The 47,757-nt window shown below is 71.2% G+C and carries 42 protein-coding genes and 3 pseudogenes; 19 read left to right on the plus strand and 26 right to left on the minus strand.

The genetic code is table 11. The features are described from left to right. Positions 1-322 precede the first annotated feature (322 nt). Positions 323-619: a hypothetical protein gene (locus tag ACIQIB_RS35685; protein ID WP_400763126.1), complete on the minus strand. Its 297-nt coding sequence runs from the start codon at positions 617-619 to the stop codon at positions 323-325. A 787-nt stretch (positions 620-1,406) separates the two neighbouring features. Next, the gene (locus ACIQIB_RS35690; RefSeq protein WP_363614859.1) at positions 1,407-1,661 is read right to left on the minus strand and encodes a hypothetical protein; all 255 of its coding nucleotides are present in this window, start codon (positions 1,659-1,661) and stop codon (positions 1,407-1,409) included. A gap of 981 nt (positions 1,662-2,642) precedes the next feature. Between ACIQIB_RS35690 and ACIQIB_RS35695 the strand changes: the two genes are divergently transcribed. Next, positions 2,643-3,017 (plus strand): transglycosylase SLT domain-containing protein, encoded by a 375-nt coding sequence (locus tag ACIQIB_RS35695; RefSeq protein ID WP_363614857.1) that lies wholly within the window; start codon positions 2,643-2,645, stop codon positions 3,015-3,017. A 549-nt stretch (positions 3,018-3,566) separates the two neighbouring features. Here ACIQIB_RS35695 and ACIQIB_RS35700 read toward each other — a convergent pair. After that, on the minus strand, positions 3,567-4,064 hold the full coding sequence (locus tag ACIQIB_RS35700; RefSeq protein ID WP_400763128.1) for a hypothetical protein: 498 nt from the start codon (positions 4,062-4,064) through the stop codon (positions 3,567-3,569). Positions 4,065-4,217: 153 nt separating this feature from the next. Between ACIQIB_RS35700 and ACIQIB_RS35705 the strand changes: the two genes are divergently transcribed. Then, a complete protein-coding gene (locus ACIQIB_RS35705; RefSeq protein ID WP_400763130.1) occupies positions 4,218-4,787 on the plus strand; it encodes a mucin-2 in 570 nt (189 codons plus the stop codon). A gap of 156 nt (positions 4,788-4,943) precedes the next feature. Here the strand turns inward: ACIQIB_RS35705 and ACIQIB_RS35710 are convergent, their stop codons facing one another. Both ACIQIB_RS35710 and ACIQIB_RS35715 read right to left on the minus strand, forming a co-directional pair. Next, on the minus strand, positions 4,944-5,792 hold the full coding sequence (locus tag ACIQIB_RS35710; RefSeq protein WP_400652379.1) for a polysaccharide deacetylase: 849 nt from the start codon (positions 5,790-5,792) through the stop codon (positions 4,944-4,946). A 46-nt stretch (positions 5,793-5,838) separates the two neighbouring features. Continuing rightward, on the minus strand, positions 5,839-6,705 hold the full coding sequence (locus ACIQIB_RS35715) for a nitrilase-related carbon-nitrogen hydrolase (RefSeq protein WP_400763132.1): 867 nt from the start codon (positions 6,703-6,705) through the stop codon (positions 5,839-5,841). Between the two features lie 151 nt (positions 6,706-6,856). Between ACIQIB_RS35715 and ACIQIB_RS35720 the strand changes: the two genes are divergently transcribed. Beyond that, the gene (locus tag ACIQIB_RS35720) at positions 6,857-8,611 is read left to right on the plus strand and encodes an ABC transporter substrate-binding protein (protein WP_400763185.1); all 1,755 of its coding nucleotides are present in this window, start codon (positions 6,857-6,859) and stop codon (positions 8,609-8,611) included. Further along, positions 8,595-8,897, plus strand: a pseudogene (locus tag ACIQIB_RS35725) (dienelactone hydrolase family protein); the annotation flags it as partial. The gene ACIQIB_RS35720 and the pseudogene ACIQIB_RS35725, both read left to right, overlap by 17 nt. 374 nt (positions 8,898-9,271) lie before the next feature. On the opposite strand, the gene ACIQIB_RS35730 reads toward ACIQIB_RS35725, so the two are convergent. Genes ACIQIB_RS35730 through ACIQIB_RS35745 form a run of 4 tightly spaced genes read right to left on the minus strand, consistent with a single transcriptional unit; the run spans position 9,272 to position 11,516 of the window. Next, positions 9,272-9,808, minus strand: a complete 537-nt coding sequence (locus ACIQIB_RS35730) for an AMP-binding protein (RefSeq protein ID WP_400763134.1) — start codon at positions 9,806-9,808, stop codon at positions 9,272-9,274. Continuing rightward, positions 9,754-10,671, minus strand: coding sequence for a condensation domain-containing protein (locus ACIQIB_RS35735; RefSeq protein WP_400763136.1), 918 nt, complete (start codon positions 10,669-10,671; stop codon positions 9,754-9,756). The genes ACIQIB_RS35730 and ACIQIB_RS35735 overlap by 55 nt, the downstream gene beginning before the upstream one ends. Before the next feature lie 3 nt (positions 10,672-10,674). Further along, positions 10,675-10,875, minus strand: coding sequence for a hypothetical protein (locus ACIQIB_RS35740; RefSeq protein WP_400763138.1), 201 nt, complete (start codon positions 10,873-10,875; stop codon positions 10,675-10,677). Next, positions 10,872-11,516 carry an AMP-binding protein gene (locus ACIQIB_RS35745; protein WP_400763140.1) on the minus strand — a complete coding sequence of 215 codons (645 nt, stop codon included), beginning with the start codon at positions 11,514-11,516 and terminating at the stop codon, positions 10,872-10,874. Before ACIQIB_RS35745 ends, ACIQIB_RS35740 begins: the two co-directional genes overlap by 4 nt. Before the next feature lie 71 nt (positions 11,517-11,587). Here ACIQIB_RS35745 and ACIQIB_RS35750 point away from each other — a divergent pair, with 71 nt between their 5' ends. Both ACIQIB_RS35750 and ACIQIB_RS35755 read left to right on the plus strand, forming a co-directional pair. After that, positions 11,588-12,565, plus strand: a complete 978-nt coding sequence (locus tag ACIQIB_RS35750) for a class I SAM-dependent methyltransferase (protein ID WP_400763142.1) — start codon at positions 11,588-11,590, stop codon at positions 12,563-12,565. 162 nt (positions 12,566-12,727) lie between these two features. Further along, positions 12,728-13,000 (plus strand): hypothetical protein, encoded by a 273-nt coding sequence (locus ACIQIB_RS35755; RefSeq protein ID WP_400763144.1) that lies wholly within the window; start codon positions 12,728-12,730, stop codon positions 12,998-13,000. Here the strand turns inward: ACIQIB_RS35755 and ACIQIB_RS35760 are convergent. Both ACIQIB_RS35760 and ACIQIB_RS35765 read right to left on the minus strand, forming a co-directional pair. Further along, positions 12,990-14,468, minus strand: a complete 1,479-nt coding sequence (locus ACIQIB_RS35760) for a purine-cytosine permease family protein (RefSeq protein ID WP_400763146.1) — start codon at positions 14,466-14,468, stop codon at positions 12,990-12,992. The genes ACIQIB_RS35755 and ACIQIB_RS35760 overlap by 11 nt on opposite strands. Before the next feature lie 145 nt (positions 14,469-14,613). Further along, entirely contained in the window at positions 14,614-17,415 is a 2,802-nt protein-coding gene (locus ACIQIB_RS35765; RefSeq protein ID WP_400763148.1) for a BTAD domain-containing putative transcriptional regulator, read from the minus strand. Positions 17,416-17,593: 178 nt separating this feature from the next. Between ACIQIB_RS35765 and ACIQIB_RS35770 the strand changes: the two genes are divergently transcribed. The 3 genes from ACIQIB_RS35770 (at position 17,594) to ACIQIB_RS35780 (ending at position 21,010) form a co-directional block, all read left to right on the plus strand. After that, on the plus strand, positions 17,594-19,282 hold the full coding sequence (locus ACIQIB_RS35770) for a hypothetical protein (RefSeq protein WP_400763149.1): 1,689 nt from the start codon (positions 17,594-17,596) through the stop codon (positions 19,280-19,282). Between the two features lie 292 nt (positions 19,283-19,574). After that, complete coding sequence (locus tag ACIQIB_RS35775; protein ID WP_400763151.1) at positions 19,575-20,783, plus strand: cytochrome P450; 1,209 nt, start codon at positions 19,575-19,577, stop codon at positions 20,781-20,783. Between the two features lie 35 nt (positions 20,784-20,818). Next, on the plus strand, positions 20,819-21,010 hold the full coding sequence (locus tag ACIQIB_RS35780) for a ferredoxin (RefSeq protein ID WP_400763187.1): 192 nt from the start codon (positions 20,819-20,821) through the stop codon (positions 21,008-21,010). A gap of 59 nt (positions 21,011-21,069) precedes the next feature. On the opposite strand, the gene ACIQIB_RS35785 is transcribed toward ACIQIB_RS35780, so the two are convergent. Both ACIQIB_RS35785 and ACIQIB_RS35790 read right to left on the minus strand, forming a co-directional pair. Continuing rightward, entirely contained in the window at positions 21,070-21,684 is a 615-nt protein-coding gene (locus tag ACIQIB_RS35785) for a TetR/AcrR family transcriptional regulator (RefSeq protein WP_400659417.1), read from the minus strand. Between the two features lie 144 nt (positions 21,685-21,828). Beyond that, positions 21,829-22,199: pseudogene (locus ACIQIB_RS35790) on the minus strand (thiamine pyrophosphate-binding protein); the annotation flags it as partial. 388 nt (positions 22,200-22,587) lie between these two features. On the opposite strand from ACIQIB_RS35790, the gene ACIQIB_RS35795 reads away from it, so the two are divergent. The 3 genes from ACIQIB_RS35795 (at position 22,588) to ACIQIB_RS35805 (ending at position 24,809) form a co-directional block, all read left to right on the plus strand. Continuing rightward, a complete protein-coding gene (locus tag ACIQIB_RS35795; RefSeq protein WP_400763153.1) occupies positions 22,588-22,959 on the plus strand; it encodes a hypothetical protein in 372 nt (123 codons plus the stop codon). A gap of 231 nt (positions 22,960-23,190) precedes the next feature. Then, positions 23,191-24,102 carry a hypothetical protein gene (locus ACIQIB_RS35800; protein WP_400763155.1) on the plus strand — a complete coding sequence of 304 codons (912 nt, stop codon included), beginning with the start codon at positions 23,191-23,193 and terminating at the stop codon, positions 24,100-24,102. Between the two features lie 269 nt (positions 24,103-24,371). Continuing rightward, the gene (locus tag ACIQIB_RS35805) at positions 24,372-24,809 is read left to right on the plus strand and encodes an Imm1 family immunity protein (protein WP_400763156.1); all 438 of its coding nucleotides are present in this window, start codon (positions 24,372-24,374) and stop codon (positions 24,807-24,809) included. 405 nt (positions 24,810-25,214) lie between these two features. On the opposite strand, the gene ACIQIB_RS35810 is transcribed toward ACIQIB_RS35805, so the two are convergent. Then, a complete protein-coding gene (locus ACIQIB_RS35810) occupies positions 25,215-25,598 on the minus strand; it encodes a ribosomal protein L7/L12 (protein WP_400763158.1) in 384 nt (127 codons plus the stop codon). A 1,094-nt stretch (positions 25,599-26,692) separates the two neighbouring features. Between ACIQIB_RS35810 and ACIQIB_RS35815 the strand changes: the two genes are divergently transcribed. Both ACIQIB_RS35815 and ACIQIB_RS35820 read left to right on the plus strand, forming a co-directional pair. Then, positions 26,693-27,604, plus strand: a complete 912-nt coding sequence (locus ACIQIB_RS35815; RefSeq protein WP_400763160.1) for a HEAT repeat domain-containing protein — start codon at positions 26,693-26,695, stop codon at positions 27,602-27,604. Then, the gene (locus tag ACIQIB_RS35820) at positions 27,604-27,834 is read left to right on the plus strand and encodes a hypothetical protein (protein ID WP_400763162.1); all 231 of its coding nucleotides are present in this window, start codon (positions 27,604-27,606) and stop codon (positions 27,832-27,834) included. The genes ACIQIB_RS35815 and ACIQIB_RS35820 overlap by 1 nt, the downstream gene beginning before the upstream one ends. 208 nt (positions 27,835-28,042) lie before the next feature. Here ACIQIB_RS35820 and ACIQIB_RS35825 read toward each other — a convergent pair whose 3' ends face one another. Next, entirely contained in the window at positions 28,043-29,569 is a 1,527-nt protein-coding gene (locus ACIQIB_RS35825) for a S8 family serine peptidase (RefSeq protein WP_400763163.1), read from the minus strand. 401 nt (positions 29,570-29,970) lie between these two features. Continuing rightward, entirely contained in the window at positions 29,971-30,519 is a 549-nt protein-coding gene (locus ACIQIB_RS35830) for a hypothetical protein (RefSeq protein ID WP_400763165.1), read from the minus strand. Positions 30,520-30,537: 18 nt separating this feature from the next. Here ACIQIB_RS35830 and ACIQIB_RS35835 point away from each other — a divergent pair, with 18 nt between their 5' ends. Beyond that, positions 30,538-30,936, plus strand: coding sequence for a DUF2267 domain-containing protein (locus tag ACIQIB_RS35835; RefSeq protein WP_400763167.1), 399 nt, complete (start codon positions 30,538-30,540; stop codon positions 30,934-30,936). Between the two features lie 156 nt (positions 30,937-31,092). Here the strand turns inward: ACIQIB_RS35835 and ACIQIB_RS35840 are convergent, their stop codons facing one another. After that, positions 31,093-31,287, minus strand: a complete 195-nt coding sequence (locus ACIQIB_RS35840; RefSeq protein WP_400763168.1) for a hypothetical protein — start codon at positions 31,285-31,287, stop codon at positions 31,093-31,095. 734 nt (positions 31,288-32,021) lie between these two features. On the opposite strand from ACIQIB_RS35840, the gene ACIQIB_RS35845 reads away from it, so the two are divergent. Then, positions 32,022-32,303, plus strand: a complete 282-nt coding sequence (locus tag ACIQIB_RS35845) for a MerR family transcriptional regulator (protein WP_400659509.1) — start codon at positions 32,022-32,024, stop codon at positions 32,301-32,303. A gap of 317 nt (positions 32,304-32,620) precedes the next feature. Here ACIQIB_RS35845 and ACIQIB_RS35850 read toward each other — a convergent pair whose 3' ends face one another. From ACIQIB_RS35850 to ACIQIB_RS35865, 4 genes and pseudogenes are all read right to left on the minus strand, one after another. Then, positions 32,621-32,776, minus strand: a complete 156-nt coding sequence (locus ACIQIB_RS35850) for a hypothetical protein (RefSeq protein ID WP_400659437.1) — start codon at positions 32,774-32,776, stop codon at positions 32,621-32,623. Positions 32,777-33,253: 477 nt separating this feature from the next. Beyond that, the gene (locus ACIQIB_RS35855) at positions 33,254-33,415 is read right to left on the minus strand and encodes a hypothetical protein (protein WP_400659439.1); all 162 of its coding nucleotides are present in this window, start codon (positions 33,413-33,415) and stop codon (positions 33,254-33,256) included. Positions 33,416-34,831: 1,416 nt separating this feature from the next. After that, a complete protein-coding gene (locus ACIQIB_RS35860) occupies positions 34,832-35,770 on the minus strand; it encodes a TniB family NTP-binding protein (protein WP_400763170.1) in 939 nt (312 codons plus the stop codon). A gap of 578 nt (positions 35,771-36,348) precedes the next feature. Then, positions 36,349-36,627: pseudogene (locus ACIQIB_RS35865) on the minus strand (Mu transposase C-terminal domain-containing protein); the annotation flags it as partial. Between the two features lie 237 nt (positions 36,628-36,864). Here ACIQIB_RS35865 and ACIQIB_RS35870 point away from each other — a divergent pair. Beyond that, positions 36,865-37,278, plus strand: coding sequence for a DUF6188 family protein (locus tag ACIQIB_RS35870; protein ID WP_400763171.1), 414 nt, complete (start codon positions 36,865-36,867; stop codon positions 37,276-37,278). On the opposite strand, the gene ACIQIB_RS35875 is transcribed toward ACIQIB_RS35870, so the two are convergent. The 5 genes from ACIQIB_RS35875 to ACIQIB_RS35895 form a co-directional block, all read right to left on the minus strand. Beyond that, a complete protein-coding gene (locus tag ACIQIB_RS35875; protein WP_400763172.1) occupies positions 37,268-37,861 on the minus strand; it encodes a DUF6262 family protein in 594 nt (197 codons plus the stop codon). The genes ACIQIB_RS35870 and ACIQIB_RS35875 overlap by 11 nt on opposite strands. Continuing rightward, positions 37,858-40,479 carry a tyrosine-type recombinase/integrase gene (locus tag ACIQIB_RS35880; protein WP_400763174.1) on the minus strand — a complete coding sequence of 874 codons (2,622 nt, stop codon included), beginning with the start codon at positions 40,477-40,479 and terminating at the stop codon, positions 37,858-37,860. The genes ACIQIB_RS35875 and ACIQIB_RS35880 overlap by 4 nt, the downstream gene beginning before the upstream one ends. Then, positions 40,476-41,654, minus strand: coding sequence for a tyrosine-type recombinase/integrase (locus tag ACIQIB_RS35885; protein ID WP_400763175.1), 1,179 nt, complete (start codon positions 41,652-41,654; stop codon positions 40,476-40,478). Before ACIQIB_RS35885 ends, ACIQIB_RS35880 begins: the two co-directional genes overlap by 4 nt. Positions 41,655-41,763: 109 nt before the next feature. Further along, positions 41,764-42,612: a hypothetical protein gene (locus tag ACIQIB_RS35890; RefSeq protein WP_400763177.1), complete on the minus strand. Its 849-nt coding sequence runs from the start codon at positions 42,610-42,612 to the stop codon at positions 41,764-41,766. Between the two features lie 519 nt (positions 42,613-43,131). Next, positions 43,132-43,353: a hypothetical protein gene (locus tag ACIQIB_RS35895; protein ID WP_400763179.1), complete on the minus strand. Its 222-nt coding sequence runs from the start codon at positions 43,351-43,353 to the stop codon at positions 43,132-43,134. Between the two features lie 932 nt (positions 43,354-44,285). Between ACIQIB_RS35895 and ACIQIB_RS35900 the strand changes: the two genes are divergently transcribed. Together ACIQIB_RS35900 and ACIQIB_RS35905 are read left to right on the plus strand one after the other, a co-directional pair. Further along, the gene (locus ACIQIB_RS35900; protein ID WP_400763181.1) at positions 44,286-46,115 is read left to right on the plus strand and encodes an acyltransferase; all 1,830 of its coding nucleotides are present in this window, start codon (positions 44,286-44,288) and stop codon (positions 46,113-46,115) included. After that, positions 46,116-46,736, plus strand: coding sequence for a hypothetical protein (locus tag ACIQIB_RS35905; protein ID WP_400763183.1), 621 nt, complete (start codon positions 46,116-46,118; stop codon positions 46,734-46,736). The last annotated feature ends 1,021 nt before the right edge of the window (positions 46,737-47,757 follow it).

Genomic DNA, 47,757 nt, shown 5'->3' on the forward strand with positions numbered 1-47,757 from the left:
CCCACTTTCATGCCCGGCCGACCAGAAGATCACCCGACCGAGTCGGCAGACTCGAACTCACGCCCACCAGGATCGATAGAGCAACGGCTAGTCAGTGGAACTGAAACGCGGTGAGGTCGCTGGTGGCTTCTGACCTGCTTTGTTTCACGAGTTGAGAGAGCGTATAGGCGTACCGCAAGAGGGCGCTGGTCTGGGCATTTAAGGGACGGTGTGTCAGGGGGAACCTCGTGTGTGGCGTCCGACCTGGAGTGTTTCAAGAGCTGCAACCGCGTTCCGAAGCCAATGAGAACGCTGTAGGGAGCTCTGGTTGTTGGGTTACCGGTCAGCCTGCCGGCCGGGGGAGACGGGCGTCGCAGCGGCGCTGCAGGCCGCCCTCGCCCAGTACCCGGCCCGCCCTGACGACGACCAGGCCGTCGACGAGGACGAGTCGGACGGCCGGGAGCACGGCCTGCTCGGGGACGTCCGTACCCGGGTCCGTCGGCGGGCGGCCGGGCTCACCCTGGACGCCATCGACCGGGCCGCGGTCGTCCTCCAGGAGTGGCAGCGCATCCGCGGCGAGGGCGGTGGGCTCGATCCAGCCGAGCTTGCGCATCCAGCCGAAGTCGACTCTACCGACCACTGCAGAGTTCGCATCGCTTCTGACGTGTGAGAACACGTCGCGTAGACGGCGAAGTGCGCTAGTTTCGTGCCGCATGGAAGACACCTCCCAGCTGCGTCAGGCCGTCCTTACCTGGCTCGAGCAGGCATGCAACCTGCCCTCCGCACCCCAGGCCATCACAGATGTGGCGCTTGCGGTGCTGCCGGAATGGGAGGCCCTGAGCAATGCGGTGGTCAGGGCGGCACCGATATCGGATCACCGTGACCTCTACGGCAAGGGCGACGGCGGCAGGCGTCTGTCCGTGATGACCCGTCACCATCCCACGGTGACGGAACCCGGAGGTCACCACAAGCCGCCCCGCTGTGTGGGGTGGTGGCCCGGTCCCGCCTCGTCCCGTTCGGCCTGCCCGCTCCCGCCTGGCCCCCGTCTGCCCGGCTCGGCTGCGCCTGCCCGTCCCGGCCTGTCCGTGCTGCGCCGGGCCCGGGCCGGTGGTTGCGTTACCGGCTGCTGGTGACGCAACCCTGCTCCGGCTGTCTGGAGGCCCGGCCGGGCTGCCGCTGTGGGTGTTCCCGGGGGTGTTCGCCTGGCCGTCCGGAGCCCTCCGGGGGCCGTCTCGGGGCGGTCCGGGTAATCCCGCGAAGTGACGGACCGCCCAAAAGGCCGCCGTATTCCGCTCACGAATGCGGCCGGTATTTCCTTCGGGTAAGGCCCGGTCTGGCGGGTGCCGGGATTTCTGGTGACAGCCTGCCGGGATTCTCGGTCGCGGTTTCGGCGGGTGGCAGCCGCTCCGGCCCCGGCGGGTGGGCTGTCAAGCCAGGGCGCCCGGCGTGGTCCTCTCAGCGTCGCCGACCCGTTGGAGCAGTTGGGACGTGAGCAGGTCCTGATACGGCTTGAACTGGAACTGCAGCGGTGGAGCCATGTCGCCGAAGGACTCGCCGAACGCGTGCGGTGACCGTGCCAGTCCCAGCAGCACCCGGTCCGCCGTGTCGTCGCCGGCCGGGTGCGGGCCTGAGCCGGCGGCTTCGGGCGCGCTGATGGCGGTGGGGGCGCTCCCGGGCTGCAAGCGCTCCTCGGCTCGGGCGCCGGCAACCATGGCCCGGTCGGCGACCCCGATGCCTCCGACGCCGACTGCCTGCTCACCGTGAACTGGGACAGCACGGTCGACTGGTCGTACGTCCGGGACCGCGAATCCGGCCCCGGCGTCTACCCGCCGATGAAACTGGACGTCCCCGCCGCCTCCGACCCGGTCGGCCTGGCCTGCGCCCTCGAGTACGGATGGCGAGACCGCCGGCCGGATGCCCCACCCGGCCCACTGGGAGGGCGCCGAGCGCCTCGACGAAGCCGTTCGGGCCTGGCGGAACGAGCACTGGACACCAGCGGGGCGGACACCAGCCGCCGGTGCCCGCCCCGCCCCGCCACGACGTGAGGTCCTCGATGCGGGCGGTGCCGGCCGGGACGAGCGTCTCGGTGGCCGGCGGGTCCTGCGACGGCTTCGCGCCCTGCCCAGCTGCCGCCGTGCCGGTCAGGGGGGGCGGCAGCTGTGGCGACGCCCGGTGGTGCCGTTCCCGCGTCGGCCAGGTGTGGTGGCGGTCTCAATGGCGGGCGATCGGTGGTGACTCGGCGTGGTGGGTGGTGGGCCGGTCGGTGATGGTGCCGGGGCCGGGGCGGTGAGTGCGCTCACACGCGGATGCGATGAACGACGACGGCTAGCAGTCCGTTTTGCACCACTTCGCAAGGGGGCTGGGGGGTGTTTGTGCAGGCCGGGAGGGGTGGCGCGCTCCAGACAGGCCCTTCCTTCGAATCGGATCCGGCCTCTTCGCTACGACCGCGGGTCGTAGCGAAGGGGCCTTGGCGAGCGCCGATCCGGTCTGGCAACTTGGCATTCGTCGCCAGCCACACCGGCTCCTGTCCCGCCGGTGAACGGCTTACCGCCGAGTCACGCCCTGCGACCGTTCGGCCCCTGTCCGGCCATGGTCGAGGCGGGGCGTGACACCGGCCCAACCCGATTGAGGTCTTGCTCTTCATGCCCGCTTTCAAGCTCCGTATGCGTACCTCTGCCGTGATTCTTGCCGGTGCCGCCGGTGTGACCGCCCTGGGTGCCGCCGTGGTCCCCACCGTCGCCTCGGCCGCGGACGCCTCCCCGCAGGCCATCGCCGCTCAGATCGTGTCGGCGGACCAGCTGGCCTCGTTCAGCCAGATCATCTCCCACGAGTCGGGCTGGAACGTCACGGCGACCAACCCGAGCTCGGGCTCGTACGGTCTGGGCCAGGCGCTGCCGGCCTCCAAGATGGCCTCGGCTGGTGCGGACTGGAAGACCAACCCGTCCACCCAGATCAAGTGGGCGCTGGACTACATGAACACCCGCTACGGCAGCCCGAACGCCGCCTGGAGCTTCTGGCAGACCCACCACTGGTACTAAGCCGACCATTCGGCTTCCCCTCACCCCGGGGGCCGGACAGGGGCAACCGGAGTGACCCACGAGGGCCTGTGCCCGCGCATCTGCGCGGGCACAGGCCCTCGTGCCGTTTCCCGGCCGTCCGAAACACCCCGATCGGCAGCAGCGTACCCACGCCGGTGCCCGGCAGCGCACCGCCGGGCGTCGCCGGGTGCCGCGGGCGTCGTTCTGCCGGGAGAAGGCGGCCGCCAGCCTTGACGGCCGCCGTCGTCCGGGCCCTGCCGCCGCCCAGGACGACCTGCGGATCGCCGACCGGCACGCCGACACCGGTGACGAGGGCGCCGTCGTCCGGGCCGCGGTCGTCTTCCAGGAGCGGCAGCGCATCCGCGGCGAGGCCGCCACCACCATGCTCAAGTCCTACGGCCCGGACCACGACCTCGGACTCCAGCGCGCCCAGTGCGCAGAGCACCACCGCCAGGACGTTGCCGACCGCGCTCGCGAGGCCGCCCGCCAGGCCCGGCAGAGCGCCGATGTTGCGCACCGCCGCTTTGCCGGGCCCGCCGCCGACCCGCTCTACACCGCTCTCGCCCGCGCGGGCCTCCACATCCTCACCGACCGCGACCACCGGGCCATCCGGGACCTCACCCGCCACCCGATGGCCGGCATCAGCTTGTCGAGTTCGTGGTCGGAGATGAAGCGGGGCACCTTCTGGGGGTACTTGGGGGCATCGCCCGCACCGATCAGGGTGTGGCCGGGAACGTCGGCGTACTGCCAGACGGCGGTGTCCCGGAAGAACTGGGAGAGCCCGGAGATCCGCTGGATCCGCGACATCACGCCCAGCGGCTTGCCGGTCCGCTCCGCAGGAGCCTGGGCGATGTGGCCTATCCAGTCGAGGCAGTGTTCCCGGGTGACGTCGGCGAAGGTGGTGATCTCGGGATGGTTCTCGCCGAGCCATACGCCGAACACCCGCACCGCGAGCTCCAGCTTGTCCACCGTCGACGGAGCATCGGTCAGCTCGCGTGCCGCCAGCCACTTCTGGGCGACCGCCAGCATGCACAGCGGCAGCTCCATCGGCGGGCTTCCATGACGGCATCAGCTTGCGCGGCTGGGCGGCCACCTGGCCGCGACGGAACAGCACGACCTGCAGCTGGTGCAGATGCGTCACCCACTGCTTGGAGGCATTGTCGCGGCAGCTCTGCGCGGAGGGGTACCGTCCCGGCGGGGATGCCCCGCACGATGCCGCGGGGGCGGCTGCTGATCACGTACGGGACATCCCAGCTGGGCGGCGACCGGAACCATCAATGCGACGCCACCGCCGTGTGGACGTCGTCCGCAGGTACGCGGGCCTACGCCCTCCTCGATGGCGTCGGCGACACCCCGGCCGTCCGCACCTGGACCCAGGCCGCCGCCCGCCGCCTGGCCCGCGCCGCAGTCCTGCACGCGGACGCGGAAGCCGGCCTGCGCGCCGAGTACGACCACTACGCCGCAGAGCCCGCCCGGACCGCCGACCACGACCTTCCCACCGCCGCGGCCGTCGTCGTGGTGCACATCCCCGGCGGCCTGCTGTCGGTCGCCTGGTCCGGAGACGCACGCGCCTACCTCCTCCTGGACGGACACCTGCGCCTGCTCACCGAAGACCACAACGCACGCCGGGCCTACGGCACCGACCGGAACCTGATCACCGCCTGCCTCGGAGGAGACCAGAACGACCGCCAGACCGAAGAGGTCTGGGGCCACCCCGCCGTCGAAGTCGTCCGCGGACCGGCCCGGCCGGGCCGACTGCTGCTCGCCTGATGACGGGCGTGTGGATGGAGCCCTGCCCGGCCTGCGATGCCCGCCGTCCCGCAGCCTCCGCTTTCATCCGCTGGCACCGAGACCCCGACCGTGATCCGGAGGGGCTGCCGCAGTTGTTCGGGGAGCGGTATGCACAACCCGGGGTGCGTGGTGGGGTCAGCCTCTGCCGGTGCCGGGCCGTGCGGTCCAGTCGCCGACCGCCTGGTTCACGGTGGAGAACCGCGCACCGTGTTCCTTGGCCCGGCGGATGATCCGTTCCAGGATGCGGATGCGCCCGGCGCGGCCGATGGACTGGGGGTGGAAGGTCTGGGTGAAGACCCCGTGCGGAACCTCCTCCACCATGAAGTCGAGATCCGCCAGCCAGCGGTTGGCCAGCCCCTCGACGTCGGTGGAGGCGGGCATCAACATCGGCGGGGCGAGGGCGAACTCCATGAAGGGGAAGTCGTCGAGGGTCCACGAGACGGGCACCTCGACCAGGTCCAGCTCGCGCCCGAACTCGACGGCCCGGTCACGGTGGATGATGTCGCCGGTACGGCAGCGGTACAGCTCGAAGTCGTGTCCCATCATGCTGCTGTCGTACGTGAACCCGAAGTCCGACAGCAGCCGTGTGGAGTTCGGGGAGAGATCGAACGCGGGCGACCGGTAGCCGGCCGGGCGGACTCCGAGAACCCGGTCGAGAGCGTCGAGTCCACGCTCCAGCACTTCGGACTCGGCGGCTTCGTCCAGGCTGGTCGGCCCCTCATGGGCGTAGCCGTGGTGGCCGATCTCATGGCCGGCGTCGCGAATGCGCTTGCACACGTCCGGGTAGGTGTCGACGTCCAGGCCGGGGATGTACCAGGTGGACGTGACTCCTTCACGCTCCAGCAGATCGAGGATGCGCGGGGTCGCGACGTTCGCCGCGAACTCGCCGCGCGACACATACGTCGGGGTGGACAGGCCCATAGTGCCCAGCCAGACGGAGATGGCGTCGAAGTCGAAGGTCAGGCATACGGTCGGTTTGGACATGGGTCCTCGTCTCCTTGATCGGGATGGTCGGTGGCCGAACGCGGACTCAGTGGGAGGGCCAGGTCCGGTAGCGCTCCGCGCGCCGGCGGCGGTCCGCGAAGGTCGTCGCGGCGCCCGTCTTCCGGTTCTCGGCGAGCCGCTGGAGATCGACATCGGCGACGGCGACCGCGTCGACGTTGGCGGCGGTCTCGGCCAGTACCCCGTTGTCGGGCCAGCCCGCGTCGCACGGGCCCAGGACCGCGCTGCGCGCCCAGGCCCCGGGCCAGGGCCCGCGTGCGGGACCGGCGACACCGGAGTGCACGGTGTAGATCTGGTTCTCGACGGCGCGGGCGGCGGCGCAGTGACGGACGCGCCAGAACCCGGCCTCGGTGATGGTGAGCGAGGGGACGAGGACGATCTGCACACCCTGCTCGGTGAGCGACGCGGAGCACTCCGGGATCTCGGCCTCGTAACAGATATTCACGCCGACGACGCCGAAGGGAAGTTCCACGACCGCCATATCGTCTCCCTCGCCGATACCGAGGGAATTTTCGAGTGGGAAGAGGTGGGTTTTGGCGTGCTCGTGCAGCAGCGCTCCGCCCGGCCCGAAAAGAGGAGCGACGTTGAGCAGGCCGCCATCCCCGGTACGGACCAGATGCGAACCGGCGAGGATGTACTGTCCGCGCTTCGCGGCCTCGCGGGCCATGAGTTCCCGGTACCGGTCGGTGAACCGTACGGTCTCGACCACAGGCTCCAGATCCACAGCGTCGCGCCAGCCGGGAACGGCCGTCATGAGTTCGAAGGTGACCAGTTCGGGCAGCACGACGAGGTCGGCGCCGACCGCTTGGTCGAGCAGATCCCGAAGATGTGCGGCGAACTCCTCGAAATCCGCGACTTCACGGAACGCTGAAGTGCAGCTGGCGATTCTGGGCATCAGGGTCTCCCTCGAGTCCGGTCGATGTCCGCATGCTGTCAGCGAAATCGTCAGAATTCGTCGGTCAAATGACCGACAAGCGGACAACACAGCCCCCGGTTACGATGCCCTGATGAGCACGTATCCGCCCCGTTTTTCCACGGTGATCGCCATGGTGTCCCGCGCGGGCGAGATCCGGGAGCGCCATCGCGGCGAAATCACCGTGCACGCCGGCCTTTCCCGCTATCTGCGCACGGCGGCTCGCATCGGGCTGCCCGCCCCTGTGTGTTTCGCCTGGGACACCGGCCCCGACCCGGCCGTACTCCCCAAGGAGCCCGACACGGGCCATCCCCAGATCCTGCGCGTCCATATCGCACCCGCCGGGCGTCCGTCCGGGGGCTGTCACGTCGAGGTCCGGCCGTTCGCGCCGGAGGAACGTTCCGGACTCACCGGGCGTGAGCTCCAGGTGCTGACCCTGGTCGCCTGCGGACTGACGAACCCCGACATCGCCACCCGCCTGACAGTTTCCCGGCGCACGGCCGCCACCCACGTCGAGCGGCTTCTGCACAAGCTGGGAGTCACCAGCCGCGCCGCGGCGACAGCGATCGCGCTGGACCGTGACCTGTTCACCCTCCCGGTACGGGGCGAGCTGGCGGGCCTCCCGTCGCTCGGCCCGCTGAGGCTGGAGGCGGCGGTACGCGACAACCCCGGGAGCCCGTCCACCCCCGACGCTCCACGACGGCGCGTCACCCGCCCGCGACCCCTGTTGATCGGCGCCGTCTATCCCTCCGCCGGGGACTGGCTCGGTGACGGCCTCAAGATGGAACAGGGCACCAGACTCGCCGTGGACGAGATCAACGAACGCGGCGGTGTAGCCGGCCGCAGGATCGAGCACATCCCGCTCCGGGTCAACATCCAGGACGGCCGGGCGATACAGTACGCGATCGAACGACTCGTCGGCGAGGACGTCGACGCGATCACCACGGGATACACGCTCCAGCGTTCCCGCGATTCACTCAGCGCGCAGTTCCTCCCCGCGGCCTCCGCGGGCTCTCCCCTACTGCACCATTCGACGTCGGCGAGCGCCGCCGATCTCATCGCCGAAGAGACCGACACGTTCAGCAACGTCTTCCAGGTGTGCGGCCGGGAGAGTGTCTACGGAACCGGCTTCGTCCGTATGCTCACCACGCTGCGCGACTCAGGAGCGTGGCGCCCCGCCTCGAACAGACTTCAGGTCTTCGACACCGACGACACCGATATGACCACGTTCACCCCGTCCGCGATGGAAGCGGCCGAACGAGCCGGATGGCGGCCGGCCGTCGAACACATCAATTCCTTCGCGCCTGACTGGACCACCGTCATCAGCCAGATCCGCGACCTGGACCCCGCCGCCGTCATGATCGCCCACTTCGCCACGGCCCAGATGGCGGCCTTCGTACGCGAATTCCGGCGCGATCCGTCCGACGCCCTGCTGTACGCCCTGTACTCGCCCTCGGTTCCCCAATTCCTCGACCAGGCCGACGGCCGCGCCGAGGGAATGCTCTGGGCGACCGTCAGCGGACTGTACGGCGACAACTTCGGCCATCAATTCGAGCGACGGTTCCTCCGGCGCTTCGGGAGCACACCCGGATTGTCCAGCGCGGGAATCCGCTACGACATGATCCACCTACTGGCCGCCGCATGGTCACAATGCGACTCGCCCCACGACACCGAAGAGGTCAACCGCGTCCTGCGCCGCATCGTCCATCGCGGGGTCAACGGCTCCTACCATTTCGGCTCTCCCGACCAGACCAACCTGGTCTACCCGGACCAGACGACCGACCCGTCCATCGCGCAAGCCCACCTCGTCTACCAGGTCCAGGACGGCCACCATCACATCATCGCCCCCACGCCGTACTCCACCGCGCCCTTCCGGCCGGTGGCCTGAGACCGCGACCGCCTCCGGACCGCGCCGGAGCTGCCCGGTGTGGGCCGGGGTCGGGTCGGAAGACCCGATCATGCCGCCCGCGCAACGGGACGCGTTCACCGCCGAGATGCAGGCCGCGGGCGTCGACTGGCGCCTCGTGGTCTACGGCGGAGCCTTGCACGCCTTCCACTACCCGCCGGTCGACCACACCGTGCTCCCCGGCGTCGGCCACCACCCACGGCACGCGCAGCGGGCCTGGCGCGACGTCGTCGACCTGCTCGCCGAGTGCCTGCCCGTGACGGAGTGATCTGGTCAGCAACCGCGATTCCGGGCCGCGAACCAGGCCGGTCGACTCGGGGGCTTCTTCGTGCAGCAGGTCGGTGCCGTCGATACGGCTGCCCAGCAGGCGGACCCAGCCCAACAGGAAGCCGTTGATGCTCTGGTGGGTCCGGTGCTTGGCGCCGCAGGCACGCTCGCGGTCGAAGGCCAGGAAGCGGAGGTAAGTGGCGAAGTCCGCTCGGGATTCCACCTGCTGCCAGGAGCCGATGTTTCGGGATGCGGGCACATCGAGAGACTACGAGGCCGCTGGCCTGCGTTGGGACGGACCGGATCAACTGAGACGACACCCGGCATCCAGGCTTCCGGGACCAGATAGCCTGAGATTTTCGGCGTCCGGGCGTCTCAAGTGATCTGGTCGCCGCAGGTCACAGCCCTACTCGCAGAGCAGACCATTTGAGACGGGACACCCCCTGTCGCGAGGGGTGCTGTCGTGCGCTGTGACCTGGGCGGACGCCTGCTTTCCCCGTGTGTGGTCGGGGCGCTGAACACCTCGTCCATGGCGGCGCAGAAACCGCTCATATTGCGGTGCTCGACCATGACGCCCTTGGGGCGGCCGGTGGAACCGGACGTGTAGATCACGTACGCGAGGTCGGCGGGGCCGGCCGCCGGGTGCGGCGGGCCGGACGGGTGGCCGGTGAGGTCGAGTCGGTCCACCTCAAGGACCTCGGTGCATTCCGGGACATCCGACGGCCGGGCCGAGGTGGACCGGACGAGCACGAACGCGGCCGAGGCGTCGCCGAGGATGTACGCGGTGCGCTCTGTAGGGGCGCCTGGGTCGAGCGGCAGATACGCGCCGCCCGCCTTGAGCACCGCCAGCAGGGAGATCACCAGCTCCGGAGAGCGGAGGAGGTACAGCCCGACCAGGGTCCCCGGTCCCACCCCTCGTCGGCGCAGCGCGCGGGGGAGAGCAGCGGCAGCCGGTCCACCGGGGTGTCCGGGGCGGCGACCGCCGCCCGCAGCACGGTCCGCCACTCGTCGAGGAGGCGTTCCGCGGTGTCCCGGTCGTAGAGGTCGGTGGCGTACTCCAGTCCCGCGCGTAGGCCGTCCGGGCAGTCCTCGGTCAGGGCGCCCGTCGACAGTCCGGGCAGCGCGAACCCCTCGGTGGGGGTGTTCTGGAGGATGAACATGTGCTGGAAGAGGGGGCTGTGACTGAGCGACCTCTCCGGTTGCAGCACTTCCACCAGCTGTTCGAACGGCATCTCCTCGTGGGCGAATCCGTCCATGGTCACGGTCCGCAGCCGGTCGGTCAGCTCCCGGAAACTGGGGGAGCCCGCGGTGCTCACCCGCAGCACCAGGGTGTTGGCGAAGAAGCCGATCAACGGCTCCATCTCCAGGGCGGGCCGTCCGGCGACGGGCGTCCCGATCGTCAGGTCCTCGGTGCCGGAGCGGCGCGACAGCACAACGATCCAGGCGGCCAGCAGCACCATGAACAGCGTCGCCCCGGACTCACGGGCGAGTGCGTGGACATCGCCCAGGAGCTCCCGGTCGAGATGGCAGTGCTCGACCGCCCCGCGGTAGGACTGGGTCGGCGGCCGGGGCCGGTCGGTGGGCAGTTCCAGCCGGGCCGGCGCGCCCGCGAGCCGGTCGCGCCAGTAATCGACGGTGTCCTGGAGCTTCCCGGAGGCGAGCCGGGCGTGCTGCCAGGCCGCGCAGTCCGCGTACTGGACGGGGAGTTCGGGGAGCGTGCCGGGGGTCGAGCCGGTGCGTGCGCCGTAGAGGGTGAACAGTTCCCGGAAGATCACCCTCTACGGCGCACGCACCGGCGCGACCTGGAGCACCTCCCCGAAGGCCTTGGCGACCGACTTCTCGGTGTCGGTCGTCGGCTCGGTGTAGCAGGCACCCTCGGGCCTTTGATACGGGCCGGGTTCGGGAAGCCGCTTGCGTTCGACCTTGCCGGCGTTGGAGAGCGGCAGCGCGTCGAGTGGGACGAAGACCTGGGGGGTCATGTGCTCGGGCAAGGTGCGCCGGCAGTGCCGGCGCAGGTCCCGGCGTCCACCGTGGCCCCCGGCTGCGGGACCACCCAGGCGATCAGCTGCTGTTCGGCGCCGTCGGTGCCGTGCAGGTCCACGACGGCCTCGCGAACGGAGGGGTGGGCCATCACCCGGTTCTCGATCTCGCCGGGTTCGACCCGGAAGCCGCGCACCTTGACCTGCCGGTCGATGCGGCCCAGGTACTCGATCTCCCCGTCGGCCCGGAAGCGAGCAAGGTCCCCGGTTCGGTACACGCGCTCGCCCGGCGCCCCGTGGAACGGGTCATGCACGAAGCTCGCCTCGGTCAGCTCCGGCCGGTTCAGATAGCCCCTGGCGAGGCAGGGGCCGGCGACGTGCACTTCGCCGGGCACCCCTGCGGGGACCGGGGTACCCAGGGCGTCCAGCAGATAGATCCGGACGTCGTCGATGGGGCGTCCCACCGGCGGCAGCGCGGGCCAGCCGGTGACCGGGCCGGTGAGTGTGAGAGCCGTGACGACATGCGCCTCGGTCGGTCCGTAGTGGTTGTGCAGAACCGCCGGGACATGGGTGAACAGCGCGGTCAGCTGCGGGGTCACCCGTAGCTGTTCTCCGGCCACGAAGACATCCCGCAGTGTCATGGGCCACTGCTTCGCGGGCCGTGGCCACCTCCGCCAGCTGCTGGAACACCACATAGGGCAGGAACAGTCGGGTGATCCGCTTCCGGCGATCTGGTCCCAGACGGCTGGCCGGACATCAGGTCGTCGGCAGCGACCTGAGCCCAGTCGCCGCCGCGCGCGCTGCCGTCGAGGCGGCGGCCCGAGGCGGCAGGCCTCCAGCGGCTGCGGCCGACATGCGCCGACTGCCGTTCGGTGACAAGGTCTTCGACGTCCTGCTCTGCTCGGACAACTCACTCCCGCACTTGCTCTCCGGGCAAGATCTCCGGGCGGCACTCCTCGGCATGAGACGGGTGCTCCGAGACGACGGACTGTCGATGATCACTATCCGGGCCTATGACGAGGCGCGCCAGACCAAACCCACGGCGACACCTCCCCGTGAAGCACTGGCTGCGGCCGCCATCGGCCGCTTGCCGTTGATCGAAGCGCGCATGCTCGCCTGGCTGGCCTGCCAGGCCGCCGCCGCGCAGCAGGCGACCGTACGGCAGCTTGCCGGACTTCCGGGCCCGGCGGGTCGGCCGATCGGCGTGAAGGAGGCCGTTCAGATCACGTGCGACCTCATGGACACGGGCCTTGTCGTCGTGCCTGGCCTGACCGGTGCGGGGCTCGACCAGCCGCTGCCCGTCTTCACCGCCGGCTACCGGCGCCCGGAGACGAAGGTGGTCGAGAAGCGGGTGGAGATCGTCTCGACCCGGCATGGCACGCTGCGGATCGTCGGCACCATCGGCCTGCTCAGGATTCCGGCCGAGCTCCCGGACGATCTCCGCGGGCGGCTTCTCGCGCTCGGCGCTGAGTTCCGGCGGATCGTCACCACCGGTCCGGGCGACCTGCCGGAGGTGATCGAGCGGCACCAGCGCAAGGCCGACGCCCTGCGCGAGTGGGAGCGGCACCCGCTCGGCAACGAGCGCGTGCGCACCGAGGCCGACCGCGCCCAGTGCGCCGCCGACGCCGCCCGCCAGCAGTACGCCAACCAGCAGGCCAAGCAGCGCACGAAGAAGGCGAGGACCGGCTGACGAAGCGGCCTGGTTTCCGCCGGGCCGCGCAGACACCGGTGGCGCGATCCCCGGTCACGGACAAACCGGGAGGACAAGGCCCCTGATCGGGGTATTCCGGGCGGGACAAGGTGCCTGGTCAAGGAGTGGGACAAGGGGGCCGGTCAGACGGCGGACAAGGGGGTGGTGTGCAGTGTCGGCGACACCCGGGCGCTCGCCCGGGTGCCGGGGCCGGCCACCGCTGCTGAGGCCTCGCTGCGCCGGCGGGGCGCCCGGACCCACGACCTGTGGCTGTGGCCGACCGTCTACCCGCAGACCGGCCGTGAGGGGCTGCTGCCGGTCGCGCTGGTCCTGGAGGCCGGCCGCAAGCGCCCCCGGCGACCGGGCAGCAAGCCGTTCACCGCCGAGGGCGGTCCGGGGGTGTGCGGAGGTTCGCGTCGTGCGGTCAGGCGGTGACCCGTTCGGTCCGCTCCGCCTGGAGGCCGGCGGGCCGCTCGGCGGTGGCGGAGGTGTTCTCCCGGGGTGCGGGGAGCACGGCCATGATCACGCCGGAGATCACGACGGTCGCCGCCCAGGCGAGCCCGTACCTGCCGACGGGGGTGTCGGAGAGCGGGCCGGCGAACCAGTCGCACTTGGTGAAGGCGAGCCCGATCAGCAGCGCGAGCACCCAGGACGTCATCGCCTGCCAGCAGAAGCCGCCCGCGTACCAGTACCGGCTGTTCCTGCTGGTGTCCATCAGCGCGGCGGCGTCGTAGCGCACCGCACGCGACCGGCGCCGGAACATGTCCACCGCGTAGACGCCGATCCAGGCCGAGAAGGAGACGGCGAGCAGGATCAGGAAGGTGATGAAGGAGCCCAGGAAGCTCTTGGCGACCAGCATCAGCAGCAGGCCGCCGACCAGCGAGATCACGGCGTTGATGCTGACGGCCAGGGCGCGCGGCAGCCTGACGCCCATGGTCTGCGCGGTGAAGCCGGCCGAGTACATGGAGAGGCTGTTGATCAGCAGCATGCCCACGATCGCGGTCAGCAGGTAGGGCACGGCCAGCCAGGTCGGCAGCAGGTCACCGAGGAAGGAGACCGGGTCCGCGGCCTGCGCCAGGCCGGGCGAGGCCACCGCCATCACGGCACCCATCAGCACCATCGGGACCATCACCAGGCCGGCACCGGAAACCGTCACGCCGACGATCTTCCTGCCGGAGGCGGCGTGCGGCAGGTAGCGGGCGAAGTCCGGGCCGGTGGGGACCCAGCTGATGCCACCGGCGGCGATGGTCCCGATGCCGGCGATCATCATCGCGGTGGTACCCGCGGGCTTGGCGAAGACCTCGCTCCAGTTCATGGTCGCGACCAGGTAGCCCAGCACCAGCACGCTGAAGATGCCGAAGAGGTACGTCGACCAGGTGTTGCAGACGTTCAGTGCCTTCCGGCCCATGCCGGAGACCAGGAAGGTGCAGGCGACGAAGGTGAAGAGCGTGATCACGATCAGCGCGGTGTTGCTCTTGACGCCGAAGAGCAGGTCGAGGACCGTCAGTACGGCGTAGGCACCGGTGACGGCGTTGATCGTCTCCCAGCCGAACCGGGCGATCCAGAGGATCGCGCCGGGGAAGAGGTTCCCGCGCACCCCGAAGGTGGCCCGCGAGAGGGTCGCGCCCGGTGCCCCGCCCCACTTCCCGGAGACCGACAGCACGCCGACCATGCCGAACGAGACGAGCGCGGCACACGCCGCGACGATCAGGACCTGCCAGAAGTTCAACCGGTTGAACACCACCAGGGCGGCGCCCATGGTGAGCAGCAGGACGCTGATGTTCGCCGCGACCCAGGTCGGGAAGAGCTCGCGGACTCTGCCCCCGCGCTCGTGGTCGGGGACGGGTTCGATACCGCGTGTCTCTATCGCGCCGCGGGTGTCGGCGTCGGACGGGTTGTCCATGAGGGTGGCTCCGTGCGTGTGAAGCGGAGATGAATCGGACAAATGGAATATTCATGGAACTCTTCGCGCGTAGCGCGGGAGTTGAGTCATCCTACTTTGTCCACTTCGCTTCCAGCGGGGGGCGGTGGGTTCGCTGACCTCGAAGTCAGGACGCGGCCAGGGACTCCAACCCGTCGAGGCTGTAGCTGGTCACCTTCACGAGGCCTGCCCGGCGGGCGAGGGCGAGGGCCCGGGTCCAGTAGTCCCTCGCGGCGTCGGTCCGTCCGGAGCGGGCGTGCACGGTGGCGGTCACCTGCAGCGCCACCGCGGCGGCGCTGTGGTCTCCGAGTGCTTCGGCGATGGACAGCGCCTCGGCCAGGGTCGCCAGGGCGTCCTGCCGCCGGCCGAGGGCGGCCAGGGATTCGCCCAGGCTGGTCAGTGTCGTGGGTACCAGGGAGGGCAGCTCGCGCCGGAACACCTCGGTGTACCGGCGGAGGATCCGCTCGGCCTCCTCGGCGTTCCCCGTCGCCAGGTGCAGCTTGGCCAGGGTGCACAGGGCCACCGGGTTGTCCCCGCCGTCGACGCTCCGGAAGAGGGCGATGGACTCGTGGGCGGCCGTGATGCCCTCGGTGAGCCGACCCTCCTTGAGGAAGGTCAGCGCCCTGACGAGCAGGACCATGGCCAGGCCCTCCTTGACGTCCTCCTCGGCATAGACCTCCTCCGCGGTGTTCAGGTGCGCCAGGCACCCGGCGTGGTCCCAGTTGTGGCCGGAGATCGTCGCGAGGACGACGTACAGGCGGGCCTCGGCCCGCCGTGCCCCGTGTGCCCGCGCGAGGTCCAGCGCATTTGTCACGAGGGGGCCCCAGTGGCCCTCCCACCAGTAGCTGGTCCCGTAGCCGGTGAGCAGGCCGACGATCTGCCAGGCCGGTTCGGGGCGGCCGGAGGCGCCCGCCCGGCGGACGGCTGTCCGGATCGCCGGCATCTCCTGGCGCAGCCAGGCCAGGGCGTCCGTGGGAGAGGCGAGTCGGGGCAGCGGCGCGGGGGAGGGGGCGAGCCCGTCCACCGGTTCGGTGTCGCCCCAGTAGGGGGTGCTGAGCGTGCCGGCGTGGTGGACCGCGCGGGCGTACCAGGCCAGCAGGCGGTCATGCGCGGCCGCTTGGTTCTGCGAAGGTTCCTGGGTGCGCGCCAGTTCCGCCGCGTAGCCGGCGACCAGATCGTGGAGGACGTAGGTGTGCGGGGCGGGTGACTGGATCATCTGGGCGTCGACCAGGGTGTCCAGCAGGTCGAGGGTGCGGTCGATCGGCTCGTCCAGCAGGGCCGAGGCCGCTTCGAGGGACAGCGGGAAGCCCGGCCACACTCCCAGCAGGCGGAAGGCCCGGGCGGAGCCCGCCTCCCCGGCACCGTCGTTCTCCAGGAGCGTCTGGTAGCTCATGGCGAACGCGGCCCGCACCGACGTGTCGTCCGCGGTCAGCAGTTCCAGCGTTTGCGGTGCGTCCTCCAACCGGTCGGCGAGCACGCTCAGCGGCCAGCCCGGGCGGTTGGCGATCCGGCCGCCGGCGAGGCGGATGGCCAGGGGCAGACCGCCGCACACGGCCAGGATGCGTCGGACGGCCTCGGGCTCGGCCGCGACCCGGTGCTCGCCGCACACCAGGGCGAGCAGGTCACGGCCTTCCGTGCCGAGCGGCCGCAACGGGATGCGGACGGCGTCGAGTTGCCCGGACGGGGCCCGGCGGGTGGTCACGATCACGGCGGACGGCCCCGCCCCGGGAATCAGCGGGGCGATGCGGGTGAGGTCGTGCGCGTTGTCCAGCAGCACGAGGACGCGGCGCCGGGCCAGGTGGTCGCGGTACAGGGCGGCCCGGTCGTCGAGGTGGTCGGGCAGGCAGCTCCCGCTGACGCCCAGGTCGGTGAGGAACCGTGCCAGGACGTCGTTCAGTTCGCGCTCGGGGCCGGTGCCGTAGCCGTTGAGGTTGACGTACAGCTGTCCGTCCGGGTACGCCTCCCGCAGGAGGTGGGCCGCGTGCACGGCCAGGGTGGTCTTCCCCAGGCCGCCCATGCCGTAGACCACCACCACCGGAACGGTTCCGACGAGGTCCGCCGGGGTGCCCTCCGACGGCGCGCGGAGCGCGGCGGTCACCTGGCCGAGCTCGCGTTCGCGTCCGATGAGGACGGAGGCGGTACGGGGCAGTTGGTGCGGGGCGCGCACGGCCGTTCCGGGAGCGTGCGGTGAGGAGTCCGTGGCCAGGAGTTCCCGATGGGCCTCCCGCACCAGGCTGCCCGGGCTGACGCCGAGCTCCTCGGCGAGTGCCGCCCGCAGCACCCGGTGGACCTCGAACGCCTCCGCGGTGCGACCGCAGCCGTGCAGCGCCAGCATGAGCTGGGCGTGGAACGCCTCGTGGAGCGGGTGTTCGGTGGTCAGCGCGGTCAGCTCCGCGACCAGGTCCCGGTGCCGGCCGGTGCGCAATCCCGCGGTGAAGGTCCGCTCCAGCAGGGCGAGGCGGGTCTCGCGCAGCTGAGTGGCCCGGGGGGAGCCGATGAGCGCCGGTACGTCGCCGAACGGCTCGCCCCGCCACGGCGCGAGGGCCCTCCGCGCTTCCGCCGTGACGGCCGGCCAGTCCTGACGCTCGTGCGCCTCGCGCACCCGGTCGGCCGCGGTGGTGAAGGTGATGAGGTCCAGTTCGTCCTGCTCCACGGACAGCAGGTAGCCCTGGCGTGCCGATCGCAACCGGGTGCCGTACGAACCGAGTGCCGTTCGCAGCCGGTTGACGTGGTTGTGGAGGGACGCGACCGCCGTACGGGGCGGATTCCCGTCCCACAGCAGGTCCACCAGGGAGTCGACCCGGACGGCTTCGTCGGGTGAGCAGAGGAGCAGGGCCAGGAGCGTGCGCACCTTCGGGCCGGTGATTCGCAGCGGCTGTCCGTCGTGTTCCACCTGCAACGGCCCGAGCAGCCCGAACCGGATTCCCATGCCAGCACCCCCGGTAATGACGGACGGTCACATCGATCATGGTCGCTGTTATCGACATATTAGATGGCTGTGAGCGGGCGGAGTAACGATCAGCACATCCGTCCGGTCGGGGGTGAACGGACCGCGGTGGCTCGCTCCTCCTCGCTCCGGTGACGTGCGAACTCCCTGGAGACCACACATGCGCACCACCAGCCCAGCCCTCCGCGCGGCGTCCCTCCTGCTCACCGCCGGTCTCGCCGCGCTCGCCCTGGGATCCGCCCCGGCGAACGCCGACCCGGGCCCGGGAGTCGAGTACGCCTCACCGGGGCAGGGCGAGGCCCGCGCCCTGTCGACGGCCCTGGCGGCCGGACCCCGGATCAGCCGCTCCGAGGTCCTGTCCCGGGCCCAGTCCTGGGTGTCACTCGGCCTGGACTACAGCTGGTCCGCCTACCACGACGGGTACCGTCAGGACTGCTCCGGCTACGCCTCGATGGCCTGGAAGCTGGGCACCCCCGGCCTGGACACCACCAGTTTCATCCCGAGCGGAGTCGCGTCGAGGATCGGCAAGGAGGACCTCCGGCCGGGCGACGCGCTGCTGAACGACGCCGCGGGCAAGGACGGCCACATCGTCCTGTTCGACCGCTGGGCCAACGCCGCGCACACGTCCTACCTGGGCTACGAGTTCAGCGGGAGCGGTGTCCACCACCGCACCATCCCGTACCCGTACTTCCCCGAATACATCAAGGGCAACGGTTACGCCCCGGTCCGCAACAACAGCATCGTCGACGACACCACCCCGCCGCCGGACCCGCAGGTGCCCGCGTCGTCACTGGTGTCGGGGAAGGTGGCGACCGTCTACAACCCGGACACGAAGACCGCCGAGGCGTTCGCCATCGACACCGACGGCCATATGCGCCACTCCTACAGCACCGATCGCGCCGCCTGGTCGGCCTGGCTCGCCATCGACGACTCGTTCGTCTTCACGGGCAGTCCGACGGCGGTCTACAACCCGGTCAACAAGGTGGCCGAGGTGTTCGCCACCGGCGCCGCCGAGGGGATCATCTCGCACTCCTACCTGTTCAACGGCGGCGCGCAGTGGAGCAGCTTCCGGACCATCGGCGACGGGTTCAGGTTCGGCGGCAGCCCGGCGGTCGTGTACAACGCGACGACCAACGCCATCGAGCTCTTCGGCATCGGCAAGAACGGCGTGCTGAACCACACCTACAACCTCAACGCCGGCGCCTACGACGGCTGGGAATCCCTCGACAGCAACAAGAAGTTCGCCGTCGGAACGCCGGCCGCCCTCTACAACCCCGACACGAAGACCGCCGAGGTGTTCGCCACCGGCACCGACGGCACCGTCGTCCACAACTGGTCCACCGCAGGCGGCCACTTCCAGGGCTGGGACAGCACCAACTTCACCGGCTTCACATTCGCCTCCAACCCGGCCGTGGCCTACAACCCGGTGAACAAGGTGACCGAGGTGTACGCCGTCGGCGGCGACGGGGTCATGTCCCACAACTACCTGTTCAACGGCTCCGCCTGGCACGGCTGGGAGACCCTCGACGAAGGCTTCCGGTTCGGCGGCAGCCCGGCGGCCGTGTACAACGCGACGACCAACGCCATGGAGGTCTTCGGCATCGGCAAGGACGGCGTGCTGAACCACAACTACAACCTCAACGCCGGCGCCTACCAGGGCTGGGAGTCCCTCAACACCAAGTGGGCGTTCACCGGCACCCCGTCGGCCCTCTACGAGCCCGACGCCCGCTCCGCCGAGGTCTTCGCCATCGGCAGCGCCGACGGAAAGGTCTCCCACTCCTACACCGCCGACGGCAAGCCCATGAGCCCCTGGTACACCATCGACGGCGTCCGGGCCAAGACCGGCTGACCTCGGGCGACCACCGGTCGACCCCACCGCCCGGGCCGCGGTCCCCCGGGCCGCGGTCCGGGCACGGCGTCCGGCCGGCTGCAGAGGGCGGCGGCGCGGCGGGTTGTCACCGCAGGCCGACGGCGCCCTGACTGTGCGTGCCGGCGGTGTTACGCTCCAGAGAGAAGAGAGAGCTGACTCTCACTTGTTGGCCAGGGATGCCGTTCGTCCGTCCCGGGCCTGGACGTGCAGGAGAGGGCGGTTCCGCCAAGCGTTCACTGCTCTTGTGGCCTTTGGCCGGCGAGGAGAGACCATGACCGCACCCGCACCGCAGTTACCCTTCGAGCGCCCCAACGCCCTGGAATTGGCGCCGCTGCTCGCGCGTCTGCGCGAGGAAGGCCCGATCACGCGGGTGACCACACCCGCCGGTGACCCGGCTTGGCTGGTGACCCGTTACGAGGAGGCCCGGGTGGTCCTGGGCGACACCCGGTTCTCCCGGCTGCGCCCCGATTCCGAGGACGCGCCGAGGATCTCGGAGTCGGCGCTGCACACGCGCCCCGCCCCCACACCCGAGGAAGAGGACCGCGAGCACACGCGGATGCGGCGGATGCTGACGCCCGCGTTCAGCGCGCCGCGGATGCGCCGGCTGGGCGGGAGGATCGGGGAGCTCGCCGCATCCTGCCTGGAGACGATGGACGAGGAGCGTTCGCGGGATCCGGAACGTGCCGTCAACCTGCATGACCACCTGTCGTTCCCGTTGCCGGTGATGGTGATCTGCGAGCTGCTGGGTGTGCCGGTCGCGGACCGGGACCTGCTGCGCGGCTGGTCGGAGCGGATCGGCGCGCTGTACGACGGGGCCGACGGGGCCGCGGCCATGGCCGAGTTCGAGGCGTACGTGGCCGCCATCGCCGAGGAGAAGCGCAAGAAGCCGGGGCAGGACGTGATCAGCGACATCCTGGCCGTGCAGGCGGAGGACCCCTCGTTCACCGAGGGGGAGATGACCCGGCTGGCGGTGGGGCTGCTGTTCGCGGGCCACGAAACGACGTCGGCCCGGATCGACCTGGGGGTCCTGTTCCTGCTGAGCGACACCGGCCGGCGGGACCGCTTCGTCGCCGACCCGGAGGTGCTGGCCCGCGCCACCGTGGAGGAGGTCCTGCGGATGTCCGCGCCCGGTGGGCTGGGCCTGACCCGCTACGCCCGCGAGGACGTCACCGTCGCGGGGACCGCGATCGCGCGGGGCGAGGCGGTGCTGGTGGCGATCAACGCCGCGAACCGGGACGGGCGGGCGTTCGAGGGGCCTGACACCTTCGACCCGTCGCGTTCCCCCAACGCGCACCTGGCCTTCGGGTACGGCGGTCACTACTGCATCGGCAACGTGCTGGCACGCACCGAGATGCAGGTCGCGCTGACCGCGCTGTTCCGGCGCTTCCCCGGCCTGCGGCTGGCGGTGGACGCGCGCAGCCTGCGCGACCACTCCGAACGGCTCGCGGGCGGCCTCGGCGAGGTCCCGGTCCTGTGGTGAACGGGGAGCAACCGCGCGAGTGGTCTGTCGCGCGGGTGGAGGCGGACACCTCGCGGTGCGTGTCGTCGGGGCAGTGCGCGGTGACCGCGCCGCTGGTGTTCGACCAGGACGAGGCCGGGCAGGTCGTCGTGCTCGCCGCCGAGCCCGGCGGACGGGCGGCGGAACAGGCCCGCCAGGCGGCCGCCATGTGCCCGGCCTCGGCGATCCGGCTGTATCCGGCGCCCTAGCGGCTGGTGGTGCCGGTGGTGCCGGCGGCCCGGCGGGGCGGCCGGCACCCACCTCGGCGTCAGGGGGTGCGGGTGCGCAGCGCGGGGGCGGGACAGGGCAGCGGGCTGGCCCCGGCGGGGGTGAGGCCATCGAGGACCAGGGCCAGGTACCGGCGCCAGCCGTCCTCGCGGGGCTCCATCGTCCACAGCACCGAGACCAGCATGACGACGATGCGGTGCAGGTCGTCGGGTACCAGGTCGGCGCGGATCACGCCCGCGTGCTGACCGCGCGCCAGGAGAGCGTCGAGGGCGGCGAAGAACTCCTGTCCGGTCGCCGGGGTCAGGACGCCGGCGGCGCGGGCGGCGGCCAGCACGTTGTAGTCGCCGGCCACCGATTCCAGCGCCGCTTCCAGCACGCTGGCCAGTCCGGACGCGGGGTCGGGGGCGTGGGCGGCAGCCTGGATGACGGGACGGACGTGCCCGCCGAAGCGCTCGTCCAGTACGGCCCGCAGGAGCGCGGCCTTGTCGGGGAAGCGGCGAAAGAGCGTGGCGGCGCCGACGCCGGCCCGGCGTGCCACCTCGTCGAGGTGGGCGTCGGGGCCTTGTTCGGTGAAGACCTCCCGGGCAGCCCGGATGATCTTTTCCGCGTTGCGGGCGGCGTCGGCGCGCAGCAGCCGGGGGGAGTCGAGGGCCATCCGGGCAGCCTATCCAAGGGCCGGCGGAACGGCGCCGGACGGCCGGGGATACGGGCTTGCCCCCGGCGGCCTGGCCGCCGCACCCCCTCCGTGGCTCAGGCGTCCAGGTGGGTGGGCGCGAACATCCGCAGCACGGCGGGCAGGACAGCACGTTGGGGCCCGCAACAGCTCGGCCAGCCGGAGCAGTTCGCCGCTGGCTCCGGCGCGGACCACGCCGCCTCCGGCCAGGATCACCGGGCGCTCGGCCTCGGCCGGCAGCACCGCCGCCTCGGCGATCAGCTCCGGGCGGGGGCCGGCGGCCGGGGTTCGGCGCGCAGCCCGGTGACCGGCGGTACGGTCACCGGCGCGAGCCGGACGTCCTGCGGGATCTCCACCCACACCGGCCCGTACGGCGCGCTCAGTGCCGATTCCCAGGCGGCGGCCAGCGCGGAGGGGATCTGCGCGGAGGTGCGTGCGGTGTGTACGGACTTCGCCACGTCGCGGAAGCTGGCCTGCTGGTCGACGAGTTCGTGCAGTGTCGGCGGCGCCCGGGTGAGTGCCCGGGTGCCGGGGCCGGCCACCGTGCCGACCCCGGTCGACCGTTGACGGAAGGCCAACTCGATGACCGCCACCGCGCTCGCCCAACCCGATCCCGACGACGGCGGCCAGGGCACCGGCCACGTTCCGGACCGGTCGGCGCAGGCCTCGCCCGGCCGGGACAATCAGCCCGCCACCATCCCCGCCGGCACCTCCGCCCCCACCTCCACGCCCCCAACCCCGCAGGGTCGCATTTCCGCTGGTCAGGTGCCCCGGACAAGGGTTTCGGGCCGTGGCGACAACCCTGCTGCCTCCTCCGCTGTCGAAGACAGCGGAGGAGGACGGTGGAAGCGGGGATCGACAGCACCGGTCCGGGGCGCCGTCCTCATGGCGCTCGCCCTGTTCCTGCGAGCCACCGCCCGCGAACTGTGGCCGCTGGTCCCGCCCCACCAGCGCAGCGACAAGTCCATCCGCGACGCCCCGGCCGACCTGAAGACGGTCGGGCGGGTCCGCGAGGAACTGCGCCTGTCCGACGGCCGCAAGCTCTGGTGCCTGACCACGGCCGGACGCCGCGAAGCCGCCACCCTCCTCCCGGCCGGTACCAAGCTCGCCGCGCTGCGCCCGGCGAAGGAGGGCCCGTCGACCGCGTACTCCGAGCACGCCCTGGACGTCGCCGCCGTCGCCGGCCTGCTCGCCAGGGCGGGCATCGGGCACCTGGCCGCGTTCACCGTCATGAAGGCGCACCTCGCGCAGGTGTGAGCCGCAGGGCGGCCGACATCGGCGGCCCCGAAGGCTTTTGCCGAGCGGCTTCACGCGACAGGAACTGTCCGGCGCCGCGTTGGCGCGCCGGGAGGGACCGCCGTCGGCTCACCGGACAAGGGGATGGCCCTGCCGGGGAACGTGGCACAACCCCGGCCCCGATACGCGGCCTGTCGCCCTCGAACGGAACCTGGAACGCTGTCGTGTACGGATCCCGGGGAGGGGGCGCACATGGCGGGTTGGTACCGACGCCGGGCGGAGTTGGCCCGAGTGGGCGGGGAGGTCAGGGCCCAGCTGTTGCTGTTCGATCTCGCCCGCGCGGCCCGGGCCGCCGGCCTGCCGGCCCGGGCCGCTGCGAACATACGGATCACCGCCCGGGTCATCGGCCGCACCAAAGCCTTCGAAGCCGTCGGCAGGGACCTCTACAACGCCCTGGGTGGCCTGTACTCCACGGCGCTCGGCGTCGTGGCAGTGAACACCCGGCTTTTGGAGCCCCTTTGGCTCCAGGCGGTACTCTCCGGCCTCGCCGCGGCCTCCATGCTCATGACAAAGGCCCGGTGGTCGGTCTTCGGTACCGGCCTGCGCCGGCTGGGCGGCACGTGGTCGGTTCCCGCACGTGCCGTCCTCGCCGCCGCCGCCCTCGGCCCCCGCGCAGCCAGCCCGAACCGCAGACGCCGCGCGGCGACCCGAAAGGTCAGCTCCCGCCTCCGCGACCTGGAACGAGCCCTCCTCGCCCGGGAAAGAGGCGTCGGCCGGCCGCGACGCCACCAGATCCGTACCCACCGCCGACTCGTCGTCGCCGCCCTGCGCCAAGCCGAACTCCGCCTCGACACCCAGCACCGCAACGACCTGCTCGAAACACTGCTGACCATCAGCACCAACCACACCAGGGGCCACTACGCGGCCCTCCTGCCCGCCGAGCAGCTCGAAGGCCTGGAACCCGCCAAGGACCACACCCTGCTGTGGGCCTCGCTGCGCACCGGGGCCGGGGTGGCGGTCGTCACGGCCGCGGTCTGGGCGGGAGAGCGGTTCGGCCTGTCCAGCCTGGTCCTGATGCTGGGCGCGCTCGCGGTGTTCAGCCTGGTGTTCCGCAGCCACGCCGAAAGGGTGCCCGACGCCATCCTGACGAGGCTGTCCGGCTGAAAGGCCAAGCAAGGCCGGAACTCCGGGGGTGGCGCCTTTCTTCGGGCCGGCCGGGCCGACCGCCAGGAACTGCACGGTGCAGTCTTCCGCGGGCAGGTCCGGGGGCCGCGAGGTCTTGGGGCTCGATGCGGAGAATCCCGTCGCCTCCCCTCCAGAGGCCGTAGCCGTGGTACGGGGGTGTCCTCCACCGCGGCCCCGACGGTCTTGCCGGTGGTGTCGCCGGGGCCGCAGATGCACGTCCGCTCGCCGGGCCACTGGCAGGGCTTGGGGTGGAAGGTCAGTGCCACGGCGCGCCCTTCCGTGGTCCTCGGCGGGGAGGGTTCTTCGTCCGCGGCTTCCCTGGCGGCGGAGGCGCGGCGCAGCACGTCGGGGCTCTCCGGGAGGCGGATCGGCCATTGGCCGCGCCAACGGGGTGGTGCGGCCTGGTCGGGCGGCTCGTTCCGGATCACGATTTCCAGGTTGGGGTGGACAAGGAGCTTCAGGTTGGGGTTCTGCTCTTCATCGACCGCAGCGGGAACTTCGTGACGGCGGGTCCGCCGGAGTCAAGGAATGCCCCCGAGTACTACCTTGCCGGACACTGGACCAAATTTCCCGACCAGACGGAGATTTCCATTGACCTCGCCCGGGCGGCAGTGAAGGAATTCCTGGCATCGGGAGGGCAGCGCCCGACCTGTGTTTCCTGGAAAAACCAGTATCCTGACGATTAGCCGGAAGCAACCCAGCACCCGCCCCGCTGCCCCCGTTTCCGTCCGGGCGGCTTGCGGGGGCGGTTTGGCCGTGGAACTTCTCCCGCCCGTCGGTCCAGCTCTGTGCCTGCCGCCCTCGGCCGGTGCCGCAGGCCCGGCCCGTGCACCTGCTACCGGTCGGGCCGTCAGGCCCCGGTCCCGGCCATCCACTGGTGCGGCCGCAGGCCGCCCGGTCCCTGACCCGCCACACCCTGTCTGCGTCCCACCCTCGGCCGAGGCCGCAGGCCCGGCCCCGCATTTCACTGCGGGCCGGGCCGCCAGGCCCTCCAGTTCCTCGCTACCCGCCGCTCCGCTGCGCTCGTTGGCCTGCCGTGGCTTGGTGCTCGAGGCGGCTGTCCCCCCTGCGCCCGGGGTGGCGGTATGGGTTCAGGGGGTGGTGTGGCCCGGCAGGGGGCCGTAGGCGGTGCACCACTCGCAGTCGCAGGTGGTGAGGGAGTTGGCCTGGCAGTGGGCGGTGGGCCATGCCCGGGAGGTGCACGGGCCGGGGCCGACGGGGGTGCCGTCGTCGGGCAGGGTGCGCCGGCACCAGTCGCATCGGATGGCGGCCGGCACACCGGCCCGGCGCAGTCGTCCAGCCGCTTCGGCGGCGGTGGCGAAGGGGATGGCTTCCCGCGCGGTGACGGGTGCGCCGTTCAGGAGCTGTCTGCTGTGCCACAGGCTCAGACCCGTGACGGCGCGGACCGCCTTGAGGGCCGCAGGCCCGCCGGGCGAGGGGTCGGTCAGCAGGACTGTGAACTGCGGATCCTCCACAGGTCTCTCCTTCGGGTCGGTCGGTGTCGTGTCGCATGCCCAGTCAACAGTCGGCAGGGCAGTGGCTCCAAGGGGATATCGGGGCCTCCGTCCTGTCCCCGCCACCCGGGCCGGTGCCGCAGGCCCGCACCGCGCACCTGCCCGGCACCCCGGCCGCCCGCTGGGTGCGGCCACCGGGCCGGCACACCCACCCGCGGCCGCCAGGCCGTCCGCTTGAAGACCGGGTGGCGGTGCCTGCTGCGCCCCGACCCGGCCCCTGCCTCCTGCCCTTGGCCGGGTTGTGTCTGCTCCCCGCGCTGTGCCGTGGCCCGGGGGTGAAGTCCCTGACAGCTCTTGCATCTCCGTACGGCCGGACGCCCGGGTTCGCGACACCTCCTGCATCCCTGCACGGCCGGGCCGCTCGGGAGCCGCCGCTGCGCCCCGAGGAGGTGGTGCGAGGGTCGGTTCCGGGGTGCGGGTCCCGAGGGGTGGGATGTGGGGGCGGTGGGGCTTGTGTACGGCCAGGGAGGGGCCGGAGGGTGGCCGCACTGGGTTGTCCCGGAGTCCGTCGGTGGAGTGCCGGCGGGGCTGGGTGAGTTCCTCCGGGGCCGGGCGGGCCCCGGAGGCGGCGGGCCCCAGAACGCCTCACCGGGCCGGTACTGCCCGGCAGCGGGGGTGCCGGTGGCGTCCGGGCGGGTGGCCCGGTGAGCTCCTGGTGATGATTGGCGTGATGCTTTCAGTGGGTTCGGCGTTGCTGGTCACCCGGGGTCGGGTGGTGGTTCTTGCTGTTCAGGGACGTGTTGTGAGCGGGCAGTGGTGAAGGGCCGCGCCGATGTGGTGGTGAAGCATCACGCCGAGGTGCGGTGAACCACGGACGCCGATCGTTATCGCGGCTGCCGGGGTCCGGCCGGCAGCGGTGAGGCCCGGGACAGGGATCTTGTGGGCGTCGTATACGGGAAGCGGCAGGTTGATCGGCTCCGGCAGGATGACGCGGTGAACTTCTTCTTCCGTCGTCAGCAGCCTGCCTCGCGGCCTTCCCGGGCGTGGAGGTCTTGGAGCGTGTCCGGCTGGCGGTTGCCGGGGCGCGGTCTCGGGACGGAGATGCGTTCGAGGAGTTGATCGCCGCACTGCTGGCGGTCGGCTCGGCCGGGGATCTTGACGACTCGCTTGAGGCGCTGCGTGTGCTGACGGGACGTCCGGCGCTGCTGCTGCGCCTGGACGCCTTCATACGACGGGAGCCGTGGTACTCGACGCGCCCCGCTCCATCACTCACCGAGGCCGACCCGGTCGCCCTTGTCCTGGCGGCCTCGCACGCCGATGGCCGCATCCGTGAGCGCGTGGTGCGGCGGATGCTGCACCAGCCGCGTCCCGAGATGATGCCGTTTCTCGTCCTGCGGACCAGCGACTGGGTCCGCCGGGTACGGGAGCCGGCGTGCGCGGCTCTGGCCGTGCTGCTCCACGAGAACCCCCTGCTGGCCACCCCGGCGACCGTGCGTACGGCCCTGCTGACCAACCGGCGCCAGCGCGGCGCCTTCGCCCACGGTCAACTACTCGTGCCGCTGCTGGCCGAGTCGGGCACGGCCCTGTCCGGAAGGCTTCTCACGGCCCCCGACCCGGTGGTGCGTCGCTTCGTCCTCGACACCACCGCGCACCGCCTCAGGTTTCGTGACCTCGTGGCCCTCGCCGAGAGCGACCCCGGCCGGCAGGTCAGGGCCCGGGCCGCCGAGGCCGCCGCCCGGCAGGCGGTGTGGACCGACCAGGTCGAGCCGCTGCGCCGCCTGGCCCGCAGCCGCCACGCCGAGGTACGGATCACCGCCCTCACAGGGCTGATGCGCACCGGATCCCCGCAGAACGTGGTGCCGTACCTCGACGACCCGTCCGCACTGATCCGGGCCCTGGCCCGGGAGGCGGCACGCCGCACCGTACCCGCTCTTCGTGTTCGACCCGGGACTGCCCATCGCCTTGGTCCTGGGTCACGGCAGCCACCTTCGGGTACGGGGCGGGGCTGCTGCTGCAGGACCGGCTGATGGCGCTGACGCCGGACGAGCTGAGCGGGCAGGCGCTGGGCCTGCACAGCTCCGGGATGCTCACCATGCAGGGTGTCGGCGCGGTGGTGGCCGGCTCGGTGGCCGAGCTGACCTCGCCGGCCACCGGCATGGTGGCGACCCTGCTGCTGGCGCCCGGGCTGCGCGGAGGTCCGGCGGCGGACGGGGCCGCGGCCGCGGAGGAGGAAGAGGCCCTCCCCACATCGAAGTAGGCCCCGTGGTGAAGCCCCACGGCAGGCCCGGGCCCGGTGGTGACCGGCGCCTGCTGTGCCCGGTGGACCGCTACCTGTACGCCCGTTGACCCAACGGGCCCGAAGAACGCGGACGCCCCCGGCCGGAACGGCCGGGGGCGTCCGCGTTCAGGCGCGGAACAGGGTAGTCGCGGGGACGACTACGGCAGCGGGACCTGTGCGGTGCCGACTACTTGACCGCGCGCAGCGCGTCGACGATGCCGAAGCCGTAGAAGCCGTTGATGCGCTTGCCGCCCGCACAGGCGGCGTCCACGATGCCGTCGCCGTTCCCGCCGTGCGGGTCGGCCGGGCACCCCGGGTTGTCCGCCTGGGCCTTGAGCAGTGCCTGCAACTGGGCCGGGGTCGCGTCCGGGTGGGCGGACTTCAGGAGCGCGGCCACACCGGAGGCGTGGGGAGTGGCCATGGACGTGCCCTGGAGGTAGCCGTACTGGTTGTTCGGCAGCGTCGACAGGATGCCGCCTTCCCCGGACGGTGTGTCCGAGGCCTGGTACTGGTCGCCGCCCGGCGCCGCGACGTCGATCACGCCGAGGCCGTAGCTGGAGTAGTACGACTTCGCGCTCCTGGCGCCGGTCGCGCTGACCGTGACGACGCCCGGCAGTTGTGCGGGCAGCTCCCAGCACCTGTGCGGGTCGACCGTCCGGTTCGCCGGGGTGGAGTCGTTGGGGCTGACACCGTCGGTGAAGGCCTTGGAGGCCAGGTCGTGGTCGGAGTTACCGGCCCCGGCGACATTGAGGATGCCCTTGCGCTGCGCGTAGAGCTGGGCGCGGTTGACCGCCTCGACGATGGCCTCCTGGTCGGGGTCGTCCAGGCAGTTGTACTGCCACGGGTCCACGTAGTAGCTGTTGTTGGTGATCTGCACACCGTGGTCGGCGGCGAACACGAAGGCGCAGACGACGCTTTCGGCGTAGATCAGCTGGCGCGGGGTGGGCTGGGAGACCGTGATGCCGGAGACCCTCACACCGGGTGCCACGCCCGCGACGCCGATGCCGTTGCGGGCCGCGGCTATCGTGCCCGCCACGTGCGTGCCGTGGAAGTGGATCGCGTCCACCGGCCGCCAGGAGCCGTACGTGGTATCGGCCTTGCCGCTGACGCAGTTCGCGGACTGCGACGGGGAGAAGTTCGCAGCGAGGTCCGGGTGGGTGTCGTCGACGCCGGTGTCTATCACGGCGACCGTGACGTCCCTGCTGCCCGGGTTGATCCTCGCGGCCTTGTCCGCGCCGATCGCCCGCAGGTCCCACTGCTCGGCTTCGAGGGGTTCGGTGCCGTCGCCGGACGTTTTCCCGATCCTCGCGGCCTCGGCCTCGGAGAGGTACCGCACCGCACCCTCGTCGGTCGTCCCCGCCGCGCTGAGCGGCGCGGTCCGCGTGGTACCTGCCGACTCCACGCCGCGCACCGCGCGCAGCCGCCTGCCGAAGTCGGGGTTCGCCGAGTGGACGACGATGACGCCGATCCCGTCGTACGTGACGACGATGGTGCCGCCGGCCGCGGTGATGGCCCGCTGCACCTCTGCGATCGTGCGACGGTCGGTCTTGGTGTTGACGACGTACGCCAGGGTGTGCGCGTCCTCGGCCCGCGCGGCGGACGGTATTCGGGGCGTCGCCGAGGCCGACGCGGGAAGGAATCCGAGCGAGGCGGTCAGCGACAGCACGATCGGTACGACCAGGCCGAGCCGGAGTAAGGAACGTCGTCGAGCCATGTGGTCTCCACATCATCCGGGTGCAGGACCCGCCCGACAGCAGAGTGCCGGCCAGGCAGGTGCATGACGGGTGGTACAGGGGTGAAGCTATCCCGCCACCTCGTCAACCAGCAATGACTCGCAATGACTTGACCAGACCTGCGGCGAAGGTGAGGGTGGCACTGCGGCCGAAGCCTGGACCTGTCGGAGCAGTGCGGACCCTTTGCCGCTGAGGAACCGCCAGGCAAGGCTCGGCTGGTGACTGGGCCATGGTCAGGACCACGGGTCGTCGCAGTACGTGGACCGCACCCGCGCCGCGGCCCTCGCGCTGCGCGGCGAGCAGGCCCGGCCCGCCAGGCCCGTGGTGCGTCGCGGCCGGTTGTGACCGGAGCCCCTGCCACCGGCCGGGCGGCCAGGTCTGTTCAGGGCTGTTGCCGGGTGAGGCGTTGTTCGATGGCGGTGTACCGGTTGTGCCGCTGGTTCGGGGGTGGGGGGCTGTGCCAGTCGATTTCGTACAGGACGTCGCCGGGGCGGCCGCCGCGCAGCGGCACGGTGGCGGCGATGCGCCCGTGGTGGGAGGGGAGGACCGCGTACTCGACCGCGGCTCCGACGGTCTTGCCGGTGGCGTCGCCGGGGGCACAGATGCACGTCCGCTCCCCGGGCGACCCGCAGCGCTCGGGGTGGCCGGTCAGTGCCGTGGTGCGCCCTTCCGTGGCGGGCGGCGGGGAGGGTTCTTCGGCTACGGCCTTTCTGGCGGCCGTGGTGCGGTGCAGTGCGTCGAGGTCCTCCGGGAGCGGGAGCGTCCATAGACCGTTCCAGCGGGGTACGGCCTGGTCGGGCGGCTCGACGACCTCACCGAGCGCGTCCTGCCCCAGCTGCCGCCCGGCTACGACCTGCTGTTCGGACGCCCGGCCACAGGCGAACGACCCTGACCACCCTCGCGCCGCCGCCAGCCCGCGGCCGGCCAGCACCCGGAAGGCTCCACGGTCATGACCCGGTACCGCCTCCTCCTCCAGCACGTCCGCACCCTCGGCCGCTACACGTCCGACGAGGAAGCCGAACGCGTCCTGCATGCCGTCCTGACAGCCCTCGGCAGCCAGCTCACCGGCGAGGAACGCTGCGACCTCGCCGCAACCCTGCCCGAGCGCGCCCGCGCCGCCTTCGCCAACCAGATCCCGCTGCCCCAGTCCGTTGCCGCCCCGGCCTTCGTCGAAGCCGGCGCCCGCGCCCTGAACACCAGCCTCACCGGCGCCCGCTGGGACGTCTCCTTCGTCCTGGCCGCCCTCGCCGGCCTGGCCGGCGACCACCTGACCGACCGGCTCCTCGCCGACCTGCCTCGCGGTTACGCGCTCCTGTTCGGCCGCGCCGACCTCGCCATCGCGGCTTGACCCGGGACCGGGTACGGGCCTTCAGCGGCACCGTGCGCGAGCTCACCCACCGGGCGGGCACCTGCTCCCCTCGCCCCGGCCGGACGGGGCGAGCGCGCATCCGCAGAGGTCACGACGTCCGGCGTGGGATCGACCTGAACGCCCGGTCGGCAAAGGTCAGCGCTGCCTGCGGTCGTCGGATGGGCGGGCGGTGTCGAGGGCGTCGCGCAGGGCGTACAGGTCGGCGATGGTGGCCACCTCGGCGAAGCGGGCCAGCAGCCGGCGGACGGTGCGGTCGTCACCGTCGTGCACGGCCTCGGTGATCGCCTCGATCAAGGCCGCCTGCCCGTCCCGGACCGTCTCCGGTGCCACGGGCGCCGGGTGTCCCACTGCCGCCTCCCTGCGCGGTGTCGCTCGCTGTTTCGGGGCGCGCGGCGGCGGCTCGGGGGGTTGCCGCCGCCGCGCAGCGGAAGACTACCTCCCTTCTCGCATCCGCAAAATCTGTGTGCGCCGGAGTAGACATTGATCGTGGGCTGGTCTAGCGTTTCTCTCGTAGACAGCAGTCGGCGATACCGGCCAGACACGAACTGGCCGGGGTTGTTGGACAGAGTTCGCGGTTCGGTCCAGCAGTGGAGTTCCGAAGCCAGGCAGGTGCAGGACGGCGACGGGACTGGCTGCCGGACCGGGCGGCCCGCAGGTATCAGGGGCCGCCACCAGCGGTACCGGTTGTACGCGGTTCAGTGAGTGCAGTGCCGGCAGTACGAAAGTGACAGTGCAGTCCAGAGGATGAATGGAGGGCGCAAGCGCCATCAGGATCGCCCGGCCCGTGAACACTCGCCCGGGCGGACACCGCAGACCCCAACGCAAGGACGGTGGTTTCCGGTCACGCATACGCGATCCCCACACACCCCCTCCCCCGGGGCAGTGCGGAACCCAAGGACCGGCCCAGGCCGGTAGATGGTGTTGTTCCCCTTCGGGGCCCCGGAGCCGACACGGCGCCGGGGCCCCTCAACGCGTTCTCCCAGAACCAGAGAGGTGCAGTGACTACAACGACCAGCCCCGACACACCCGACAAACTCGACGACGACGACTACCCCGCCTACACCATGGGCCGTGCCGCCGAGATGACCGCCACCACCCCCGGCTTCCTACGAGCCCTCGGCGAACACCGCCTCATCACCCCACTGCGCTCCGACGGCGGCCACCGCCGCTACTCCCGCTACCAACTACGGATCGCGATGCGCGCCCGCGACCTCGTCGACCAGGGCACCCCCATCGAGGCCGCCTGCCGCATCGTCATCCTCGAAGACCAACTCGAAGAAGCCCTGCGCCTCAACGAGCAACTCCGCCGCTCCCAACACGGCCAGGAACCCACCGCGGACACCTGACCGGACCGGCAACCTGGCCTACAGCCGCGGGCGGAGCCCATGGACAGATTCTGCAGGCTCCGTCGCGCGTCCGGTGCCGCGGCGACCGGCACACGCGTTTCCCCGTGAGTTCCTGCCGCTGCGCCGAGGCTTGAATGGCCTCTGATCGGCGCATCTCGTGAGTCCGGCGGGAATCGTCCGGTTCGTCCGCTGAGGCGTCGAGCCGGTGTTCCCGGTCGGGGCTTCGTCTATGAGGGAGGCCCGACCGGCGTTGACCTGCCGACTTCGTCGGTGTACGGGATTCGCGGGGGTGTCCCGGGAATCCCGTACACCGCCCGCTACGCCCACTCCACGCCGTGTTCGGCGAGCTGCGCGAGCTGTCCCGGGGACAGCTTCGCCCGCCTCGCCTTGGCGTTGTTCAAGAATGAACCCAGCGCCACCTGGTGCACCACGACCTCTTCCTCGCCGCCGGGGCTGGCCTCCACGGTCTCCAACGGCTAGAAGGGCCGCGCATGCCGTTCCCGCGCCACGAACTGGGCGAGCACCGCCAGGCACTGGGTGAACCGGTCTGTGCGGGAGACCTTCGGCTTTGCCTCGGCAGCCGCCTTCGCGGCCACCGGCTCGGGGTCCTCCTCGACCCTGATCGCCGCCAGCAGGTTTCGCTGATCGGCCTCCAGGCGGTTCGGCCGTGTGACCGTGCGGGAAGCCGGCTGCTGACCCGACCGCGGTGGTGGAGGTGTTGTCGGCGCGGTCGGCAGGGCGTCCCGTGCCCCGCCGGCCTTCAGGTCCTGTTCGGCCCCACCCCCGGTCGGCTTTCTCGGCCTCCGGGTTGAGGAGGCGGTTCAGGCCCACCGGCTGAGGCCCCGGCATTCGTCTGCGTGTGGCCGACCGGGCCGGTTCACCGAAGGCTTTTTGCAGATTGCAGATGGGCCGTCACCGGTGCTGCGGTGACGGCCCATCGCGGGTGATGCTCATACGGTCGGGCCGACCAGACCTGTCAGGGCCCGGTGTGCGCGTCGGGTGGTGCGCTCGGCGCGGCTCTTGAGCCGGAGCGCGCGCGCGAGGCGGTGCTTCTCGGCCTCCCGCAGACGCTCGTCGATCGTCGCCCGCGCCACCTCGAGGTGGTAGGTCATGGTGCTCCCCCTGTCCGCGGGTGATCCGTCGGCATCACCGCGATGCCGACCCTTCGGACCACCCTCTGCGCTTCAGAGTCTACACCCAAATACGAGACAAAGCCTTGCATTTAACGTTCCGTTCAAGAAATTGCCTGCTGATCGAAGGCTTTGATGTCGATTGGCTCCCAGGTTCCGCGTGGCGGCGATTCGGTGCCCGGATCCCTGCTCAGGCCGCCGCTCCGCTCGCCGGTCCTGGCGGTCCGGTGCCGCTCGGCGACCGTCGTCCTCCTGGCCGTCCCGGTCGGGCGGGTCGGGACGGATCGGGTCGGGGCGGAAGATTTCAAGTCCAGTGAGACGGTCGTGGCGTTATGAGGTTTGTGGTGCGGGTTCGCGGCGTTTGGCGGGGTCGTTGATCCACGCTGTCTTCGGGATCTCGTATGGGGTGGCGTGGGCTGTCCGGAAGGCGTTACGGCGGGGTGACGGCGTGCTGGGTCGTGTTTGGGTGTGGTGGTGGATCCATGTCCGCAGGGGGTCGTCGTCGGACGGGTTCAGGCGGGGGAGCCCGAGTCTGGTGGCGGTGTGGTGGAGGAACGCGGCGTGGGCGGGGTGGGTGTGGCGGTGGGGGCCGTTGTGGTTGTCGGGGGTGGCGAGTACTCGGTGGTGGTGGAGTGCGCGGGCGAGGGTGACGGTTTCGGGGTAGGTGGCGGCATCTCGGGCGTGGAGTGCCCATGACGTGCGTGGCGCGAGACGGGGGTTGGTGGCGGCGAGGGTGCTGGTGCGCCGGTGCCAGCGGTGCGCGAGGTGTTGCTGGTGGTCGTACCAGCGGGTGGTGATGGTCTGGGCCCAGCTCCAGGCGAGGTCCGCGTCTTGACGGCGTTGCAGGCGCTGGTGGGCGCGTTGTGCGTGCTCGAGTTCGGGCAGCGTGGTGACGTCGAGGATGTGGCCGTGTTCGCCTGTGGTGGGCCAGGTGTGGTGGCGGGCGCACAGGCGTTGGTGGTCGGGGGTGTAGGCCCAGGCCGTGCGGGTGGCGCCGCGGGTGTGGTGTAGGACGCAGGCGGGGCAGGCGGCGATGGGTGGCTGCCGGTGGCGTGCGGTGCGCTGCCAGGTGATGTGGGGCAGTTCGTGGCCGCTGCCGGGCCGGGCGGGTGCCGGCGACGGGTTCCCAGCGGGGCAGGGCGAGGTGGGGGTGGGGGATGCGGGCGAGGGCCGCGATGCGTACCTGGGCGGCGCGGTTGGGGTGGAGTTCGGCGCCGTGCACGGTGGCGAGGCCTTTGCCTTGCGCGTCGACGGCGATCGCGAGGGCGTCCAGGAGCTGGGGCAGGCTCTGCCGGTAGGCGTGTGCCAGGCGGGTGAGGTAGGAGACGGTGGTTTCGCGTGGCAGGGGCCGTACGCGCTGGCAGCCGGGGGTGACGGGAGGCGCGTAGAACATGGCTGTCATCGCCGGGCGGTGGTGCGTGTCAGGGTGTGGGGGCGGTGCTGCTCTTCGGCGAGGTGGTCGAGGTCGATGTCCTCCAGGACGGCGCGGGTGATGCGTTCGGTGCCGTCGAGGATGGTGGTGATGGCGGCTTGGCGCACGAGGCGCGCCAGGCTGCCGATCCTGCCGCCGGTGCGGGCGTGGAGGTAGCCGGCCAGGCGGGGCAGCGTGCCGGGGCGGTGGTGGTCGAGGTCGAGGGCGTTGTCCATGGCGGCGGCCAGGTCGCGGAACGGTTCGCGGGTGCCGTGGCGAAGCGGCAGTGCGCCGGTGTCGATGAGGCTGGCGCGGGCGGCGAGCTGTTGTCCGCGCACGCCGGTGAACAGCGGGGTGTCGGTGACGTCGATGCCGGCGTAGAGGAACGTCGCCCGGATGCGTTCGGTGAGGTCCTTCAGGAGGTCGGCGGCGTCCGCGCCAGTGCTGGTACGGGGGTTGAGGCGGTGGATCTCGTCGATGAGGACCAGCCGGACCCGGGCGGCGGCGTAGGGGTGGCAGACGGCGGTGGCGATCTGGGCCTGGGTCATCCGGGCGGTGACGGGGATGCCGAGGTAGCGGGCGAATTCGGCGGCGAGGGTCTTGGCGGTCGCGCCCGGCGGAACCAGGATGTACGCGACCGGCACGGTGTCCCCGCTCGCGTCGGCGCCGGCGCGGGCGTGTGAGGCCAGGTGGCAGGCGCGCCCGATGTGCAGGATGGCGGTGGTCTTGCCGTACGCGGCCGGCCCGGTGACGATCAGGGAGGGCCGGGCGGTGGTGTCCTGGTGGCGCCCCAGGACCATCAGGGTGCGCACGGTGCGCGAGACCTTGTCGATGGCGGGGGTCTGCACGGTGACGAACCTGGAGTGGTAGGCGAGCTTGTCCTCGGCGCTGCGCGGCGGCCCGCCGGGGGCGGGAGGCGCGGGCACGGGTGTGTCGACGAACCGCTGGAAGCCGTCCCAGGTCGAGCACTCGTACGCCCAGTCGCCCTCCGGCGAGTCCGGCGCCGGCCCGGTTCCCGTGCCGCTCGCCGCCCACGGGAGCGCGGCCGCCGGCAGCGCCGCATACGACGGTCCGGCGGCTTCACGCGCGCCGGGGTCGCCCTGTCCCGGGGAGAGGGCTGCCCGGTCCTGCCCGGCATGGCCGTCCTGGCCGCCCCGCGGTGGCCGGAGCCGCCGGGCACGGTGTCATCCTTCCGGCCGGGGTCCGTTCCGCTCGCCGCCCCCGCTTCCATGGTGGCGATGGCGGTGGTGGTGTCGAGTGCGTCGGCCGGGCGGGCGGTGTCGGTGATGTGGCGGGCGGTGCGGGCCCGCTCGTTGCTGTCCGGGTTCGCGGTGCGGGCGCGCAGCAGGAGGTCGTCGAGGGCGCGTACGAGGGCGGCTTCGTAGTGGTCGCGGTCGGGGCGGCGGGCGACCTGGGTCTTGAGGTACTGCCAGATGTGGTCGTTGAACGGGCTGGTCGCGTGGTCGCGGTGGATCCAGGGGATCTCGGTGAGCTTGCCGTTCGGCAGCCGGATCCAGACCTGGCGCAGGTCGTGGGGGTTGTGGTGGACCTCCCATTTGCCGCCCTGGGCGGTGACGGGGGAGGGGTGGCCGCGGTGCGGGTTGAGGACGGCGTGGTCGTAGGTGCGGTGGTCCACGCGGATGCCCCGGTCGGTGACGGCCTTCCACACCACGGGCAGCAGTTCGGTGTAGTCGTCGCCGGTCAGCGGGACGGGCAGGTAACCGCACGCCGCGACCAGGGCGCCCCACATCTCGTTGGGCGACAGGCAGGCCCGGGGCATCATGGGGTGCCGCAGGCCTTCGTGGGGGCGGTTCTGCCAGCCGGCTTTACCGACCGTGGGAGCTCGTAGCTCTGCTCTGACCTGCGGCGACTCATAGCGTACATGTCCGTGACGACACTTCAGTAGCGTTTGCGTTGCTTGCCGAAGCGGCTCTCTGACTTCGTTCTTGGGTGGAGCACGACTGCGCGATCAGACGGATAATCGCGGCTGCTGCGACCAGCTGATCGATACGGTGTCGGCATGAGTCAGGGCATAGTGCGCGTGGATGACGGTTGGCGAGTGCCCGCGGTCCGTGGGCTGGGCGTGGGAGAACTCGTCATCGATGACCGGCTGAGGCTCCGCGTCGGGTCGAACGAGATCATGCTGTGCTCGTGGGCGGAGCTTGTGGCTGACGAGCGCGCATATGGGCTTGCGGCATGGCCGCAGACGAACCTCGGCAAGGCGACCGAGCTGTTGCGTCAGGTCGTTGCCGAGGTCAACGTCTCCGATCAGGGAATTCTCCGCGTTCTGTTCGCTGGCGGCTGGCGTTTGCTGGTGCCGGCCAATGACGAGCGGTCGGCGTGGACCGTGGCGGTCCACGGCCATGGATTTCTCACCGCCAAGCCCGGAGGAGGGGTGGCGGTGAGCGGCTCCAGCTCCGGCATCAGCTCATAGTTCGGTCTCCTTCAACGATCTGGGCTTCGAGGTCGGCGACGCGGCGGTCCTGGAAGCGGAGGTTGGAGCGTGCCGCCTTGAGTCGTTCGTCGAGGGTGCGGTTGTCGGCGGTGAGCTGGCGGACGCGTTGCTTGAGTGTGGTGTTCTCTGTGGTGATCCGTTGGATGGCTTCCTCGGTCCATTCGGCCTGCAAGTCGCGGATCTGCCCGAGGAGTTCACCGATGCGGGTGCGCTGGGTGAGGATCTCGGCCTGGGCGGCCTTGAGACCTTCTTCGGCATTCAGAGCCCGTTCGCGCCAGGTCGCCTCGCGGTCGTCGTCCTGCTCGGCGAGCATCTGGGACCGGCGTTCGCCAGCCTCGGTCATCGCAGTGGCGACCGCGGCTCTGGCCTCGGGGTTGTCGTAGAGGAAGGTGCGAGAGACGTCCGCGCGGCGGGCGACGGCCGCGACGCTGATGCGAGCTTTCTCCCGGCGGAGCCGGGCGATCGCATCGTGGACGCGCGTAAGAGCGTCCTGGGTGCCGCGGTGGCGGGCCGCCAGCGCGGCGGCCGTGCGCGGCTCGGGGAGGTGGGTGGTGGGGTTCATGCGCACTCCTGCTCGTCGATCGCGGTGTCGTCGGCGTACTCGTCTTCGTCCTGGGCGGCTGCCGCGGCGAGATCGGCGGCGCGGAAGGCGGTGGACCACACGCGGTGGAAGTAGTCCTGGGGTTTGCGCAGGTCCAGGGCGAGTGCCTCGTCGAGGAGGCCGAGGCCGGCCAGGGCCTTCTCCAAGCCGTCGATGGCGCGGGCGGTGGGCTCGAAGTAGCGGTGGAGGTAGTCGGCGGTGGCGTCGTCGGGGGCACCCTTGGCCAACAATCGCCACTGGTCCCGCTTGCGCCTCCAGTAGAGAAGATCGGCCCCGGACAGGACGAACTTGTCGCAGGAGTGGCAGTTGAGGTTCCAGGGGCAGTCGCCGCCGTCGACGACGGGCTGGAAGGTGCAGAAGCCGCCCTCGGCGGGGGTGCTGCGGCGACCGAGGTCGATCGCGAGGGCCATGGCATGCTCTCGGGTGAGTGGGGTGAGGTCGTCGGTGAGGATTTCGCCGGGGTTGGCGGCGCCGGGGCCGGCCACCCAGACGTGCTGGAGCACGCTCTCCAGGTCGGACTGGGCAAGGTGGACGTAGTGCTCGGCCATGCGCTCGGAGACCTGACCGAGGTAGCGGCGGATGTGGGTCAGGCTCGCTCCGGCTCGCAGCAGGCTGGTGGCCAGCGAGTGTCGGGCTTGGTGGGGCACCCACCGGCCGATGTCGAGATCGTTGATCCACGCTTTGAAGCCCCGGTGGAACCACTGGTAGGACAGGGGCCGACGGCTGTCGCTGTTGCGTTGGTTGCTGGGGAACAGCGGCAGATGGGCGCGCTCCTCCGGGGTCGGCGGGCGGTTGTGGCGCGTGGCGAACAACGCCAGGGTCTTGCGCTGTCGGGCTTCCAGTCGCTGGTGGAGCTGTTCAGGGATACGGATCGCGGCGTCGTAGTTGCCGACCTTCGTCTGGTCGTGCCAGAGCATGGGGAGCCCGCCGTAGCGGCCCAGACAGTCCAGACGAAGTTTGATCACCTCACTGCAACGCCGTCCGGTGACGATGATGGTCTCCCAGGCGTCTCGGAGCCCGCGATCGGCCGGGTCGTGGCAGGCGGCGAGTGTCTGCAGGTTCGTCTCCGCAGCGAGGGCTCGGGCGACATCGTCGGAGAAGGGGGTTCGTGTCCGGGTGATGATCCTTTCCGGAGAGGGCATGGCGGTGACGAACCCCCGGTCGAGGCCGAGCCGTTCGGCTTCGCCGGATTCGAGAGCTTCCAGGAGAACTCGCCGGGTGCGGGTGAAGACCATCTGACGGGTGTAGGCCGTCACGATGGACGGTTTGCCGTGCAGACCTTTCACTCCCAGGGACGGCAGCCCATCCAGTTCGCGGAGCCGTTGGTCGGCGGCGAAGTCGTGGATGTGGTGCGGCCGAAGGAGCCTTGGGTCGTGACCGCCGCCGGGGGCCTGGACCTCCAGGAAGGCACTGAGTTCGGTGCAGGCTCGCCGGGTGCCGTCGAAGGTGTGGCCTGAGCGCGGGCAGCTCGGGGATCGCAGTATCGCGGCGAAATGATCCCAGGCCAGGTCGCGGAGCCACCGCTGAGATATCGAGGTCAGGTCGATGCGTGTTGACCGGTTGTTCAGCCTGCGGCCGAAATGCTCGGTGTTCAGGTAGCCCTGCTCGCGGGTCTGCTCCGGCGTCACATAGAGCGGGGTGAGCAGGTCTATGAGGATCCCGGCGAGGTAGGAGGCGTCCCGGCCGGCCGTGGTCAGCCGACTATCTTCCTCGTCCAGGTCCAGGCTGTCGGTAGCCAGGTCGGTGAGCGAGTGAAATCCGTGGTCGCGACAGTAGTCCGCCAGGCTCTGGATCTGGATGAGTTCCCAGCGCCTGCCCGATCCACGGGCATGGACGAACAGTCCCCACTGGATCTCAGCTCTCAAGAGCGGGTGCAGACCGCGGAGGTTGATCTGACCCGGTCGGGATACTGGCGCTGTCCTTGAGCACCACCACCGGAAGTCCGATTCGTTGTCGTAGGCGACCGGCACTGGCGAACCGACCCGTTCGTAGCGGTTGCCCCACTGCGCGGGCAGCACGGCCCCGCCCGGCCGTCCCTCCCTGCGATAGCGCCGGTGGTGCCGATAGCAGAGCCCCAGGGGCGATTCCGCCAGGTCAGGGCAGACCACGGCCTTGCAGCGTCCATATCCGGGCCGGGGCAACTGCTTGGCCAGCCAGCTGTCGAAGTCGGCGGCGTCTCCGTGCCGGTCGCGGTAGTGATACCAGCTGAACTGGTGGTGGTGACACAACTCCAACGTCAACTGGCGTGACGGCCGCTCGGGGCAGAGCCGGCACGGCCGTTCGCGCAGTTCCTCGCCGTGCCCAACCAGGTCTGCGGTGCGCAGGAAGTCCGTCCGGGACCGCTCCGCGCGGAGCCGACGCCACGCAGTTTCGTGGGCGCCGCAGAGATCTCCCCGGCCTGCCCTCGGCCGCTCGCAATTGGTGACCAGGCAGATCCATCGGTAGACAGGGTGGTCCGGTGGGATCTCGACGATCTCCGAGCGGAACACCGGATCGAAGGTCGGGGAGTTGACCAGCGCGGTCGTGATCTCGAACCGGTCCCGGCCATCCCGCACCGGGGCCAGAACTGTCTCGGTCACCGCGCCTCACCCCAGACCGCGCGCAGAGCGGAGTCGAAGGCGGGGTCGTGGACATCGACGTGTCCGTAGACCTCGTCGACCGTGGCGGCCGAGGCCCAGCCGCCGGCATCCCGGGCGATCAGCAGGTTGCCGTCGGCGGCGTCGAGGACCGCGGAAGTAAACGTGTGCCGGAAGGCATGGGGTTTCACCAGCCCCAGACCAGCGCGATTCCCGGCACGGCCGATCATCCGCCGAGCCCCGACCGGCGCCCACGGCTGTCCGACGCAGGCGCCGTGCAGCTGGACCAGGAGCATGCCGTGCTCGGCTTCGCGCGGGTACTCGCTGGTGAGGTACTCGAAGTAGGAGTGCACCATCGCCGGGCTGACCCGCTTGATCAGCCCGCCGGTAACCGTGCCGTGCTCGACCCGCCAGGAGTGCTTGGTCTTGGCCTCGGCCCGGTTCGGATTACCGGGCCGGTGACAGACGTGCAGGTGAGGGGCGCGGCACTCGCCGCAGGCCGCGTTCTCGCGCAGGTGCAGGTCGACCAGGTGCAGCCCGCAGAGCTCGCCGATCCGCAGGCCGCCGTCGGCCAGCCAGGTCACCACCATCCGGTCACGGGCCGAGTTCACCGTCGCCAGCAGCTTCTCCCTCGCGCCGTCGGGCAGCATCTTCGGGTGCCGGCGGTGTGGTCCCTTCGGCGCGAGCGGGTTCGCCGGCATGGCCGTCTTCACGTGCCCGAGGAGCGAGCGGCGCCGGTCCACTCGCGACGGCAGCCGCGTGCCGTCGAGCTTCTCACCGAGGCCCACGTTGACGCCGAGAGAGGCTTGGTGCAGGTAGAAGCCTTTCAGGCAGGACGCCACGGTCGACAACGCGGCCCGGCCGTAGGGTCGCTTGCCCATCCGCCACGGCTCTCCGAGCGGCATGTGGACCTCGGCGTCGACGGCGCCCATGTACCGTTCCAGATCGCGCAGTTGGACCTTGTCGAAGGCCAGGCACTCGCGCTCCAGCCACCGCAGATGATCCACCAGGTAGTACGCGTAGGTCTTCTGCGTGCCCGAGCCGTCATGGACGCGCAGGAACCTGTCCGCCTCGGCGTGGACAGCGCCCTCGGGCCAGACGATGGTCCATGACCTCCACCCGCCCTTCCGCTCGATCCGCTGGACCCTCAGATCCCCGACCACAAGGTGCCGCACCATTCGTCCTCCGTACCGACTCCAGAACATGACGAACGTCCTGAACCCGGTCGGTAAACGAGCCCATGACGTCCACGCCACAGGCTCGAACAAACGTCACGAACAGCACAAACTACGGTCGGTAAAGCCGGCGGTGATCCACTCGTCGAGCAGGTCCTGCAGCTGGGGGAGCGTCCAGCGGGCCTGGGAGGCGACGTCGCGGCCGCGGCGGGTGACGTTGGAGCCGGCGACGTACTGGCACAGCAGGGTGTTGATGGAGCCGAAGGTGCGCTCCACCGGCCCCTTGGCAGCCGGCTGGCGGGGCGGGGCGCTCTGCACGCTCACCCCCAGCGTCTCGCACGCGGCCAGGAAACGCCTCGGACACGAAGACCTTCCCGCGGTCGACGACGACGGTCTCCGGCACGATGACCGGCCGCGCGGCCGCTCCGTCCAGCCGGGCGTCCAGGGCCAGCAGCCGCTCGTAGGGAACGGCCGCGTGCGACAGCTCCAGGACCTTCGGCCAGCCGGGGCGCATCGGGTGCGGTACCGCCATCTCCGCCAGCAGCAGCGCGGCGTCCACCGCCTTCGTCGAGGCCGGCCGCAGGACGGCCGCCAGGATGGAGCGCGTCGCGACATCGAGGGCGATCGTGAGCTCGGGCTGGCCGACGACGCCCTGGTCGAAGACCACCATGACGTCCAGCCGGGTGGTGTCGAGCATGACCTGCTCACCGGGCCGCAGCACGTTCGTCGGCGTGAACGGCGCCGCGGGGACGGTGGCCGTCCTGGCGGGGCGCCCGGGAAGCTCCCGGGGATCGGCGAGCGCGCGCACCAGCCGGTAGAACGTCGCCGGCGCCGGCATCGCCACCGCGCCCGGCCCGTGCGCCTCGTCCAGGATCTCCACCGTCAGCCGCCGCAGCCCCGCCACCGTCCCCTTGGACTGTCCGCGCTGGCGGCGCAGGGCCTCCAGGACGGCGACCACCACCCGCTCGTCCGCGCCCGGTACGGCTGGAACCGCGCGTGGTGCGATGGTCGACCAGCCCCCACAGTCCCCGCTGCCGGTAGTTGGCGCGCATCCGCACCACCGTCGCTCGGCTCACCTCCGGCCAGCCGAGCGCGGTCAGCTCCTCGGCCTTGGCCTGCTCCCGCTCGGCCATCGACCACCGCGCCGGGTCGTAGGCGGGCCGCGGCACCCCCGATGCGCCAGGCCCCGCCGGCAGTCCGCACTCCACCTCCTGGATGTGCCGCTGCCACGCCAGCGCCCGCTCCCGCTGACGCTCCGACACCCCCTCGAACAGCCCCCACTGCGGCGCCCCCGGCACCGCCTGCGCCCCCACCACCCGAAACCCCGGCGACCCGCACAGGTGCCGCACGTCCGCCGCCGCCGCCGCGCCCTGCTCGTCGACCAGCCGCACCACGGACGCCTCCAGGCCCACGACCTGCCAGGCCCGGTCCTCGAACACCACATGGCAGCCCACCGCGACCACAGGCCGCCAGCTCCCGCTCACGCCCCCACCCCCGGCCGCGCCAACCCTGCCAGCCGCTCCTGACCGCCGCTGGTGCGTCCCGGTCCGACGAGGACCCGCTCGTGCAGCGGGTTGCCCAGCTCGACGCCCAGGCGCCCGGACCACAGGCAGTGAAAGACCACCGGCCACACCTCCAGCGGGTCCCCGACCGCCCGCACCCCTTCCACCAGCGGCCGCCGCTCGGCGAACGCCTCGAGCACGGCCTGGGCCAGCCCGGTCCGGCCCAGGTGGCGCGGGTGCCGGTAGCGTCGCAGGGTGCCCGTCAGGCCCGGCGTTCCCCCTCCTCATACGTCTCGACGTCCATCTACAGGTCCTCGGCGGGTCCCCGGGCCCCACCCCCGCCCGCACCGCACGCCGAGCTACCCGCACCCACCGCCGCTGCGCCTCGACGATCTCCGGCAGGCCGCGCAGATCCAGGTGCTCCAGCGCCTGGTCCGCGTCCAGCAGCCACCGCCCGTGCCGCACGCACGCCCGCTCCCACCGCTGCGCGTACCGCATCACCCGTACCGGCGCTCCGGTCCGCCGGGCCGCGCACGAGCGGCACCCGAACACCACCGGCCCCACCACCGCACCGCCCACCCGCCACACCGCCCCAGGGCCGCTCCCGCCCGCCCGTGAGGCCAGCCTCTCGTCGTCCAGCCCCCACGCCGGCAACGCCCGCCCCAGCACCTCCTCGCCGACCCCGCACAACCCGGCCAGCACCCGCCGTCCCGCCGCATCCAGCAGCATCTCAGCGTCCGCCCGCTGCGCACCGCTCTCGTGCCGCAGACGGTGGCCGCGCCACTGCCAGCGCGTCAGCACAGCCGCGCTGTCCAGGCCGTAGCGGGCGGCGGCCCGGCCAACCAGCGAGGGAATCGTCTCCCCAGCGAGAGGGGACACAGGGAAAATCCCGGAAGCCATGACCCCAGCCTTCCGGACAAAGGCGCCCGACGACGGGTGTTCCCCGCTCGCAGGTCGGACCCGGGGCCCCCAGGGCGAGGGTGCTCCGGGGCACCGCCAGGGTGCGCCCGTCCAAGCCGCCTGCGCCGCGCCGGGTCTGGACGTCAACGCGCTGCTCACCCCATCACTCAAAAGCAGCGACTATACCCATTTCTGATGGAAATCATCCATCAAAAATGGGTATGATGCCTCCATGACGTTGAGTACGTTGGAAACGCTGCGGCTCACCATCGCCGCGATCAAGCAGCGCACCGGCGAGAGCCAGCGCCAGCTCGCCGCCGCCCTCGGCCTGACCCAGGACAAGGTGTCCCGCCGTCAGTCCGGCGCGCAACCCTGGTCCCTGGACGAGGTCGACGCGCTCGCCAGCCACTGGGGCATGCGCCCGCTGGACCTGCTCGCCGGCCCCACCCACGCCGCCCAATCCCTGACCTGGCCCCCCGACACCGCCGCCCCCGCAGCAGCACCGCTGCCGGTACCCGCCACCTTCGCGCCCGTCCCCGCGAACCCGGTCGCTGCGCCCGCTCCCGAGGCGCCGACCGCCCCGGTCGCTACCGAGGCCTCGCCCGCCGCCGCGGCCACCGAGCAGCAGGTCGACGGCCCGGTCGCTCCGGTCGCTGCCGTGCCGGCCGCCGAGGCCGTCCAGGCCCCGGCCACGTCGGTGCCCGCCGCGGCCGCCGAGGACGGCGCCGTCGTCTTCGACACCTACGCGGACCGGGGCCTGGACGGGGAGCCCGCCGTTCACCCGGCCGAGCCGTGCGATCGCTGCGGAGAACCGGTGCGGTTCCGGATCGGGGGCCGCCCGCTTCACCTCGGCGGCTGGTGCGCCCCCGCTGCCGGTCCCGCAGCGGCCGCGCCCGCCCGGCCGGCCCCGGCCGCTGCTGCGCCTGTCCAGGCCCCCGGCGCCGTCCAGGACGTCCGGACCGTCCCGGCCCGCACCACCGCTCCGCCCTCCGCGCCCGGTTCGGCCGCCGCGCCCGCCCCGGTGACCGGGTCGGCGCCGTCGGCGAAGTTCCGCGAGTACGCGGGCACCGGCCGGGACCTCGGCTACTACCTAGACATGATCACGACGGCGGTCGAGCAGGCACTGGAGGAGCACGACGGCGACATCGAGGCGGCGTCCGTGGCGCTGGAGAAGAAGGCAATTCCGAATGGAATGGCGTTGTTCGACGCAACCCGCGTCGGTGCCGCGTACGAGCACACCGCCTATCCGGAGCGTCTGGAATCCCTCTCGAAGAAATCCCGGAACGGCGCTGACGAAATCTGGGAGGGCCGTCACAAGTGGGAGAACGCCCCGCTGATGGCCGCTCTCAAGGCCGGCACCCTTGCCGAGATCGCGGTGGACGTCCTGGACACCAACGCCGCCTACTGCTCCGCCCTTAAGACCCACTTGCCGATCGGTGCCCTCCAGCACCGCCCCGACGGCGGCTGGGACCCCAAGCGCTCCGGCATCTATCTGCTGCCCAAGCGCCCCACCTGGGACCACCCGCACCTGCCCGACCCGATCGGTAACCGCCACGAAGCCGGCCCGGTGCTCCTGGACGAGGCCACCGTGCGCCTGCTGATCCGCTGCCACAAGCTCGGCCTCGCCGAGGCCCCGCACATCACCGAGGCCTGGACCTCCGGCGCCAGCGAGGGCCTGCTGGAGAAATTCCGCCGCGTCCTCACCCAGGCCCGCGAAAACGCCATCACCGACGGCGACCAGGTCACCGAGAAGTACGTCAAGGCCATGTACGCGAAATTCGCGTCCACGATCGGCGAATCCACCTACAACCGCGACATCCGCCGCCCCGACTGGATGCACATCATCCGCTCCCAGGCATTCGCGAATCTCTGGTACAAATCCCAACGCGCCCACAAGGCCGGACTGACGATCGTCGCATTGCGAGGAACCGACGAATTGCATGTCACCGACGGAGAATGGCGAAAGGCCAATGGCGGCGTTTTCGAAGAGGGCCGTCTGACGACGCAGATGAAACTCAAGGACCAGTACACCCTGCCCCTAACCCGCACCCGGAGCGCCTAAATGTCGACGGACGGATGGAAGAACTTCGGCCGCTACGGCGCCGACCGCGACCGGGGAAACGTCCACGGTGCCGTCGCGCTTGGCCGCGCCCTCGAAGACGCGCTGGAGCGCATGATCATCGAAGGTGGCATCAAGTCGCCTCCCAGCACCCGCCGCGGCCTGACCGCCCGCATGCGCTACCTCATGACCCACAAGGGCGGCGCCCAAGCCCTGGCCGACGCCGGCATCACCGCCGTCGCCGCCACCATCCGGGCCTGGACCAAGGGCACCCAGCGCCCCCGCCCCGCCAACCGGGACGCGATCGACACCGTCTACTGGAACCTGCGCGCGGCCAACGTCCTGAACAACCCCGCCGTCCTCAAGGCCCACCTCAACCGCGACGGCCGCGGCACCCGCATCGAGATCCACCCCATCAACCAGCAGGTGGTCGACGAACCCCGCCGCCGCAACAACCTCCGCGTCCGCTCCTTCCAGGCCCGCTACATCTGGGACGACGCCGTCGACGCCCTCACCACCGGCGACGCCGACAAGCTCGAAGAGATCTGGGACGACGTCATCAGCGAACTCGACAGCGACTACGGCGCCTACCAGTACGTCTCCCACGTCGGCCTCGGCGCCTGACCACCCGCCACACACCCGGTGCCGCGCCCACCTCCCGAGCGCGGCACCGACCCCGTTCCAACTGGTCGCCCGGCGGCCACCACCAGGCGGCCGCCGTCGAACCCGTCGAACCCTCAGCAGAGGAACAGCACATGGAACTGACCGAGTACTCCTGGTGGGGCGGGGTCCCCGCCTTGGCGGTGGTCGTCGGGGGGAGCTGCTCGTCGGCCTGGTGGTGGTCGTCCCGGCCGCCCGGGGGTCGCTGCGCCCCGGTCCGCCGGGGCCCAGCGCCGGGTTTTGCGGGGTGGTTATGGGGTTTTTGCATGGCGGGTTTGATGGGGTATTCACATGAGGGATTTTGGGGTCGGGTTTGTGGTTGTACCGGAATTTCGCGCCACATCGTCAACGGGCCTGGGTGGCGGGTTCTCTGAGGGGGTATGGGGCGGGATTCCTGTCTCTACACAGGGTCCCGGGTGATGCATTCTGTGGATGCGGTCCGGGGCAGGGTGCCGGTTGTGGCGGGACTTGCTGGCAGTGGCTTTCTGATACAGGGTCACGGGTCATTCTTCGGGGTGCACGAGGGCTTATCGGGGCTGAGTGGTCCAGACCACTTGTAGTGGTCTGGACCTGTTGCGGAGAGCGGCGATCTGGGGAGGGTAGGTCTTGCGTGGGGGGATGCTGCCGTGACACTATGCAGTCAGGTGGTCAGTGTCGGCCTTGGCCACGGTCGGCCTGATGGGCGGCGACGAAGCCGAGGCCCGACCCCGACCCCTTCTCCCGGCCAGCCAAGCGCACGGAGTGCGCAAAACCCCAACTGACCAGTAGAAATACGCGCTAAGGCCAACCCGGGACGGGCCCGTAGGGCCAGGCGCGGAGCGCCGGCACCCCGGCTCAGGATCACCTCGACACGGAGTCTAGCCCCCCGCCGGGCTACGGCGCGGAGGCGCCGCAACAACACTCTTCGTAACTGCGCCCCGGAGGGGCGCCGCAACGCTCCGTCACGCTAGTGACGGCGCGTCATGTCTGCGGAGCAGACGGCGCG

Source organism: Kitasatospora sp. NPDC092286, assembly GCF_044755565.1.
Lineage (GTDB): Bacteria > Actinomycetota > Actinomycetes > Streptomycetales > Streptomycetaceae > Kitasatospora.

What these genes read in the sequence shown, in the direction of transcription:
- ACIQIB_RS35775 (WP_400763151.1), top strand. Translation starts at nt 19,575, where the DNA reads ATGACCGCACCCGCACCGCAGTTACCCTTCGAGCGCCCCAACGCCCTG.
- ACIQIB_RS35855 (WP_400659439.1), bottom strand. Translation starts at nt 33,415, where the DNA reads ATGACCTACCACCTCGAGGTGGCGCGGGCGACGATCGACGAGCGTCTG.
- ACIQIB_RS35715 (WP_400763132.1), bottom strand. Translation starts at nt 6,705, where the DNA reads ATGCCCAGAATCGCCAGCTGCACTTCAGCGTTCCGTGAAGTCGCGGAT.
- ACIQIB_RS35770 (WP_400763149.1), top strand. Translation starts at nt 17,594, where the DNA reads ATGCGCACCACCAGCCCAGCCCTCCGCGCGGCGTCCCTCCTGCTCACC.
- ACIQIB_RS35760 (WP_400763146.1), bottom strand. Translation starts at nt 14,468, where the DNA reads ATGGACAACCCGTCCGACGCCGACACCCGCGGCGCGATAGAGACACGC.
- ACIQIB_RS35695 (WP_363614857.1), top strand. Translation starts at nt 2,643, where the DNA reads ATGCGTACCTCTGCCGTGATTCTTGCCGGTGCCGCCGGTGTGACCGCC.
- ACIQIB_RS35845 (WP_400659509.1), top strand. Translation starts at nt 32,022, where the DNA reads ATGGGCCGTGCCGCCGAGATGACCGCCACCACCCCCGGCTTCCTACGA.
- ACIQIB_RS35825 (WP_400763163.1), bottom strand. Translation starts at nt 29,569, where the DNA reads ATGGCTCGACGACGTTCCTTACTCCGGCTCGGCCTGGTCGTACCGATC.
- ACIQIB_RS35905 (WP_400763183.1), top strand. Translation starts at nt 46,116, where the DNA reads ATGTCGACGGACGGATGGAAGAACTTCGGCCGCTACGGCGCCGACCGC.
- ACIQIB_RS35800 (WP_400763155.1), top strand. Translation starts at nt 23,191, where the DNA reads ATGGCGGGTTGGTACCGACGCCGGGCGGAGTTGGCCCGAGTGGGCGGG.
- ACIQIB_RS35740 (WP_400763138.1), bottom strand. Translation starts at nt 10,875, where the DNA reads ATGACCCCCCAGGTCTTCGTCCCACTCGACGCGCTGCCGCTCTCCAAC.
- ACIQIB_RS35885 (WP_400763175.1), bottom strand. Translation starts at nt 41,654, where the DNA reads ATGGTGCGGCACCTTGTGGTCGGGGATCTGAGGGTCCAGCGGATCGAG.
- ACIQIB_RS35785 (WP_400659417.1), bottom strand. Translation starts at nt 21,684, where the DNA reads ATGGCCCTCGACTCCCCCCGGCTGCTGCGCGCCGACGCCGCCCGCAAC.
- ACIQIB_RS35870 (WP_400763171.1), top strand. Translation starts at nt 36,865, where the DNA reads ATGAGTCAGGGCATAGTGCGCGTGGATGACGGTTGGCGAGTGCCCGCG.
- ACIQIB_RS35835 (WP_400763167.1), top strand. Translation starts at nt 30,538, where the DNA reads ATGACCCGGTACCGCCTCCTCCTCCAGCACGTCCGCACCCTCGGCCGC.
- ACIQIB_RS35710 (WP_400652379.1), bottom strand. Translation starts at nt 5,792, where the DNA reads ATGTCCAAACCGACCGTATGCCTGACCTTCGACTTCGACGCCATCTCC.
- ACIQIB_RS35795 (WP_400763153.1), top strand. Translation starts at nt 22,588, where the DNA reads ATGGCGCTCGCCCTGTTCCTGCGAGCCACCGCCCGCGAACTGTGGCCG.
- ACIQIB_RS35700 (WP_400763128.1), bottom strand. Translation starts at nt 4,064, where the DNA reads ATGGAGCTGCCGCTGTGCATGCTGGCGGTCGCCCAGAAGTGGCTGGCG.
- ACIQIB_RS35900 (WP_400763181.1), top strand. Translation starts at nt 44,286, where the DNA reads ATGACGTTGAGTACGTTGGAAACGCTGCGGCTCACCATCGCCGCGATC.
- ACIQIB_RS35720 (WP_400763185.1), top strand. Translation starts at nt 6,857, where the DNA reads ATGGTGTCCCGCGCGGGCGAGATCCGGGAGCGCCATCGCGGCGAAATC.
- ACIQIB_RS35820 (WP_400763162.1), top strand. Translation starts at nt 27,604, where the DNA reads ATGGCGCTGACGCCGGACGAGCTGAGCGGGCAGGCGCTGGGCCTGCAC.
- ACIQIB_RS35745 (WP_400763140.1), bottom strand. Translation starts at nt 11,516, where the DNA reads ATGACACTGCGGGATGTCTTCGTGGCCGGAGAACAGCTACGGGTGACC.
- ACIQIB_RS35875 (WP_400763172.1), bottom strand. Translation starts at nt 37,861, where the DNA reads ATGAACCCCACCACCCACCTCCCCGAGCCGCGCACGGCCGCCGCGCTG.
- ACIQIB_RS35705 (WP_400763130.1), top strand. Translation starts at nt 4,218, where the DNA reads ATGCCCCGCACGATGCCGCGGGGGCGGCTGCTGATCACGTACGGGACA.
- ACIQIB_RS35765 (WP_400763148.1), bottom strand. Translation starts at nt 17,415, where the DNA reads ATGGGAATCCGGTTCGGGCTGCTCGGGCCGTTGCAGGTGGAACACGAC.